At 33.9% G+C, this 57671-nt stretch carries 45 protein-coding genes and 2 tRNA genes (2 of these 47 cut by a window edge); 17 read left to right on the top strand and 30 right to left on the bottom strand.

What is annotated here, in order from left to right; all coding sequences use genetic code 11:
* The 4 genes from WH188_RS00500 to WH188_RS00485 all read left to right on the top strand — a co-directional run.
* Nucleotides 1–468 carry the 3' portion of a hypothetical protein gene (locus tag WH188_RS00500; protein ID WP_021189788.1) on the top strand. Its footprint begins 48 nt before the window's first position, so only the last 468 of its 516 coding nucleotides appear in the window; its start codon lies beyond the left edge, outside the window; it ends in the stop codon at nucleotides 466–468.
* A 398-nt stretch (nucleotides 469–866) separates the two neighbouring features.
* Nucleotides 867–1880, top strand: a complete 1014-nt coding sequence (locus WH188_RS00495; protein WP_339423043.1) for an SMP-30/gluconolactonase/LRE family protein — start codon at nucleotides 867–869, stop codon at nucleotides 1878–1880.
* A gap of 442 nt (nucleotides 1881–2322) precedes the next feature.
* A complete protein-coding gene (locus WH188_RS00490; protein WP_168128053.1) occupies nucleotides 2323–3075 on the top strand; it encodes a hypothetical protein in 753 nt (250 codons plus the stop codon).
* Nucleotides 3069–3347 carry a hypothetical protein gene (locus WH188_RS00485; protein WP_168128052.1) on the top strand — a complete coding sequence of 93 codons (279 nt, stop codon included), beginning with the start codon at nucleotides 3069–3071 and terminating at the stop codon, nucleotides 3345–3347. Before WH188_RS00490 ends, WH188_RS00485 begins: the two co-directional genes overlap by 7 nt.
* A 117-nt stretch (nucleotides 3348–3464) precedes the next feature.
* Here WH188_RS00485 and WH188_RS00480 read toward each other — a convergent pair whose 3' ends face one another.
* Nucleotides 3465–4733: an NAD(P)-binding domain-containing protein gene (locus tag WH188_RS00480; protein WP_168128051.1), complete on the bottom strand. Its 1269-nt coding sequence runs from the start codon at nucleotides 4731–4733 to the stop codon at nucleotides 3465–3467.
* A 167-nt stretch (nucleotides 4734–4900) separates the two neighbouring features.
* Between WH188_RS00480 and WH188_RS00475 the strand changes: the two genes are divergently transcribed.
* Nucleotides 4901–5827 (top strand): helix-turn-helix transcriptional regulator, encoded by a 927-nt coding sequence (locus WH188_RS00475; RefSeq protein ID WP_339423042.1) that lies wholly within the window; start codon nucleotides 4901–4903, stop codon nucleotides 5825–5827.
* 104 nt (nucleotides 5828–5931) lie between these two features.
* Nucleotides 5932–6774 (top strand): GNAT family N-acetyltransferase, encoded by an 843-nt coding sequence (locus tag WH188_RS00470; protein ID WP_168128049.1) that lies wholly within the window; start codon nucleotides 5932–5934, stop codon nucleotides 6772–6774.
* Nucleotides 6775–6778: 4 nt separating this feature from the next.
* On the opposite strand, the gene WH188_RS00465 is transcribed toward WH188_RS00470, so the two are convergent.
* The 8 genes from WH188_RS00465 to WH188_RS00430 all read right to left on the bottom strand — a co-directional run bounded on the left by WH188_RS00465 (nucleotide 6779) and on the right by WH188_RS00430 (nucleotide 15112).
* A complete protein-coding gene (locus WH188_RS00465) occupies nucleotides 6779–7528 on the bottom strand; it encodes a YoaK family protein (RefSeq protein WP_132771972.1) in 750 nt (249 codons plus the stop codon).
* Nucleotides 7512–8012 (bottom strand): hypothetical protein, encoded by a 501-nt coding sequence (locus WH188_RS00460; protein ID WP_031288155.1) that lies wholly within the window; start codon nucleotides 8010–8012, stop codon nucleotides 7512–7514. Before WH188_RS00460 ends, WH188_RS00465 begins: the two co-directional genes overlap by 17 nt.
* Nucleotides 7999–8511, bottom strand: a complete 513-nt coding sequence (locus WH188_RS00455; protein ID WP_021189777.1) for a hypothetical protein — start codon at nucleotides 8509–8511, stop codon at nucleotides 7999–8001. Before WH188_RS00455 ends, WH188_RS00460 begins: the two co-directional genes overlap by 14 nt.
* Before the next feature lie 130 nt (nucleotides 8512–8641).
* On the bottom strand, nucleotides 8642–10000 hold the full coding sequence (locus WH188_RS00450; RefSeq protein WP_168128048.1) for a HAMP domain-containing sensor histidine kinase: 1359 nt from the start codon (nucleotides 9998–10000) through the stop codon (nucleotides 8642–8644).
* A 6-nt stretch (nucleotides 10001–10006) separates the two neighbouring features.
* A complete protein-coding gene (locus WH188_RS00445) occupies nucleotides 10007–10729 on the bottom strand; it encodes a response regulator transcription factor (protein WP_132771974.1) in 723 nt (240 codons plus the stop codon).
* A gap of 207 nt (nucleotides 10730–10936) precedes the next feature.
* Complete coding sequence (locus WH188_RS00440) at nucleotides 10937–11431, bottom strand: hypothetical protein (protein ID WP_168128047.1); 495 nt, start codon at nucleotides 11429–11431, stop codon at nucleotides 10937–10939.
* Nucleotides 11432–11663: 232 nt separating this feature from the next.
* Complete coding sequence (locus WH188_RS00435) at nucleotides 11664–12476, bottom strand: alpha/beta hydrolase (protein ID WP_237682866.1); 813 nt, start codon at nucleotides 12474–12476, stop codon at nucleotides 11664–11666.
* Nucleotides 12477–12532: 56 nt separating this feature from the next.
* Complete coding sequence (locus WH188_RS00430) at nucleotides 12533–15112, bottom strand: DUF3857 domain-containing protein (RefSeq protein ID WP_339423041.1); 2580 nt, start codon at nucleotides 15110–15112, stop codon at nucleotides 12533–12535.
* Nucleotides 15113–15506: 394 nt separating this feature from the next.
* On the opposite strand from WH188_RS00430, the gene WH188_RS00425 reads away from it, so the two are divergent.
* Nucleotides 15507–16061 (top strand): ferritin, encoded by a 555-nt coding sequence (locus WH188_RS00425; protein WP_021189770.1) that lies wholly within the window; start codon nucleotides 15507–15509, stop codon nucleotides 16059–16061.
* Nucleotides 16062–16122: 61 nt separating this feature from the next.
* On the opposite strand, the gene WH188_RS00420 is transcribed toward WH188_RS00425, so the two are convergent.
* Complete coding sequence (locus WH188_RS00420; RefSeq protein ID WP_168128045.1) at nucleotides 16123–18321, bottom strand: FUSC family membrane protein; 2199 nt, start codon at nucleotides 18319–18321, stop codon at nucleotides 16123–16125.
* 268 nt (nucleotides 18322–18589) lie between these two features.
* Between WH188_RS00420 and WH188_RS00415 the strand changes: the two genes are divergently transcribed.
* Entirely contained in the window at nucleotides 18590–20764 is a 2175-nt protein-coding gene (locus tag WH188_RS00415) for a S9 family peptidase (RefSeq protein WP_031288146.1), read from the top strand.
* A gap of 75 nt (nucleotides 20765–20839) precedes the next feature.
* Here the strand turns inward: WH188_RS00415 and aroQ are convergent, their stop codons facing one another.
* The gene (gene aroQ / locus WH188_RS00410; protein ID WP_021189767.1) at nucleotides 20840–21262 is read right to left on the bottom strand and encodes a type II 3-dehydroquinate dehydratase; all 423 of its coding nucleotides are present in this window, start codon (nucleotides 21260–21262) and stop codon (nucleotides 20840–20842) included.
* 56 nt (nucleotides 21263–21318) lie between these two features.
* Nucleotides 21319–22965 carry a gliding motility protein RemB gene (locus WH188_RS00405; RefSeq protein ID WP_132771979.1) on the bottom strand — a complete coding sequence of 549 codons (1647 nt, stop codon included), beginning with the start codon at nucleotides 22963–22965 and terminating at the stop codon, nucleotides 21319–21321.
* Between the two features lie 199 nt (nucleotides 22966–23164).
* Here WH188_RS00405 and WH188_RS00400 point away from each other — a divergent pair, with 199 nt between their 5' ends.
* On the top strand, nucleotides 23165–24589 hold the full coding sequence (locus WH188_RS00400; protein WP_132771980.1) for a glycoside hydrolase family 125 protein: 1425 nt from the start codon (nucleotides 23165–23167) through the stop codon (nucleotides 24587–24589).
* A gap of 52 nt (nucleotides 24590–24641) precedes the next feature.
* Nucleotides 24642–25472 carry a glutamate racemase gene (gene murI / locus WH188_RS00395; protein ID WP_132771981.1) on the top strand — a complete coding sequence of 277 codons (831 nt, stop codon included), beginning with the start codon at nucleotides 24642–24644 and terminating at the stop codon, nucleotides 25470–25472.
* Between the two features lie 58 nt (nucleotides 25473–25530).
* Here murI and asnB read toward each other — a convergent pair whose 3' ends face one another.
* The gene (gene asnB, locus WH188_RS00390) at nucleotides 25531–27219 is read right to left on the bottom strand and encodes an asparagine synthase B (protein WP_168128044.1); all 1689 of its coding nucleotides are present in this window, start codon (nucleotides 27217–27219) and stop codon (nucleotides 25531–25533) included.
* 294 nt (nucleotides 27220–27513) lie between these two features.
* Between asnB and WH188_RS00385 the strand changes: the two genes are divergently transcribed.
* The 4 genes from WH188_RS00385 to WH188_RS00370 all read left to right on the top strand — a co-directional run bounded on the left by WH188_RS00385 (nucleotide 27514) and on the right by WH188_RS00370 (nucleotide 32534).
* Nucleotides 27514–28077 (top strand): Crp/Fnr family transcriptional regulator, encoded by a 564-nt coding sequence (locus tag WH188_RS00385; protein WP_132771982.1) that lies wholly within the window; start codon nucleotides 27514–27516, stop codon nucleotides 28075–28077.
* A 243-nt stretch (nucleotides 28078–28320) separates the two neighbouring features.
* Nucleotides 28321–28764, top strand: coding sequence for a VOC family protein (locus tag WH188_RS00380; RefSeq protein ID WP_021189762.1), 444 nt, complete (start codon nucleotides 28321–28323; stop codon nucleotides 28762–28764).
* A complete protein-coding gene (locus WH188_RS00375) occupies nucleotides 28764–29144 on the top strand; it encodes a VOC family protein (RefSeq protein WP_168128043.1) in 381 nt (126 codons plus the stop codon). Before WH188_RS00380 ends, WH188_RS00375 begins: the two co-directional genes overlap by 1 nt.
* Nucleotides 29145–29360: 216 nt before the next feature.
* Complete coding sequence (locus WH188_RS00370) at nucleotides 29361–32534, top strand: AsmA-like C-terminal region-containing protein (protein ID WP_339423040.1); 3174 nt, start codon at nucleotides 29361–29363, stop codon at nucleotides 32532–32534.
* A 139-nt stretch (nucleotides 32535–32673) separates the two neighbouring features.
* Here the strand turns inward: WH188_RS00370 and WH188_RS00365 are convergent, their stop codons facing one another.
* The 14 genes from WH188_RS00365 to WH188_RS00300 form a co-directional block, all read right to left on the bottom strand.
* Nucleotides 32674–33627, bottom strand: coding sequence for an arginase (locus WH188_RS00365; protein ID WP_132771985.1), 954 nt, complete (start codon nucleotides 33625–33627; stop codon nucleotides 32674–32676).
* Nucleotides 33628–33836: 209 nt separating this feature from the next.
* A complete protein-coding gene (locus WH188_RS00360) occupies nucleotides 33837–37685 on the bottom strand; it encodes a TIM-barrel domain-containing protein (RefSeq protein ID WP_339423039.1) in 3849 nt (1282 codons plus the stop codon).
* Nucleotides 37686–37984: 299 nt separating this feature from the next.
* A complete protein-coding gene (locus tag WH188_RS00355; RefSeq protein WP_168128039.1) occupies nucleotides 37985–40378 on the bottom strand; it encodes a mechanosensitive ion channel family protein in 2394 nt (797 codons plus the stop codon).
* A 558-nt stretch (nucleotides 40379–40936) separates the two neighbouring features.
* Nucleotides 40937–41614 carry a M15 family metallopeptidase gene (locus WH188_RS00350; RefSeq protein WP_206368645.1) on the bottom strand — a complete coding sequence of 226 codons (678 nt, stop codon included), beginning with the start codon at nucleotides 41612–41614 and terminating at the stop codon, nucleotides 40937–40939.
* A gap of 101 nt (nucleotides 41615–41715) precedes the next feature.
* Nucleotides 41716–41792, bottom strand: a tRNA-His gene (locus tag WH188_RS00345).
* A 306-nt stretch (nucleotides 41793–42098) separates the two neighbouring features.
* Complete coding sequence (locus tag WH188_RS00340; RefSeq protein ID WP_168128038.1) at nucleotides 42099–43877, bottom strand: AMP-dependent synthetase/ligase; 1779 nt, start codon at nucleotides 43875–43877, stop codon at nucleotides 42099–42101.
* 218 nt (nucleotides 43878–44095) lie between these two features.
* The gene (locus WH188_RS00335) at nucleotides 44096–44593 is read right to left on the bottom strand and encodes a thioredoxin family protein (protein ID WP_168128037.1); all 498 of its coding nucleotides are present in this window, start codon (nucleotides 44591–44593) and stop codon (nucleotides 44096–44098) included.
* A 70-nt stretch (nucleotides 44594–44663) separates the two neighbouring features.
* Nucleotides 44664–45680 (bottom strand): class 1 fructose-bisphosphatase, encoded by a 1017-nt coding sequence (gene fbp, locus WH188_RS00330; RefSeq protein WP_132771990.1) that lies wholly within the window; start codon nucleotides 45678–45680, stop codon nucleotides 44664–44666.
* A gap of 26 nt (nucleotides 45681–45706) precedes the next feature.
* Nucleotides 45707–47275, bottom strand: a complete 1569-nt coding sequence (gene pckA, locus WH188_RS00325; RefSeq protein WP_339423038.1) for a phosphoenolpyruvate carboxykinase (ATP) — start codon at nucleotides 47273–47275, stop codon at nucleotides 45707–45709.
* Nucleotides 47276–47542: 267 nt separating this feature from the next.
* Nucleotides 47543–47917, bottom strand: a complete 375-nt coding sequence (locus tag WH188_RS00320; RefSeq protein ID WP_168128035.1) for a YkvA family protein — start codon at nucleotides 47915–47917, stop codon at nucleotides 47543–47545.
* Between the two features lie 375 nt (nucleotides 47918–48292).
* Nucleotides 48293–49741, bottom strand: coding sequence for a L,D-transpeptidase family protein (locus WH188_RS00315; RefSeq protein WP_168128034.1), 1449 nt, complete (start codon nucleotides 49739–49741; stop codon nucleotides 48293–48295).
* 166 nt (nucleotides 49742–49907) lie between these two features.
* On the bottom strand, nucleotides 49908–50327 hold the full coding sequence (locus WH188_RS00310) for an SH3 domain-containing protein (RefSeq protein WP_168128033.1): 420 nt from the start codon (nucleotides 50325–50327) through the stop codon (nucleotides 49908–49910).
* Nucleotides 50328–50348: 21 nt separating this feature from the next.
* Nucleotides 50349–50843, bottom strand: coding sequence for a BON domain-containing protein (locus WH188_RS00305; protein WP_021189751.1), 495 nt, complete (start codon nucleotides 50841–50843; stop codon nucleotides 50349–50351).
* 94 nt (nucleotides 50844–50937) lie between these two features.
* Complete coding sequence (locus tag WH188_RS00300; RefSeq protein ID WP_037526077.1) at nucleotides 50938–51366, bottom strand: GreA/GreB family elongation factor; 429 nt, start codon at nucleotides 51364–51366, stop codon at nucleotides 50938–50940.
* Nucleotides 51367–51548: 182 nt separating this feature from the next.
* Here WH188_RS00300 and WH188_RS00295 point away from each other — a divergent pair.
* Nucleotides 51549–51633 (top strand) — tRNA-Ser (locus WH188_RS00295).
* 173 nt (nucleotides 51634–51806) lie between these two features.
* Here WH188_RS00295 and WH188_RS00290 read toward each other — a convergent pair.
* From WH188_RS00290 to WH188_RS00280, 3 genes are all read right to left on the bottom strand, one after another.
* A complete protein-coding gene (locus WH188_RS00290) occupies nucleotides 51807–52031 on the bottom strand; it encodes a CDGSH iron-sulfur domain-containing protein (protein ID WP_021189749.1) in 225 nt (74 codons plus the stop codon).
* Between the two features lie 717 nt (nucleotides 52032–52748).
* A complete protein-coding gene (locus tag WH188_RS00285) occupies nucleotides 52749–54587 on the bottom strand; it encodes a UbiD family decarboxylase (protein ID WP_168128032.1) in 1839 nt (612 codons plus the stop codon).
* 78 nt (nucleotides 54588–54665) lie between these two features.
* A complete protein-coding gene (locus WH188_RS00280; RefSeq protein ID WP_132771994.1) occupies nucleotides 54666–55535 on the bottom strand; it encodes a hypothetical protein in 870 nt (289 codons plus the stop codon).
* A 204-nt stretch (nucleotides 55536–55739) separates the two neighbouring features.
* On the opposite strand from WH188_RS00280, the gene WH188_RS00275 reads away from it, so the two are divergent.
* Both WH188_RS00275 and WH188_RS00270 read left to right on the top strand, forming a co-directional pair.
* Nucleotides 55740–56999 carry a deoxyribodipyrimidine photo-lyase gene (locus WH188_RS00275; protein WP_132771995.1) on the top strand — a complete coding sequence of 420 codons (1260 nt, stop codon included), beginning with the start codon at nucleotides 55740–55742 and terminating at the stop codon, nucleotides 56997–56999.
* A 172-nt stretch (nucleotides 57000–57171) separates the two neighbouring features.
* On the top strand, nucleotides 57172–57671 hold the 5' portion of the coding sequence (locus WH188_RS00270; protein WP_132771996.1) for a 2-oxoglutarate dehydrogenase E1 component. 2239 nt of this gene lie beyond the right edge of the window; 500 of the gene's 2739 nt are visible here — the first part of the coding sequence; the start codon lies at nucleotides 57172–57174; its stop codon lies beyond the right edge, outside the window.

Genomic DNA, 57671 nt, shown 5'->3' with positions numbered 1-57671 from the left:
GCCGCTCATCAGAAGGCAAATGCACAAACACCTTATCGTACGGCCATTGGTTTAGGGATAGATTTAGGTGATGGCGAAACTTTATTTGGTCCACAAATAAAACATAACTTTGGCGGAAATGACGCTGTAAATGCACAGGTATTATTTGGGGATAATATCACAGTGCTAGGCGTTGACTATTCCTATAACAAAAGAATTCCAGGAGCTCGTGGTCTTTCCTGGTATATTGGTGTTGGTCCGCAAGTATCGTTTATCGATTATGATAAAGGGTACAAAAAGTATCATTGGAAAGATGGTGATGATACGCATGTAGATTTTGCAATAAGACCAGCGCTCGGTTTAGAATTTAGAATTCCTTCCGCTCCATTGGCGATGCATTTTGATTGGAAACCTTGGTGGAATATTTCTCATGATGTTAACTTTGATCCATCAAGTTTCTCATTGGGATTCAAATTCGTTTTAAAATAAACGAAATTATAGCTAACAAAAAAAGGAACTCCTGCACAACATAAAGCTTGCAGGAGTTTTTTTATCATAAAACTTCAGTTACCCTAACCGATAAAAATTCATCTTCCAATCTGAAATAATAAACGGGAGCTACTGCTATTTTGATCTTCTCCTCTGCCATCTAACCTAAACAAAGGTTAATATATACAACCATGAAATAACCTTAAACATACATATAGTTAAGTTTCTGGATAAGAAGAATTGATTATTTTTAGTAAACGATAAATATTACTATCTTTATTAATAACTGAGTACCAATAGTTTTTAAATTTTTGTGTTTTATAAAAGGATAAAACTTTATAGAAATGCTGATCTATTCAAAACCATACTCAATTTAAACCACAATCAAAATTTTAATAATGACTATTCATAGAAACATAAAATTTACAGTAGCTATATTGACTATAATATTTTCATCACCTGTATTCGGACAAACTCCTTCAAAATTCTATGATCAAGCTAAAATAGAGGTATTTCACCCCGATTTTAAAAAAATAATTGACCCTCTTATAAAAATTGAGTTACTAGCAGAAGGTTTCCAGTGGACAGAGGGACCGGTATGGGTTCAAAAAGGTAACTATCTCTTGTTTAGCGACACAAGGCTGAACACCATATATAAGTGGTCCTCAAAAAATGGAGTAGAGAAATTTATACAACCTGCAGGATACCAAGGAACTGAGATCTACAGTGAAGAACCAGGTACTAATGGGCTCGTGATCAACAAAGAAGGATATCTCGTTGCATGTGATCATGGGAATAGACAAATTGTTCAGATCGATCTCAATAAACGAAAATTTACACCATTAAGTACACACTGGAAACAGCTCAGATTTAATTCCCCTAATGATATCTGTCAACATGATCATGGAGATTACTTTTTCACTGACCCTCCTTACGGACTCCCTAACCGGGAAGTGGATACTATAAATAGAGAGATCATTAGTAATGGTGTATATCGACTAGATTCCTTTGGAAACGCGATCCAAATAATCTCTAATTTAACAAGACCTAATGGTATAGCACTTTCAACAAAACAAGATAAACTGTATGTCTCCATTAGTGATCACAAGCACCCATTTATTATGGAATATTCTTTAAATAATAAATTGGAAGTGGGAAAACCAGAGGTTTTTGTTGATTTCAAATTAAAGTTTCCATCAGAACCAATGGCTGCCGATGGTATTAAAGTACATCCTGACGGATATGTTTTTGCCGCTGCTGGAAGCGGAATTATCATACTGAACGATAAAGGAGATGTAATAGGTAGAATTAAACTCGGAATTGCAACGGCAAACTGTAATTTCGGTGGAGATGGATATCTATATATAACTGCCTCTGATAAACTCTTACGCGTTCCCCTTCTGAAATTATAATATCCAAATTTCAGAACATTCGATTTACGTATCACATAAATCTTGATTTCCAGCACTTGCTATCCCCCCTTTAGCAATGATGTTTTTGTTTCAGCTGACAACCAAAAGAATACAAAAAAATGTTGTTATAGCAGAATCGCTCGTAAAAATTAAATTTTTACCTGCTTATAATAAAAATGCTACACCGCAAATTCCATAAAAATAGAATCACATCCTAATTATGTAAAGTTATTTTAATTTTCCTATTGCAGGGTTAATTAATTATGATTAAAATTGATGAATTATAAATAAGAAATAAAATAAAAAATGAATTTAATTCCCTAATAGAACAAAATTAGTTTTAAAAAATACCATTCAAATCTAAACTCATTAATTTTTATTAAATATATTTTTATCAAAAACCTAAACCCGTAAGATTCTTATGACTAGATTTACACAAAAAATGATGTTAATTCTGTTGATTTTCACAAGTCAACTTGTTATTAACTGTTCTTCAGACAATGATCCAATTAATGAAGAAATTGAAAACCCAACCGGATGGATGGATGATCTGGAAAGATCACTTGGTACAGGTACTAAGGCCAAATTAAATAATTGGGTACAAAAAGGATTAGATAATACGAAGCTAAAAGAAGCTTTCTCTAAAACGAGTGATAAAGCGGGTTTAATGACTAAACTTGAAACTGCAATCAGCATTTATCACCAAAGAGTTCATATAGAAGATTGGAACAATATTCCAGGAATCGCAAAATCTGATTATAAATCAAATGGTTTATTGGCAGGTATTAACCATCCGGATTGGAATGATCCAGCTTTAGATCTACCAGCTATTGAGGCCGCCAACTTTGTTGATGCAACAGCAACGGTTCTACCTTCCGGAACAAAAATTTACCGGGTAACCGGAGGTAATCCTGCAGGAGGATACTGGACAAAGGAAAAACCAAAATCTGTTGGAGCTGTTATTGGTGGTACTGCCGTTCAGCCCGCTTGGAACGATTTTAGTAAATGCTACGAATATGAAGTTCCACAAAAGCAGACTTTAAAAGTTTGGCAGGGAATTACCGCAAAACAACCTATTGCAGCAGGTGTAATTAATCCACACCTACCTGGAGGAGAACTGCAGTTATTCATCCCTCCAGCAGTTAGAGACGATGCTTTTAAAAAATTAGTAATACAAATTCCATTATCATGGTAAGTTCAGAGAAAATAAAAAATGATTATCTAAAGTTATTGCAACTAATAGAAAAAGAAGTCGCAAATGAAACCACTATTCAAGCATATCTAAACTATCTCAATAACTACAAAGACAGATTCATAAACGAAGATAACATTCAGCACGGTCAGGAATTGAGAGAATTTTTGAAAGGGGCAAATAGATTCTCAGATGAATTTTCATTTTCTAATCAAAATATTTCTCAAATACGGACATTAATCAATAGTATTTATGAGTCACTAAACAACTCATAATAGATCAGACCATTAAAGATTGCTATCTTTTTATGCAGATAGCAGTCTTTAATGTCGAAATAGACATTTTATTCACAATACCTTCTTGCTCAAAAGGGATAAAAATTACACTTCAATTCATTGGTTCTTATTCAAATTTTGCATAATTTTTTCTACAATTGCTTTTGCATCATCACTTACTCCAAAAACAAGTCCTGATTTTTTCTTCCGTAACCAGGGAAAGCCTATGCAATAAAAACCCTCCGTTAGCATTTCACCATCTACATGCTCAGGTCTTCCCTTATCATCAACTAAAGATGCATTTAGATAACTAAAGTCATATCCAAACCCTGTAGCCCAAATTATTGTAGCTATATCAAAGTCTCTTAAACAAAGTATACGTAAATCGGAAGCTGAAACATAGTTATTATCAGGACAATCTGAAAGATCCTCCTCTTCTTCTGAAATAAATGCAGAATGCTTTTCAAGGTAAGCATCTACTTGACTCTTAATAAAAACCGAGGTTTCATCTGCATAATGGATATTACTTTTAGCATTATCGTCAAAATATAGATTTTCATCATCTACGCCTTTTAAACCACCAAGAATTGTGACCCCTATACTATACAATGATTGATAACTTACCGTATGTCCTAACAAACCTAGACCTGAAACTTGAGGTTGCACAGCAAGTAAATGAGATTTTTCTTTTAACAACTTACTGGACATATCCATCATCCCCATCCGATCCATCCATTCCATGATATCTTTCCCTTTATAGCGGCGTGGTGCTCTTGCGACTTTACTTCCAGCTAAATATACTTTTCTCTTTGCCAGAGCCAGTTCTTCAGCAATCTGACAACCTGATTGCCCACCTCCCACAACCAATATATTTCCAGTAGGCATTTGTTTCACATTCTTATATTCGGAAGCGTGAAATTGTTTTACATGAGCAGGTACGTTTTTCCATAGCTTGGGCAATGAAATCTTATTCATAATACCCGAAGCGATTACAACTGCTTTTGATAAAAATGTATAAAATACACCCTCCTTCTCTATATTAACAGCAAAACCTATGTCAGTTTTTTCAATTCCGATTACTTTATGGTTTTCTAATATAGGTAGGTTAAATGTTCGAACATACTTTTTCAAATACATTACAAATTCTTCTTTAGTCATAAAGTATTCCCTTTTATTAATCGGAATATCCATACCAGGAAGAGTGGTCATCCAGTTCGGTGTATTCATTTTGAATGAATCCCAGCGATGCTCTTTCCACGAATAACCAATAAAATGCTGCTCCAATACGATATGTTTTATTCTATGGTTTTTAAGATAATAGCTTATGGCCAGTCCAGCTTGCCCAGCTCCGACAACAATAACATCCTGTATTTTTTCTACTTTCATTTTTAAACTGTCTTAAAAAAAAATTCAACTTATGAAGGAATAAAGCAAATTGTATATCGAGTTCATTCCAAAACAATACATAAAAACTTATTTGCTTACCTTTGTACAAATATTATCATTACATATCGAGAGAAGATAACGCAATAGAGATTAAAACCTACGCAATGATGCAAAATCAGGAATTAACTATTATCCAACGCAATAGTCTAAAAAGCGAAAAGTTTTCTGCTTATTCGGAAAAGAAACATAATATAAAAACAAAATCAGGTGGTGCGTTTTTTTTTCACGAAACGACCTTTGATTCGTTACAATTTATCCAGTGCAATTACACATTAATTAAAGAAGAGCAACTCCAGATTAATATTGAAAAAGAAGCTCTTGAAATGCACTTCAGATTAGATGGATCTAGTGGAGCTTATCGTTCCGGACAACCATTGAATCTTATAAAAGGAAGCAATACTATAACATATTTAGAAGATTATAGACAAGATATTGTGATGTCTCCAACTGAAACAGGAAGTTTTTTGGAAATTAGGATAGGCCAATCTCATTTTGAAAAATTATTAAGTGATTTTGTTTCTGACACATCAAATCTATTCTCAGGAACTGTGATGACCACTACTCCAGCAATGCGTAATACAATTGCTCAGATTCAAATTAACCCTTACAATCAAAAGATGCGCGGGCTATATATGGAAGCAAAAATGACAGAACTTTTCCTACTGCAATTACAAAAATCCAATAATCATCCCCACCAAAAATCTCTCTCTTTTGGAAAAATGGATAGAGATAAACTCTTTCATGCGAAGCAACTAATCGAGCAGCACATGGACCAATTCCTAACCATCACACAACTGGCTCAACTTATTGGCATGAACAAACGGAAACTTATGCTAAGCTTTAAAGAGCTTTTTGGAATGACAGTATACAGCTACATCAAAGATCTGAAAATGGAAGAAGCAAAAAGGCTGTTGTTAGAAGAGGATAAATATGTAAATGAAGTGGCAGACCACATCGGTTATCAGAATCCCCAACATTTTATAACAGCATTTAAAAAGAAATTTGGCATTTCTCCAGGTACACTAAAACAGTAAAACTTCTAGCACTTAAGAAAGTTATACCTTAGTAAAGTGAATAGAATAGTTCACTCATCTTACTCAAAAATAATAAGAAAGCATTCTGTAATAAAAAATAAAAAATGGAAATTACAACTTTAGAAAATATCAGAATTGATTACATTACAGAAATTTTGAACCAATCATTTTCTGATTATATCGTTCCATTTCAACTTACTTCTCAGCAGTTGGAATATAAAATTTTCACCGAAAACATCCGGCTTGATTTATCTTTAGGAGTTTTTTATTCAGGTAAATTAGTTGGTTTTATGCTTCATGCCTTAAATCATAATGGTGAAAAATTGGTCGCTTATAATGCTGCTACTGGAGTCATTCCTGATTTTCGAGGACAAGGTTTGGTAGGTAAAATGTATAATTACTTAATCCCAAAACTAAGAGATCTTGATGTAGATCATATGGTACTGGAAGTTATTGTCGGTAACCAACGTGCAATACGCGCCTATGAGAAAATGAATTATCGGGTTAATAGAACGCTAGATTGTTTTAAAGGATCTTTTGAATCAGATAAGAAATCCAGTTTTTTATCTATTAAACAAGTAGAAAATTTTAAATGGGATGATTTTATATCTTTTTGGTCAATTAAACCATCTTGGCAAAATTCCATAACAACTTTAGAAAAAAGCAAAGATAAGATTACTATCCTCTGCGCGTATTTAGAAGACGAATTGGTCGGATATATAATCTATAATGCTCAGACAAAAAGAATACAACAAATTGCAGTTCCTACAATCCATAGACGGAAAGGCATAGCAACACAATTGATAAATGCGATGACACAATCAACCGGATCAAAAGAACTATATGCCTTTAATATCGACAATAGTTCTTCAGAAAGCACTGGATTTTTTAAAAGTTTAAGTCTTGAAAATAATGTGTCTCAACTTGAAATGATAAAAAATATATAAAAAGCTAGGAAACTAATGATTGGCGGTGTCGCTGCACATATTGTTTTTTGATAATATATAGTTTATAGTAATCATAAGAGCCTATGATCAATAGGACAAAACATACTACGTAAAATGTCTTATTGGTCAAAAAAGCAAATGATAAACCACTTAACAGCCCGCCCGCAACATAAGCCATTACTATACTCAACAATAAATTAAACTTATCAACAAGTGCTTTATTATGTCTGTTAGATTCCTTTGTAAACATAGAAATCAGAATAGCCAGATCTGTTGTAAGTCCAGTCAAATGAGTCGTTTTTACTACTGAGTTTGAAATACTGGCAGTCAATCCATTTTGTAGCCCCATAGCGAATAACAACGCCCCCACCAAGATTTCTGTTTCCTGTAAAGAATCTTTATAAAAAAAATCCAGATAAATGCCGACAAATAATATGCTTAATATTTCAAGAACTAAAGGTATAGAATGAGTAAGAAAAGCACTAAAACGCCCCTTTCCATGAATAATAATCATATTCGAAAGCATACTGCCGATTAAAAATAATAATATCCAGAATAAAACTACAGCCCCCTGATACCAGTTACCCTTAGCAATCTCTTGAGCAAAAATGGCATAATACCCCGTTACATTTGAGGTAAATGAAAAAAAAACGATGACCGATGCGACATTGACCATACCTGCTGAAAAAGCAGTCAAGGATCCCAATTTAATATTGTCTTGTATCGTGCGATGATTACTATATTTTCTTAGCATAATTTATTTTTTCTCCTTTCTCCAACACAATTCGTGCAATTCCCTTAGCCTGTAGATCTAAATTAAGATGTAGTATTAATCTGGTATCACTAAGTTCATGTATCACAAAACTTTCCACAAGTTTATCGTCTTTCCGTAGCTCCAAAATATGACCTCTTCCCTTTAAAAACCAATTATATCTATTATCATGATGATGGGCAATATAACTGCGGCTTCCTTTTCTTTCAAAGTGCCACAAACCGTCTTGAAGAGGCGGTAAATGTGCAATCAGAGTATTTTTAATTTCTTCATGAATCGTCGATTGCTTTTGAAAAGATGGCATATTATCCACTTTTTCAAAATACCATCCTTGTTCGACCCATTCTCCTTCCAACATACGCTCTGGACTTTCATAAAACATCACCATAGTTGTTGCTAAAAAAAGAAGCAAAGCAAGTAAGATAAAGTTGAATTTAACCAGCAGATTTATTTTAATAATTGACATCCCATTTTTTTTTAAAGAATAAATCAGATAAAACATTACACTCAAATTTCTCAGTACCGGGTTTCTGTATAATTCCGACTTGCCCCAGTTTACGCGCGTTCAACCGCAGTAAAACCTTTCCTACATCAAAAAAATGCTTAGTTCTTTTTTCAAATGCATAATTTGATGGCACTCTGATTTCATCAATCTTTGCGCCTAATAAATAATTATGTAAGTAATTTGAATTGTCGGTACCGATGATATCCGTATATATGACCAACTTCCGATCTTCATAGCGATTACAGATCATCTGGCAAGCTTTAATAAAATCTTCCGAATGAAGATCTGACAGTTGATCCTCCAGTTTAATACCTAGCAATTCACTGATAGACGTACTACTGCGGTTGCCATATACCAATACGACCTCCACTTCTTTCGCCTTCGAATGTTCGAGACTTTGGATCACAAATAAAAGGGAATCTATTGTAAAATCACTAGGAATCAATATACGTTTCTTCATATCAAATTACTTTTGATACAAAGTTAACACCGAGAGATTGCAATGGAATGAAGCTGAAATTAGCTTTCTATTAGAATTTCAAAGCTGAAATTAAAATGAGATTAAAACAAATGAAAAGATTAGAATAGGATTAAAATTTAAGATAAGTAGGGAGCTCTATTTCAACTGTTGTTCCTTTTCCTACAGAAGATTTAACTTTTAACGTCCCCTCGTGTAATTTAATGATATTGCGAGCCAAAGGCAAGCCAATACCATAACCGTCAATACCATCGGTATTTGAAGCCCTAAAATAAGGATCATAAATATGTTCCAAATCTTCTGAAGGGATACCTATGCCCTCATCTTTGATCAAAATAAACACCTTATTATCCAAAGCACCTAAAGCAATATAGGCAGTCCTATTAGATGAGTACTTACAGGCATTACTAATAATATTGGACAAAGCCAATTGAAGTAAAATAGCATTTCCATTAATTTTAAGACGCATACTGTCATCTGGCAATAAGTCAAAATCAGTAACAATACGAAACTTATCATTAATAGCTTTGATTGTCAACTCTGCATCCATTATAATTTGATCAATACGAACAGGACTAAAAGAAGATGAATTACTGACAAAACCAGTACGTGCCAACAACAAAAGTGCCTTTGTTTTTTTTTCTAAATGCTCAGCAGATGAAATAATTTTCAAAAGAGTTTTTTGATAATCTTCTTTACTTCGCTCTTTTGATAGTGCCAGATCTGCCTGCCCTATTATGGAAGTCAAAGGAGTATTCAATTCATGTGAAGCATTACTGATAAAATTTTTCTGAGTTTCAAATGATGTCTCTAATCTTGTTAACATATTATTAAAAGTGCTGGCAAGATCCTTAAGTTCCCCTTTATATTTAACTTCATCCAATCTTTTATGTAAATTTTCAGAACCTATTTGTTGCACCTCCTTCATCATTGTTAAGATAGGCTTCAAAAAAGAACGTTTCATAAAAACGGAAACTACCAAAATAAAAAGTATACCCAAGATTAAACTAATTATCAGCAGATTTCGAAGATATGCAAGATGATGCGTATAAAAGTAGTTCTCAGCAGAAGCTCCAATTATATACCTCCGTCCATCCTTTTCAAAAAATTTGGTCGAATAAAACTGACTATCGGATTTAAAATTAGAAACACCTTTTTTATCGATCTTACTCCATAGCTTTCGATTAAAACCGCGACTCTTAACAATATTCCCAGCGGCATCAAACTCGACAAGAAATTCGTGCTGATTATCAAGATTCTCAATAAATTCTAAGCTCCATTGGTTATTTTGATCTGCGCTACCATTATTTAAAAACTTCTCAGCTGCTATATTCCGTCTCAGATCTAACCGTTTATAAAAATCGCGAAACGCAAAATTGGAAATAGAATAAAAAATAAAACCAACAAAACAACAGACATAGATAACCAGAATGGTAATGAGGTAAATAAGCTTTTTATTATAATTATGCATAAAATCTTAATCTTCGACTTTTAAAACATATCCCATACCGATCACTGTATGTATAGCTTTTTTGGATGATACTTTTTCTATTTTCTTGCGGAGATAGTTAACATAAACATCCACTACATTAGAACCAATATCAAAGTTTATTCCCCATACCCGATCAAGCAGTTCGCTACGCTCAAATACTTTTTTGGGATTTTGGATAAACAATAAAAGCAATCGATATTCTGTACTCGTAAGCGTTAATTCTTGTTTTTCACAATAAGCTATTTTTTTATAATCATCGATTTCAAAAAAACCGTATTTATATATCTCATGGACTGGTTCCTGATCCCGCTGTGTAGCCTGAAGTATGGAATGCTTGCGTCGAATCAAAGAACGAATTCTTGCTTTAAGTTCAATCAGTTTAAAAGGTTTAGAAAGATAGTCATCAGCCCCGTTGTCCAAACCCAGAACAACATTTTCGGGAGTTCCCAAGGCAGTTAGCATCATCACAGGTAAATCAGTATAACCCCAAAACCGGATTTGTCTACAAATCTCCAGCCCATTGGTACCTGGTAACAATATATCCAACAGTACGAGAGATATATCATGATTGCTAAGCAGCTCCTGCAATAAATTTGCTTTATTTAAATGAATTACCTGATAACCGTCCTCTTCCAAGCCCTGAACAATCAGATCAGCTACATCTTGTTCGTCCTCTACCAAGATAATTTTTTGTTGCTCTATATTCATGACATGATATCTGATTACCTTTTAATTCCTTCAAAAGATAAAAATAAGCTTTTGGTAACTCACACACAAATTTGAAGACATATCGGAGCAAAGAATATGAAACCAGAGACCATGCTAGAAAATAAAAAGTGAAATACCTTATTATACTTTGGTGTTTTCAGCACGAAATAAATAAAATAGAAGAAGGTCAGAAACGGATCAATTAAATTATAAGAATTGCAAACCAATTCCATCAACTCTCGTATCTAACCATATTTTTTCTCTTGATTTAAGTACTTGATTTGGACAAGAATGACGCAAGATGAAATCATCATTGTCCTCATTCAGATAAGGGTTAATATCATCTTGATCTGATAAATAAACAATATTAAACACAGCATCTTGATCATCTGCATTAATATCAGATTGTAAAATTTTAACATCTTGAGTCATTAGCCACTTTGATGCTTCGTCTTTATTAAAGTATTTTAAATGTAAGATATCTACACCAAACTGCTCCAATTCTTTAGTGGCCCTATCTGGAAAAAAGTTAAGCAGATAACCTTTATATACCTCTATGTGATTATTCCTAAGCGCATAATTTCTTACAATAAGTCTGTGAGGATTATATTCAAAATTGAACATCATAGGATTTTCCATAAAACCATAATGCAGATTATATTGTAAAATACGCGCATCCATATTGATCTTTTCGTTTTTCATAATTGGCATAGTTTAGTATAATCAATAACATTAAATTACCTAAATAGTTCGTACAATTGCTAATTTACTAACACTTTAAGCAATATTCTCATTCATTTACTATAAACCACAAAAAATAATATGACGATGAATTCAATTCAAAATCTGAAAGAAGATTATAAACCGTAAAAATCAGAATAGATTAAAAATCAACAAGATCAATGTATCTTAATCTATTCCTAAATTTTCATTATTAATTTCGGTCTAATTTCTCCATCCATCTTAATAACAACAAACAACCTGGGGCATACACAGCACCGTGATCAAAACCCTGTAATTGGAATAACTCCGTTTTAGAATGTTTTAAGTTTTCGAGCACTTTGGCCAGATGTGCATTCTCCTCATATCTGGCAGGTAATTCTAATCTAGCATCACCTGTAATCAACAAAGTCGGAGGAGCATCCTTTCTAGCAAAATGAATAGGTGCATACTGATCAATAATGGGTATTTCCATTGACTGTTTACGTTCCTTCTTGATAGTGTAATGGGTATTTGTTTGTCCGCTGATAGGAGCTATACCTTTGATCTGGTTAGCATCTATATGGTATTTCTTCAGATAGCTCACATCCAATCCGACCATCAATGCTAGATAACCTCCAGCCGAATGCCCAGATACATATATTTTAGTAGGATCACCACCATACTTTGCGATGTTATTGAACGCCCAGGCAACAGCGGCAGCAGCATCATCAATATAATCTGGCCCCTTTACTTTGGGACTCAATCTATAATTAACAGCAATTACAGCAATCCCCTTTTCCTTAAGCTCCAATGGTACATATTTTTCTCCTTCCTCTAATCCTCCGCCATGAAACCATACGACTGTAGCAAAACTCGATTTGTCCTCCGGAAAATACAAATCTAACTTACAGCGCTCTTGTTTATACATATCTTTTTCAGACTTTTCTACATAAGAAATATCTTGCAACAATTTATAACCCTGAGCTGAAGAAGTGAAATTAGTTAAGATTAAACAAAAGAATACAAAAATTTTATACAACATCATGATCTAATTTAAAAACGCATACATAAAACTGGCAAATAAAAATATAGTAGTCATATCTATTCCGAAAGTGCAGTATCTTTATCAATCGCTAATTCTTGATTATAAGCGTTTACAAAAGTTCCTTTCACACGTTCTGAATTATAAAGATACATCCCCCATAGCACACTGTAGATGATATTCTTCACATTTGTAGAAATTACATCGGGAGCTAAAATATTACTCATATAAAAATAATTAAAAAAAGTAAAAACAACATTTGAAAGAAACATCACAGCGAGCACAACAATCATAGTTTGTGGGAAAAGATCTCTTTTTTTACTAAATAAATAGATGCAGTATATAAAACCCATTAAGAGAATGATATTTAATAAAATTTCACTCGCAACAAATATTTTATGAACATAGTCCGGAAAATAACTAGTATACCTATAACTCTCCCAGATCTCCTGAGTTAGATACCCAGACTCAAAAAAATTATACGCAACTCTTAGAGTAGTAATTACCATCGAAATAATTAATAAAATCAACCATCCCCCAACTGAATGGTATTCGGGCTCCTCGTATAATTGAATCATTGAAGATGATGCTGTTTTATTATAGCGAAGTATAAAAATAACACAGATTAAAATAATGCAAACACATCCAAAAATTGTAAGCATACTGATTTTACCTGAAATGTTAGAGCCAACGATTATTCCATTATCCTCAATATAATATGCATTGTACAATAAAACATCTCTGTTTTTAAAATCATCAACATATTGTTTTTTATCACTCGATGCTACGAAAGGATTGTGGAATCCAAAATTGTAGCTGATAATAAGCGTGTCTTTTGACGTTTTAACAGTTTTACCAAAATAATAAGAATCACGATCAATGAAAGAGCTCTCTCTTTCTGGATTAAATTCAACCCCGCCATGATTTACGATGCGAATATCATATTCTAAGCAATACGGAAAATACAAACCAAGAGGCGCTAAACCTTCTGATGAATTAAGTTCAGGTAAATTATTATTAATTTGACTCGCATATATGCCAAAGATATTTTTATTTGACGCCTCATCTTTTTCACCAATTTTCTCAATATAATACCTCTCTGTTACATGAATAATATTTTTATCAAACTCATCCTCAAATTTTAGTGACTCTTTAATGGAAATTTTGGGATACATTTTTTTGTAGTAATCCAAATAACTCTTTTGTATTTGATTTTTTGCACTTTCTTTAAATGAAGTTCTTATAAAGTCTGCACTAGAGGCGCTATAGCTCGTTTTAACCTCTAAAATTGCTCCACCCTTACTATCTAGCAAATAAGTTTCTGAAATTTTTGTTAATCCATTGACATTTTTATCAACAGATGTCAAATGCTTCGAATCATCGATTTTTAAAACTCTACCGTAGTAAGGGAAATATAAATCTGTAATCCCGCCACCTTGATTAGTGATGGTAGGGTCAATATACTGTTGTCTGTCTCCAATCTCAATAGCAGCCACAACATGATTAAAAGCACCTGGCGATGGTAGATAATCTTCCATACCATATGTAAGGTACGAATTCGCTAAAACCAAAGATCCTTTTATTCCTTTCCGTTTTAACATGGAAATCATCAGCAACGATTTATCTTTACAATCACCGTATCGCTGATTAAAAATTTTTTCTGGTGTGTTAGCACGATGAGAAAATTCACCCAGCTCAACTCCCATATAACGAATATCATTCTGCACAAAGTGCGTTATCTTTTTCAGAAATTTCATCGAATCCCCCTGAGAATCAGCCCAATATCTATCAACCAGAAGTGCTAGCGGAGAACCGTCTTTAAAATCTACAGTTGGATTAGTCCGCGCCATCCAGCCCCCTACTTCTGACCAAGAATTAAATTCTGTACACTCTATCCATTGTAGATTTGTATACCATGCAGGCGCATATTCATCAAATTCAACGGCAGGAAACGACTGCTCTTCCCAGCTATAAGAAACGTGATTACTACCTTCTTCTATAAGCGGTTTACTAGCATTGTTATGCGATTTAAAATTTAACTTCCTATTTTTCGGAACAATATAATTAACTACTGCCAAACCGATAGGTTCATAAGATTGCAGATAATATTTGTCAAAAAACTTATTTTCAAAAACAGGATTAAATCCCTTCAAACTATATGAAACAATGATCTTATCGTCTTTTCTTAAATCATCCAATATATAATAAGCAGAATAAGTTCCATTATAGATAAATCGAGATAAATCGGTCTCAGTAGCAACTAAGGTAAATTTACCGACATCAAGCTTATCAATAGTTTTCCCATCCCTAATTACTTTCAATTCATGAAGAGTAACCTGCTGATACTTTGGATCAAAGTTTATTGAAATTTGACCTGCATTTTCAGTACCGTTACTATCAAATAAAACTTTAACATCTCTAAAAAACTTAATTTGCTCCCCTATATTAACCTGATATTCAATCAAATCATAATAATACCCTTGTCCTATATCTTTAATATCAATTTTTGAAGGTGAAAGTTTATTCGCTCTAACCCAAGTTGGAACAGGAGCTTTATTAAGTTTGTTATTAGCCAGAACATGGCTATTAAACAAAACCGCTATAAAGAATAAAAAAAATAAATATGAATTAAATTTCATTGGTTAATAATCTTATGTTAAAGATATAAAAATTAAATTATTATCGATATGACAAGCAAAATTTTGCTTTGTTATAGACATAAAGATCAAGATGATAAGATATAATATAGACAACTAAGATATAATATATACACACAGTTCTAATCTGAAGATAAACAAGGTGATCAATAGAAACAACATCACAAAAATCACCGAATAATCCATTTTCAACTATTTATAATAAAAAGAATTGGCTCATTTTACTCATCCCTAAAAAGAATATCTGCAAACATTTTCGTCTCCTGGCTGTTGATTCTAATAAAGTACACATTAACATATGTGACACAGGTATACAATTTTTTAACAGACACCCGAATAAACCTATACGAATTCGTGGTGCATAAATCTCAAAAAAATGGCAATAACAACCAATAGATTATCACAGACTCTTAGTAAAGCTTTGAATGATCAAATTACATTAGAAGCATATTCTGCTCAAGTATATTTAATGTTAGCTTGTTGGGCTGATCAGAATATGTTAGATGGTGTCAATTCGTTTCTTATGAAGCATTCCCAAGAAGAGCGCGTACATATGGCCAAAATAATAGAATATATTCAAGAAAGAGGTGGATCTGTAAAAATTGATGCAATAAAGAAACCAGAACCAGAACCTAAAAACATTTTAGAATGCTTTGAAATGGTACTGCAACAAGAAATAGAAAATACAGAATCTATCTATAAAATAGTAAATTTAAGTATGCAAGAAGGTGATTGGGCAACATGGAATTTCCTTCAATGGCTTGTTAATGAACAACGTGAGGAAGAGAAACTTGCCTTAGACTTATTAGACAAAGCTAAATTGGCTGGAGGTGAAGATATGACAGATAATGCCCGATTTGAACTCAACAAACTAATCGGAAATACTGGGCAAGAGTTTCCAGTTGCAGATCAAGTAAACCCGCTGGCATAAAATACATATAAAAAAAGGTAGCTTAAATCAAAAGCTACCTTTTTTATTTTTCTGAAATTACCTATAGCGACCGCTTAGCCAGTAAGAAAATATCTAAAGAATTATGATACAATTTATCCACAAGACCATCCATTAATTCTAATTGCTCTCTAATTAATAGCTCGTCACTCTGATCACTAATATGCGCTTTTGAAACAGCTGTTTTCAAGGCAAGAATTTCTAATGAATCAGTGGCAAACAAAGTATAGGTCTTTTTTAATTTCGAAAGAATCTTGTTCATCAGCCGTTCATGCTCCTCATGAAAGGCTAAACCGGAACTATGGTCCAGCATATTTGTAAAGGCCATAGCATAGGAAATCAATTGATGCGTAAAAATAGAAAAGTCATTTAATTCCTTTGTGAACGGGCGTTGAAATATAGGTTCATTCAATATACGTTCATTTAGTGCATTCAATTCCGCTAAACTGAGATAAATTTCTTTCCTAGCCAATTTATAATCCGCAATATCGACTTTATCACCCGATAACTTACGAAAACTAACAGATAAGAAATGTACATTCGCCTGTATCACATTTTTCAAATACGTCTTTACTGAATCACTTTCCCAAGTAGGAAATATGAAATGAAAAGATAAAAATGAAAGCACACAGCCAATTACAGTATCCAATAGACGTTCCTTCAATAAAAGAACGCCAAAATCATCTACTCCTGTAAAGAAATAATAAGCAATTAGAAAAAAGGCAGTTAGAAAAAACGAACCATAAACATATTTACTTCTTAAAAAAGTAAAAGTCAATAGCATATAAACTAACATGAGACCTAGGAGTACATAAATATTTGTGATCAAGAAAATACTTGATAATCCCAACATGCCCCCCAGAAATGATCCTTTCAATCGATCAATACTTCGTTGTTTGCTTAAACTGAAACCAGGACGCAGAATAACAATTATGGTAATGTAAATCCAAAAACTATGTTTTGTCAAAGCAATGTATTCTGGAAAAAAAACAGGAAGTGTTTTAGTAATAACAAAAGCAACCAACATAACAATAGCGACACGAAGTGAGTGTCTAAAAATTGGTGACTTTAAATTTAAATGTGCCTGTAATGCTGGCCACGAAAAGGTTCTTTGTTTAAAGAAACGTTCTTTGTGTGCAAGTAACTCAGAGTGATCATGAACTTCCTCAGATTTAGATAAAATACGATGAACCTCTCTTATTTTCTGCATGACATAACGGATATTAACAAGGATTTTCTTCAATACGATTGTCGTTCCTTGCTCTTGGCTCTCTAAAGCGATAACCTCAGCATAGGCTTTATCCCACTGTCCTGTAAATTGAATAGCTTTCTTCGGTGGCTTCAATAAACTGATTGGAGTCGTCAGTCGCTCCAATTCTTGAGCACAGCTAATTAACAATTCAGGTATGACCTGATAAACCTTTGTATGTCCATATTTTTCACGAATCTGATAATAATCATGATGAGAAGCATTTATTCTTTCAAACAGTTCCATCAAGGTCGCGAAAATAAAAGTAAGCTGTTTATATTGGTAACTTGCAAATTGCTTCTCAGTAGCCGCAGAAAATAAAACTTCACGTACATTTTCCTGTCGTTGATTCAATATTACATTGATCTGAATAACACGTTTATGAGTCTTTGCAATCGCAGTATGAACATCAAAGAAGCAAGCTTTGATACGCAATAAAGTACCGATCTTATAGGCACACTCCGCCAGAACCTGTTGACTGACCCGATAAGGTCTCATGTAGCGTACTGCTAACACAAAAATCATATACCAGACTGCACCTCCAGTCATCAATAAAGCCTCTGTTATAGGATGACTGCTTTCATGTGTCAATGTCAAACTAAAAAATAGAGCCAATAAACAAGAAGCTCCGATTCCCATAGCTCTGATACCAAAAACACTGAGCATGCAAGCTGCAAAAGAGAAAAAAGCAATAAACAAACCAAGGAACACATCTGAAAAAGGAAGTATACGCGTAAGCATACTCATTGCGAAAATAACAGCAACATTGATAAACAAGGACTGACGGCGTTCCCGGTAAGGACCAACCAGATCTGGAGTACTTGCAATAATGCTACCTATTCCTAAGGTTACACCATTGTGCAAATGGCCGAAACAAGCAAATATTACAACCGGAATTAGCACTGCCACCGTAATTTTTAATCCTTCATGAAACGGTTGACTATTGATAAAGAACCGTGCCTTTTGCCATACTATTTCTAAATGATCACGCAATGTAGGTTATATTATTAATGTGGAAATATATCGATAAAAGACTATGCATATGCTAATCATTTAACTTTTGCAAAAGTACCAAATTAAATACTACAAAAAGAAATTTTCATCTCCTATAAAGTTCACATATAACCATAAAACATTCATAAAATATTGTTTTACATCAAAAATCAATATTTTATTTTAAAAAAAAGACCTTCTTTAGTAACACAAATGAGAAATAGTCAAAAGAAAACAATAATTTTAGGCACTAAAAATCTTTAAATGCATGAAAAAACTCACGCTACTTTTGTTATTAGCAAGTTCAATGGCTTATGGTCAGCGCAACTTGAATATAGAAGAAACAGTCTTTGGACCTCGTACATATGCCCCGACTGCCCTTATTAGCAGCAATTGGATACCCAACAGCAATAACATTAGTTATTTGGATAAGGGATATCAAAATTTAGTTCAGAAAAGTGCTACGAACACAGGGTCTGAGGAAATAATACTGAGCAAAAATGACTTACAAAATGCTTTAAAAACAAGAATTCCGAATGAGCAGATTAATTTGCAGATCTTTCCTAGTGATTATAAATGGGAGGATGCAAATACGATCAGCTTTATACTCTATACGAAACAAGCTCATTATCATATCGCTGTTAACGTAAAGAATAAAGAAATAGTTCATCTGTTGGAAACAAAGTTGGAGGCAACAAATCAAGAATATACAACAGATTACAGTAAAGTAGCTTTTTTAATTGGTAATAATATACAAATTAAAGACAATACTGGGCAATTAACTGTTGTTACTGCAGATACAGTAGACGGTATTCTTAGTGGAAGTGACTATACGCATAGACAAGAATTTGGTATCAAAAAAGGTATGTGGTGGAACCCGCAAAATGACAAATTATTGTACTACCGCAAAGACGAGACGATGGTTACTAAGTACCCGCTTATCCAATGGGACACGCGTGTAGCTTCAGTCAAAGATATTCGCTACCCGATGGCGGGTATGAAAAGTGAAGAAGTTACCTTGGTCATTTATGATACGAAAACAAAACAAAAAATTACCCTTGCGACGGGAGAACCAAAAGAACAGTTTTTAACAGCGGTAACATGGGATCCTTCTGGACAATCAGTTTATGTTGGGGTATTAAATCGTGAACAAAATCATCTAAAACTTAACCAATATAATGCACAAGATGGTCGTCTAATCAAAACATTATTTGAAGAAACAGCTTCGACATGGGTAGAACCTCAAAATGATTTATTGTTTTTACCAAATAACCCAAAACAATTTCTATATCAATCAGACAGAGAAGGTTTCAATCAACTTTACCTGTATAATACTGATGGTAAATTGATCAAAAAATTAGGACATCAAAATCTTATTGTACAGCAGCTAGGCGACTTTTCGCCAAAAGGAGATTTAATTTATTATACAGGTGTCACTAATGATGGCTTAGATCGTCAGCTATTTTCAGTAGACCTTAAAACCGGTAAAACAATACAATTAACACAGGGTACAGGAACACACAATGCCAAATTAAACAGTGATGGCTCTTATATTTTAGACCAATTCAGTAATCTGACAACTCCAAATATTGTTCAGATAAAAGCTACAAAATCCGGTAAAACAGAAAAGATAGTGGAATCAACAAATCCGTTTTTAGGAAAGATCAATCCTCCTAAAATAGAATTTATCACGTTGACATCTGCAGATGGAGCAACACCTTTAACTGGCCGTATCATTTATCCAAGTGATTTTGACACAAATAAAAAATATCCCGTGATGTATTACCTTTATGGAGGATCTCATTCACAATTAGTAACCAATAAATGGTTAGGCGGTGCGGGTTATTTTGATATGTACATGGCGCAACAAGGTTACATTGTATTCACAATGGACAATAGAGGAACAGACGCTCGTGGAAGAGCATTTGCAACAGCAACACACCGTCAATTAGGACAAGCAGAGATGGCTGATCAAATGAAAGGTATCGAGTTTTTGAAATCCAAATCGTTTGTTGATCAAAACAAGATGGGTATATTCGGCTGGAGTTTCGGTGGATTTATGACAACATCATTTATGATACACCATAACGACATCTTTAAAGCAGCAGTAGCAGGTGGTCCAGTAATGGATTGGAAATACTATGAAGTCATGTACGGAGAACGTTATATGGATATGCCTCAAGAAAATCCAGAAGGCTATAAATTGACTACACTAATCGATAAAGCAGATCAGCTGAAGGGCGACTTATTAATCATTCACGGAGCTCAAGACCCTGTAGTGGTACAACAGCACAGTATGGAGTTTGTAGAAGCATGTATCAAAGCAGGAAAACAGGTTGATTATTTCCTATACCCTACTCATGAACATAATGTTTCTGGGAAAGATCGCATTCATATGTATGAAAAAATTGCCAGATACTTTGACCTGCATTTAAAGAAATAAATGATTTGAATAATTAAAAACAATAAAAAATCCCCTTGATCGCTCAAGGGGATTTTTTATTATATAATATCAATACTAGCGGGCAAGAAGTGCTTCAACTCCTAATCGATAGCTATCTAAACCAAAGCCACAAATGACTCCTACACAATTCTTTGACAAATACGAATGATGCCTAAATTCCTCCCGTGTATGAACATTTGAAATATGGACCTCTACAACCGGAGTATTAATAGCCGCAATAGCATCAGCAATTGCAACAGAAGTATGCGTATAAGCCCCTGCATTGAGTACAATACCGTCGTATTCAAAACCTACCTCATGCAATTTATCTATAATAAATCCTTCAGTATTACTTTGAAAATAACTCAACTCAACAGATTCATAGTTATTTTTTAAAGTTGAAAAATAACTATCAAAATCTTGTGCTCCATAAATTGATTTTTCTCTGACTCCTAATAAATTAAGATTAGGTCCATTGAGAATTAATATGTTTTTCATTAAAATAAATAGCTTCTTGAGCAACCAAGCTCGGTTTCTTTTAAACAATTTACAGACTAAAAATCACTATATAATGATCTAAAACTTGAACGAAGACCAATACTAAATACACCCGATTTATGCGTTAGCGGGGTCTCATATTGTATCTTTTGATAACGTTGCGAATAACCTAATTCGAATCTAAGATTATACTTAGGATTCAGAACATAAGCAGCTTTAGCATCTGCATAAACGACTTGACTTTTTATCCCTTGCCCAATATGATTACCATACATGTTAGCAAAAGTACGGTAAGACTGAAAAATATCACCTCCCATATTTGAACCATCCTCAAGATCTAACCCCTTTTCATTATAATTCAGCTGCGCAGAAAAATCAAATCTTTTCCATGCATAGTTAGCAATACCAACAACCTCTCTAAAATTAGCTCCCAAAGGATGCGCCAATGGCTCAGCATTATTACTGTAGTTTGAACCAGAATCAAAGTGGGCATAGGTATAAGGTCTGGCTGTGTTGTATTCAACTAAAAAGTTTAAGTTTTTTACATCAAATATGTCATATCCCCGTACACCAAACTGAGCTCCCCATTTATTATGCACATAACCTTTACCCGCAAAAAACTCCTTTGCCGTAAATTCACCTAATAGGAACTGGCCATAAGCTGTTATGTTCTTAAGAACTTTATACTTTGTATTCAAACCTAAAAACATCTTATCCGGAGATGTTGAATTATTAGATTCGACCGGACGTAAAAACATCACAGGGTTAATATAAGTAAAGTCAAAACCTCGAGTACCTGCGGCATCACGATTTGCCCAGGTGATGGCCTGGAAAAATCCAATCGAAAATCTATTCGTAGCATTGTAATCCACATACTGAAAAACACCCCACTTCTTACCGTCACCATATCGCTCAGTCTCACCTAAGGCATTAGAACGTTTATTGGTTGGATCATTCATATACGCCCAGACTGAAGTATACTGAACATTACCAATCGTACCTGTAAATTTTAAATGTGTATAATTAGAAGAAAAATCCGACAATAAAAGCGAACGGTATCCATCACCGATAAAATTCTTATCATAAGCTACAGTAGCCTGAAAATGCTTACTAAAATCATAAGTTAAACTAGCAGTTGCATTCATCCAGTCTTTCTTATTATTAGACTGATGTTTTGTATTCCCCTCTCCTGGTATAACTTTTCTATCATCGATATAATCCGACAAATATTCTGGAAAAACGGCCTGATTTTCCGTTGCACTGGTGTAAAATGTAAATTTATCTCCCACTGTGACTCCCGCTTGAAAACCTCTAGAGTTCATCCAAGTACGGCGTTTATCTCCCATCATATCCTTCCCAATTATCATATCGGGCAATAAATCAGCATAAAAAGTATAATCATCTTTCTCTACCTCAATAAGATGTTCATTAAATATCTTACGCATAAACCAATTATCCGAAGCTACCGGCTGATTCGTTTTTATAGAATCAAACTTCGCCAATAATTCATCGGTAAATAGAAATGGTTTAGATGATGTATGTAAACGCGTATGTGGCGAATACAGTACATCGTTCATTTTTTGAGAAAGTTGATAGGAATAGGGTTGATTTTTAATTTGTGCGCTTAATTCGTTCTGATTTAGCATACCAAGTGCAAGCACTCCAGCAAATGCTAAAAATTTTAATGACACTTTTTCTTTCATGAGATTTTTTTATACAGTAAAATAGGACAGCAAAATCTATTCCTAAAAAACAAAATAACGCTTTTTTAAACTTATAAAGATTACTATTTACAAAAAAAACATGCTAAAACGTATTTGCTTTCCATTTTAACGATTTTTTATTACCTTGCAATACAGAGAAAACCAGTATGATAATAAATAACCTTTTTGAAATTTAACAATGAAACGCAGAACATTCATTCAAAATTCAGCCGTATTGGGTGCTGGATTATTTGCAAGCAAAGTATCTTTTGCTTCGAATCAGACTTCATTCCCAACAGTGCGTATTCCTGCAGATAAACGTCTATTTTCAAGTAAAGCTATTGAAAATGCAATTGTAACATTTGGTAAAGCAACAAGTAATAAAGAATTGGCTTGGTTATTTGGCAACTGTCTTCCAAATACCTTAGACACAACAGTATTCCCATATGTTGAAAATAATCGCAATTATACCTATGTAATTACGGGTGATATTGATGCGATGTGGTTAAGAGATAGTAGCGCTCAGGTATGGCCATACCTCGCATTTATGAAAGATGATAAAAGTTTGAAAAATCTGATTTCTGGATTAATACATAAACAGAGTAAATGCATCAACATAGATCCTTATGCTAATGCATTCTACAATGATCCTACAAAAAAAGGTGAATGGTTCAGTGACCATACAGACATGAAACCAGGGATTCACGAACGTAAATGGGAAATCGATTCGCTATGTTACCCCATCAGACTCGCCTATCACTACTGGAAAGAAACAAATGATGCAGGCCCTTTTAATGAAGAATGGGAAGCTGCACAGGAAAAAATCTATCAGACATTTATTGAGCAACAACGTAAAGAAAATCTAGGTCCATATAAATTTATGCGTACCACGCCAAGAGGATCAGACACCCTGCAGGTTGATGGTTATGGATATCCCGTTAAACCTGTTGGTTTGATTTGCTCCAGCTTTAGACCTTCAGATGATTCAACTGTTTTTTCTTTCTTGATTCCTTCTAATCTTTTTGCAGTAGTCAGCCTTAGACAATCTGCAGAAATCTTAAGAAAAGTCAAAAATAACAATACTTTAGCCACTAAAATGGAAGCACTAGCCAATGAAGTGGAAGCAGCTGTTCAAAAACATGGAATAATAGATCACCCACAATTTGGAAAAGTATATGCTTTTGAAGTTGATGGCTTCGGCTCATTCTTAATGATGGATGATGCAAACGTTCCAAGTTTACTTTCATTACCATATTTGGATGCAGTAAAAGTAGAAGACCCCGTATATCAACGTACACGTCAATATATCCTATCAGAAAACAATCCGTTTTTCTTTAAAGGTACTGCTGGAGAAGGTATCGGTGGACCACATATTGGTCGCGATTTCATTTGGCCAATGTCTATCATGATGCGTGCCTTTACATCAAATAATGATAAAGAGGTAATCGAATGTGTTAAAATGTTGATTGCTACACATGGAGATACAGGTTTTATGCACGAATCCTTTCATAAAGACGATCCAAAAAACTTTACCAGAAAATGGTTTGCATGGCAAAATACTTTATTTGGAGAATTAATATGGAAAATTTATAAAGAAAAACCATCTTTGCTTAAACAAATATAGTTTACCCTATAGTAATAAAAGTGCTATAAGGTAATACTTATAGCACTTTTTTATGGAGCAAGAAAAAAAACAAATTGGTCCAATAGGGATATTTGATTCTGGATATGGTGGTTTATCCGTATTTAAAGAGATCAAAAAACAATTGCCTCAATACGATTACATCTACCTAGGCGATAATGCTCGCATTCCTTATGGAACCCGTTCATTCGAAACCGTCTATGAATTTACAAAACAATGTGTATTTAAGTTATTTGATTTAGGATGTAATCTTGTTATTCTAGCTTGTAACACAGCCTCTGCCAAAGCATTACGTTCAATCCAACAAAATGACCTTCCTCCTGGAAAAAAAGTACTGGGTGTCATTCGTCCAACAACTGAAATTGTAAAAGAATTCACAAAAACAAATCAGGTGGGCATACTAGCAACAACAGGGACAGTGAAATCGGAATCCTACAAAATTGAAATCAACAAATTTTATCCCGAAATAAAAGTATTTCAACACGATTGTCCTTTTTGGGTACCTTTAGTTGAAAATAATGAAATCAATACAGAAGGAGCAAAATATTTCGTTGAAAAAGATATTGAAAAACTTTTAAAACAATCGCCTGATATTGATACCATCATATTGGCCTGTACACATTATCCCTTATTACTACCCGTAATTAAGCAATTTGTACCCAGCCATATCAATATCATTTCACAGGGACCACTCGTCGCTAAAAGCTTAGAAAAATATTTGGACCTGCACCATGATATTGAATACAAAAGTTCTAAAAATGGAAGCATGCAATTTTATACAACCGATGATCCACTTGATTTTGAATCAAAAGCAGAAATATTTTTCGGTCAAAAAATTAAAGCTACACACATTAAAGTCACATAAAAAAGGCCTCATCTACTAAAAGATGAGGCCTTTCCATTTTATCGATGTAATTTAGATCTTAATCAGCCAATACCTCTTTTTTAACATAACTATCATTATGAACCGCAGCAACAGCTCTGCCCGAAGGATCATTTAAGTTTTGAAATGACGCATCCCATAATAAAGCTTCAGGAGTACTGCAAGCAACAGACTTAACAGAGGGCACTGTTTTAGCAGCCGCATCTGAAGGGAAATGTGATTCAAAGATCGTACGGTATAAAAACTCTTCCTTATTTTTAGGAGGATTGATAGGAAATCTTTCCGCCGCACCTGCAAATACGGCATCACTTACTTTACTTTCAGCCTGTTCTTTTAAAGTATCGATCCAACTATAACCTACACCATCAGAAAATTGCTCTTTTTGTCTCCAGGCAATACTTTCTGGTAAATAATCTTCAAATGCTTTACGTAACACCCACTTTTCCATTTTACCATCCTTAATCATTTTATCCTTTGGGTTGATCGTCATGGCAACATCCATGAATTCCTTATCTAAAAATGGAACACGTCCCTCCACACCCCATGCCGCTAAAGATTTATTAGCACGCAAACAGTCATATAAATACAATTTCTTCAATTTACGAACTGTCTCTTCGTGAAATTCTTTAGCATTCGGTGCTTTATGAAAGTACAAATATCCTCCAAATAACTCATCAGAACCTTCTCCTGAAAGAACCATTTTTATCCCCATAGATTTGATCACACGTGATAATAAATACATCGGTGTAGAAGCTCTTATCGTAGTAACATCATAAGTTTCTAAATGGTAAATAACATCGCGGATAGCATCGAGCCCTTCCTGAATAGTAAAGTTAATCTCGTGATGGATAGTGCCAATATGGTCTGCAGCTTTTTGTGCAGCAATTAAATCTGGAGCACCTTTTAATCCAACAGCAAAAGAATGCAATTGTGGATACCACGCCTCTTCTTCATCACCAGATTCTATACGTTTGGAAGCAAATTTTTTTGTTACAGCAGCAATTACTGATGAATCTAGACCTCCGGATAATAAGACACCATAAGGGACATCAGACATCAATTGACGGTGAACAGCAGCTTCTAAAGCTTCACGCAATTTAGCTATATCTGTTTCAGCATCCTTAACTGCGTCATATGATTCCCATTGTCTTGAATACCAACGCTTAGGCTCTTTACTTTCAATGCTATAAATATAATGTCCCGGAGGAAATTGATCCATAGTAGTGCAAAATCCTTCTAAGGACTTCAATTCCGAAGCAACAAAAAATTGTCCCTTATCATCCATACCATAGTATAAAGGTATAATACCCATATGGTCACGAGCGACAAAAAATGAATCATTGCGAGCGTCATAAAGAGCAAAACCAAAAATTCCGTTTAAATCTTCTATAAATTGAGGTCCTTTCTCTAAATATAAAGCGAGTACAACCTCAGAGTCAGATTGTGTAGCAAAATCATAATTTGGCAGACTATCGCGCAATTCCTGATGATTGTAAATTTCGCCATTAACAGCTAAGACAACTTGCCCGTCTGGACTATATAAAGGTTGACTACCCGATTTTGGATCTACAATAGCTAGTCGCTCATGCGCAAGTATAGCCAGATCTGAACTATAAATACCTGACCAATCTGGTCCACGATGACGTATACGCTTAGACATTTCTAAAACTTGAGGTCTGATTAATGTGACAGATTCCTTTAAATCAAATGCTCCGATGATACCACACATATTATTGTTTTTTTATTGTTTCTTTCTTTTGATTGAATTATTGACACAAATTAAAGCAATAAATAATTAAATTCATAATGTTTTTTAAATTTTATTAAAAATTTAACATTAAACAACTAAGTTCTTTACCATTTATACATTAAAATGACTCAATCAGTACCAAATAAAAAATAAAGAACCCTCTAATAATCAACAATAAAACATGCATTACTAAATATACTTGTTTCATTTTCTAACCAGATTTGGCATTTTTTGCATAAATTCATACTAGAAAAAAAATATAAATCACCCATTATGAAAGCTTTACTTCATCATTATGAAAATCTAGCAATTAAACAAAGTGACCTAAATAAAATAATGACCGGACATGAGCTTCTTCATTTTTCTAAAAATGATTTTTTACTCCGCAAAGACGAAAAGGCACATGAATACTATATTTTGGAAAGTGGCCTCATAAGGTCATTTATTCATGATTATAATGGAAATGAAATTACAACTGATTTCTTTGGTGATCATGATGTAGTTATCGAAGTCACTTCACTTTTTCTTCAATTTCCTTCTCCCGAAAATCTTCAATGTTTAACTGACTGTAGCGTTTGGAAAATTGATTTTAATACCTTTCAATCTTTGTATCATACCATTCCAGCTTTTAATGAATGGGGACGATCATGGATGACCTATGCTTTACACATTAACAAAAAACGTTTTATAGATATGGTTTCACTTTCTGCTACCGAACGCTATCATAATTTAATCAGTACCAAACCCCAAATAATTAAGCAAGCAGCTTTAAAATATATAGCTTCATACCTAGGCATAACAGACACATCGTTAAGTCGAATCCGAAAAGAAATATAATTTATCCGAGCAGTAAAATTACTTGTCCTATGCGAAGTCGATTGATTAGGGTTTACTTTACTTTTGAGTAAGATAAATAAAGCAACAGATCGTCAAGACTTTAAAACAGTTCTTTTATATTCTGGTTTATGAATAGAAACAAAACTTAAATAATAAAAATATTTTTTACCAATTTATTTACTGACATACAGTTGTCAAATCAACAACTAACTTTGATATAACTTAAATATAAAAAAGAAAATTATGGCTATTTTACATGCTTACTTAAACTTTAACGGTAATTGCGAAGAAGCTTTCAAATTTTACCAATCTGTTTTTAATACAGAATCACTAGGTATATACCGCTTCAAGGATATGCCAGCCGATCCAAATTATCCACTACCTGCTGATGCAGGAGATAAAATAATGCATACAGCAATTAAAATCAATGATTCTGTCATGCTAATGGGATCCGATTGTATCGAAGGTTTCGGACATAAAGCAACTTCTGGAACAAATGCTTATTTAATGTTGGATACAAAAACAGCTGATGAAGCAAAAGACTTATATGCAAAACTCACTGCAGAAGCACAAAATATCGAAATGCCATTAGGAGAACAATTCTGGGCTGAGCTATATTCATCATTCCAAGATAAATATGGTATTTCGTGGATGATTCATTTTGAAGGGAATAAAAAAATGCAATAATGAAAAATGCAGTTGTATACTTTGAGATTCAAGCAACTGATCCTAAAAACCTTGCTTCATTCTATCAACAACTTTTTGGTTGGACATTTATTAAAGAAGAAAACCTTCCAATTGAATACTATCGAATAGAAACAGCAGGTATAATGGGTGGATTATTAAAACGTCCAGCAGAAGTTCCTCCGTCAAATTGTGGTACTAATGCATTTACATGTTCAATGGAAGTTGACGATTTTGATCAGACATCAGCAAACATTTTACATAATGGCGGAAAGATTGCCTTACCTAAGTTTGCAGTAATAGGAAAATGTTATCAAGAATATTTTACTGATCCGGACAACAATATCTTTGGGATATTTGAAGTGGACATCAACGCTCATTAAACGTATACTAAAGGGATTAATAACTTATTTATTAATCCCTTTAGTATATTTTATAAAAATATCTTCCCCCTATTTGCTATCCGTTTCATAAGATCAAGTTTATAAAGGCTCCGAATTTCTTTACCATCACTTTGTATAGGAATATTGAAAATTGTAATTTTTCAATATTGTTTTACAAAGATTTATACGTTCTTTGCAAATTCAAAAAAAGAATTTGTGTTAAAAAAATATCTACCCTACTTTTTACTCACTGGTAAAATAATCTTTACAGCTTGTATTTTATTTATTGCACTCATTTTTACTATTCCTTTATTATTTCAGGAACAAGTAAATACAAAAATTAAAGAGGTTATTAATGATCAGATTGATGGCGAGTTAAATTACAGTAAAATTCATTTATATTTCTTCGACCACTTCCCTGCATTAACAGCTTCCCTTCATGACCTTTCCCTAAAAGGATCTGCTCCCTTTAAAGATGTTGAGCTATTAAAAGCAAAACAGGTAAGTCTTGGAGTCGATATTCTAAGCCTTTTAAAGTCAAAAATTGTCGTTGAACAATTCTATATCGATCATGGCAAAATCCATGTTAAAGTAAATAAAGATGGTGAGTCTAATTATAATATCGTTAAAAAAAAGAATGATAAAATAACAAATACTGATGAAACAAGTACCGCAATTGACTTAGCCTTTAAAAGCATTTTACTTCAAAAAGTAGATGTGTATTACGAGGATTTATCAGTTCCAATCATCCTAGAAGCTAAAAAAATGGATTATGAAGGTCATGGTGATCTCATGTCTTCACTTTTTGATTTAGATAGCAAAGCCGACATACAATCATTAAGCCTAACTTTCGACGGAGAAAAATATGTAGATGATAAAATGATACATGCCAGTCTCATGACTAAAGTAAACACCAATACATTGGCTTTTATATTTGAAAGGAATGACATTCGGATCAATAAACTTCCTGTTAAATTTAAAGGTGAATTTGGTTTCTTAACAAATGGCTATCATCTGGATTTTAAATTAAAATCCAGTAAAAGCACTTTATCTGAATTACTATCTTTAGTTCCGACCTCCTACTCGAAATGGTTGGCCGAAACAAAAATAAAAGGTAACTCAGAACTATTCATAGATCTCGTAGGGGAATACATTGTAGAAGAACATAAAATGCCAGATCTTACCGTGGGTTTAAATATTACAGATGGATACTTTTCCAATAAGACGGCTAAAATCCCAATAGAAGATCTACAGACAAAACTTAAGATTAACCTTCCTCAATTAAACCCAGATTCTCTTTTAATTGAATTAAAACAATTTGAATTTAAGGTTGCTTCCGGATATTTCAACAGCAAAGGAATAGTTAAAGGACTAAATCCTTTATATGTAAATACTGAATTTAAAAGTAATCTAGACTTAAGTGCTGTCAGTAATGCACTAGCTTTGCCCACCTTAAGCTTTAGAGGAAATTGGATGTTAGCTGGTTTTATTAATGGAACCTACGCAACGGCTATTAAAACCTCAGGATTAAGAAATAAAATAGATACTACCATTGCATCTATACCTAATTTTGATATTCACAATACGTTACGCAAAGGGTATTTCAAACTCGCAAATTTACCTGCAGCTATCGAAAAAATTGAGTATGATTTAAAAGCAACATGTAATGATGCAAAAATCACCAATGCTCAAATTGCATTAGATCATATTGACATTAAAGCACTGAACAATTACATAAAAGGATTTATACATATCAACGATTTGCTAAAATTAGATGTCAAATCAAATATGCAGGCTGATATTCAATTGGCCGATATTAAAAAAGTATATCCAGTCGATAGCCTTGAAATATCGGGAAAAATCTTTGTCAATATGGTAGCTGATGGTAAAATGGATCTAAAAAAAGGTACTTTTCCACAAACAAATACAACAGTTACTTTAAAAAACGGATTTCTAAAAACACTAAATTATCCCCTTCCAATTGAGGAGATAAATATTGAAACCTTTATATCCAGTGAAAAAGGTTCTTTAAAAGATTTAAAAGTTAAAGTTTTACCGATATCTTTCAATTTAGCTGGCGAACCTTTCTTTTTGCAAGCAGATTTGCAAAACTTTAAAAATATCCGCTATGCAATTAAGTCTCAAGGGAAGCTTAATTTAGAACCCCTATATAAAATATTTGCCATAGAGGGGATAAACGTCAATGGTTATATTAGAACCGATCTGGATCTCGCCGGATTACAAAGCGATGCTACAAGTGGGCAATACCATAAATTAAAGAACCATGGAACATTAGACATCGGGCAAATACAAGTACAATCTGAATTATTTCCTAAACCCTTTAATATTAAAAAAGGACATTTCACTTTTGCCAAAGAGAAGTTAGTTTTTAGCGATGTCGCATCTTCATATGGACATAACAAATTAAATATTACAGGATACTTAGATAATCTTATCCAATACTTCACAAACACAACACAGACATTAAAAGGTAATTTTCAATTAAGCAGCCCCATTATTAATGTAAATGATTTTACATTTTTTGCTGAAACTGAAAACAGTAGCCCAACAAGTACTAATTCAGGCGTAATTTTACTACCAAAAAATCTAGATATCTCAGTTAATGGCATCGTAAATAAAATGAAATATGATCAGCTTACATTAAATCAACTAACGAGCAAAGTATCAATTCAAAATGGAAACCTTTCATTCTCAAATACAAGATTTGAACTTTCAGGATTAAAAGTGGCTATGAATGGTCAATATAAAGCATTGAACAGCAATAAAGCTCGATTTGATTACCTCGTAAAAGCTGATAGTTTTGACATCCAGCGTGCTTATCATGAAATCCCTATGTTTAAAGAAATGGTTTCTTCTGCGAAAAATGCCCATGGACTGGTATCGCTTGAGTATCAATTATCAGGACTTCTAGATAACAACATGAATCCAATAATGCCTTCAATAAAAGGAAGTGGTTCCTTGACCCTTGAACAGATCCAATTCATGGGGTTTAAACTATTGAACAACATTTCAAAAGAAACTTCAAAAGAAAGTCTAGCTGATGGATCGGTCAAAAAAGTAAAGATCAATACATCCATAGCCAATAATGTAATGACTATTGCACGTACTAAAATGAAAATGGGATTTTTCAGACCTCGTTTTGAAGGACAGGTCACACTGGATGGTAAGATGAATCTTGGATTCCGATTAGGGCTCCCTCCTTTTGGTATTTTTGGAGTTCCAATGCGAATAACTGGTAGTGCACAAAACCCAATAATAAAATTAGGGAAATATAAAGAAGATGATCTGGATACAGATATGGACAATGATGATAAAAAATTATATCGAGAATCATTGATGCAAGATTCAATCACAATATCCAACAAATAGACGATAAAATAAAAAAAGGTATCCAAAATCACAATAGATACTTAAAGAATATTAAAATTAAAAAGGCGAAGGATTGTTTTTATCAAATAATCCTTCGCCTTTTTAATCCATTCAAATTTTAAAAGTCATGAATAATAGATTATCTTTCGATGGATTTAGTTACTTTTTCCAATATTTCAAAAGCCACTTCAGCCATTTTATTCCCTTGGTGATCCAATAACGGATTTACTTCTACCACCTCAAAGCAAACAACCTTCTTAGAGCTTAATATACCTTCAAGCAATTCTATAACTTCAGAAGCATAAAAACCTTTAGGTACAGGCGTACCAGTTCCATCAGAAATTAACTCGCTATCCATGCTATCAACATCAAAAGAAACATAAATCAGATCACAACCGGCGAGTTTCTTCATCACCTCACGTATACAGCCCTTTACAGATAACTGACGAACCTCGTCGACAATATAATTCTTAATTTCTAAATCATTGATTAATATATCCTCAGGAGGTTCAGTATCACGTACACCAAAATAAATCAAATCCTGAGCCTGAAATTTCCCTAAATGTCCACCAATACCCTTTAACTTCTGCCAATATTTTTTCGTCTCCTCATCAGGCCGATTAACTGTGCACAATAAATTATCTACGCCTAATGTAGCTGCCAAAGGCATACCATGTAAATTACCAGAAGGAGTGGTATAAGGAGAATGGATATCGGCATGAGCATCAATCCAAATTACCCCTAATGATTGATCGGGGTAAACAGATTTTATTCCAGAAATAGTTCCAATAGCAGATGAATGGTCCCCTGAAAAAACTAAAGGAAAGAAACCTTCTCTTAATGTCCTTTCAACGACAAGTGCAACCTCACGGCATTGCTCGTAGACTTCTTTAATTCTTTTAGCATAGGGATGGAAGGACGGGTCGTAAACTGCATCATTGCGAGTTTCCACATCAATATGAGGATAATTATGAAAGTATTGGCTTCCCTTATTAATCGCAGCAACCTCAATAGCATCAATTCCTAAATCGGAACCTCTTGTTCCAGCCCCTATATCAGATCTATTTTTGATAATTTTTATGGATCTTTTCATACATCAAATCTAAAACTAGGCATACAATTAAAAATAAAAACCACGAAACATAATATGAATACTTAATATTCACTCATTGGGTTATAATTGTTTATATAAAGATAATTATTTCAAGTTAATAATACCGTCTAATACTAGGATAAGAATCAAAAACAAAACGGGCTTAGAAATATTTCTCTAAGCCCGTTTTTATAAAAAATAAAAAGAATTTAAAATCTTAATGTATTCAGATTTTTATCAACTAAAAACCCTTGAACAGCTTTCAATGTATATTTTAAATCTTTTTTTGCTCTAAGTTTCAAAACAAATAGATCTTCATTTCCATTTAAAGCTTTTTGATCGCCAATATTTACAAAAGTAGGATATAATACTTTTTCACCACTAGTATGAAGTCGGTCATTGGTCAGGTTATCCATCCCTTTAACAGCTAACGCCTGAACTGAAATAAATTCGTAATCTTGCGACTGATATGGTAATCCAAAACTGATGGCATTAACAGATTTAAGATCCTTACCTTTAACCATAATTTCAATGATCTCATCCTTCTTATAACTTGCTTTCGGAATCGATAGGCTGATTTCACCTGCAACTTTTTCGACTTTAGGATCTTTGATACCACCATCTAATTGAGTTGCTACAACTGAAATATCATAAGCATCAATTAAATCATTTTTATTAATATCACCGTTACTAACATAGCCTTCAAAATCAGCATCACCCCTTTTCAAACCAGTATAATTTGTATAAGAAGTCAAATCATTTCGATCTATCAAACGATCGTTGTTGATATCACCAGGAATGTAACTCTCTGTACCAGGAACTTTAAAAACATACATTTCACGACCTGAACCAAATCCGCCGACTCCTTCAGTAATTGCTAACTTAACATAACGAGCTGTAGGCTGATTAGCAAAATTGAAGATCTTCAGTTCATCATTATTAGCCCAGTTAAATGCACCTGCTTCTGTCCAGCTATCTTTATCTGCGCTATAATAAACTTTACCTTTCAGCACAATACCGTTACCACGACCTGTACGAGGTAAATAGTGAATCTTATCCAATTGATTAACAGACTTTAGATCTAAAATCATATCAAATGGTAATGCATTTTTACCCCATGCAGTATGCCACATATTACCTTCGTCAAAGTCAAACAATTTATCAACTCCTGATCCATCTTGATTCTCAGCTGTTGTTTCGCCTTTAATATCATGAATAGCAAACTCCAGTGGATTTGACTTCGTCACGGACTTAACTTCAACCCAATCAGAAAAACCACTCTTATTGACAGCTCTTAACTTAAAAGTATACGCCGTTTCTGGACTTAACCCATCAAAGAGCAATTCATTCTCCTTGATCGTCGAATAAAGCATATCTTTAAATTCGATCTCATAATAATCAGCATGGTCTACCTTGCTCCATGTCGGCTTCAATGTATATGCAGCTTTATTATCTTCACTAACAATAGCATTTTGAGGCGCAATCAATGCACCCGAAGAAATGCGGAAACGATCCTGTGGATTAAATTCAAATCCCTCCAACAGTAAGCTTACATTACTTGCTGTAATATCTGTAGAGGCCAATTTAATATGTACAACAGGATTTTTAGTAATAATCTGCTTCTCAAATTCACTACCTTTAGTTGCAAACTTATTCATGTTAGGCGCAGCATCATAAAAATAAACATTTTCTTGATTAGCCAATTCTCCTAAAGAATTTACTTCAACCAATTTAACCTTGCGTTTTCCAATCAGTCCAGTCAGTTTTTTAGGTTTTGAAGTAACGTTTATTCTAAATTCTGTTTGCTTATTTTTCACAAAACCATCAAAATCACCAATTGTAGAATTCACCGTAACAGCTAACCGATTTTTTCCGTCTAAAGATGATTCAATTAAGGTAGAAGATCCTTTACCTAATTTATAAGCTTCAGAAACCCCATCATCATCATACTCCGTAAAAGACGTTTTTCCTTCTGGATAGATTTCATAAATACGAAGTCCTTTATTTATTTCATGAACGTTATTGTTTGGATTTGCCATGGGAATAATGGAACCATTTTTTACAAATACGGGCAATTTCCAGATCGGCGAATCAAAATTATTGAGAATAACATTTCCAGTAAATTTATCACCTGTAAAATAATCTACCCAAGTACCCTCTGGTAAATAAATGCCATTACGCACATCATTACCTTTATCATCAGATTTCGTAGCCTGATAAATAGGAGCTACTAAAAAGGAAGGACCGTATAAATATTGATACTGTGTAGATGTTCCTTGTGTATAAGCATTTGGGTACTCTAAGAACAGTGCTCTGATCATCGGTAAACCATCTACTGCTTCTTTAGCAATACTATAAGCATAAGGAATAAGCTCTGATTTTAATTTCAGATAATTACGATTAATTGAGGTAACAGGCTCACCCAGTGCATGTGGATATTTTTCATTCGAACCCCACCCGTCCATATTCAACTCCATTGGAGTAAAAGTTTTCCATTGAAAATCACGAATATTGACCGCATTATTTTTACCTCCAAAAATACCATCCATATCGGATGTAATATTAGGCTGGCCAGATAAACCTGAACCTAAATATGTCGGAATATGGAATCTGATATATTCCCAGACACCACCAGTTTGATCGCCAGACCAAATGCCGGCATAACGTTGCGTACCTGCCCATCCGTCTAATGAAATAGTGAACGGTCGAGCTTCATTTCCATAATAAGGAATAATATGACCAACATCCGCCACACCATTCAATCCAAAAGAATAACCAGCACCTACCCAGGCAACATCCGTTTTCAGAACACGAACTCCAGCATCTCTCACTTCTTTTACGATATCACGTTGCAATAATGCACTGATCTCAGGTTTTGGATGTAAATCAGACTGTGTCCACAATCCAATTTCAACCCCATTCTTACGTGCGTAATCACCAAGACTTTTTAAATTAGCAATATTACCATCTAAAGTTTCTGTCTGTCCGTAACCCGCTCCATAACCATCATTAGGCAACAACCAGCCAAAAGGCATATCATGCTTCCTATAACGATCAATAACAGCACGCGCCGAGAATTGGTAATTATTCAATTCTCCATTTAAAGACTCCTTTATACCGCCATTATCTTTTTGACCTTCCTTATAGCGCTTCCCATCTTCAAACAAGATGCCCTTTTCATCCTCTTTCCAAAAATCTCGGTTGTAAGCATTCAGATGACCTTGATAAAAACCAAACTTCGGAAGTAAAATAGGATTTCCTGTTAATTGATAGAAATCATTCAACAAAGGAACAGCGCCATCATTTACCATGAAGAAGACATCAAGATAGTCGCTGTCATGTGTCAATTGAACTTGTCCTTTTTCTTTTGAACCAAAATCATACTTACCGGGCTTGAAAGTATACCACATAAAACCATATCCTCCGGATGACCAGTAATAAGGAGTAGGCGAAGCAACACCACCGTCGGTCCAGCTATTTTGATTTTCAATAGAGATAACTTTTCCTTTATGAGAAAAACGACCATTCTGAACACCTCCCCCATAAAAATACTCCTCCGGTTTTTCCTGAAGACTTAAAGTTACCTTTCCCTTTTCAAATTGAATAGGTTTTGTAAAAACAATAGACTTGTCTTTATTTTTTTGATTAACAACAGTCAATAAATTAGTTGACTTATCAATAACAACAGAAATTTCATCTGTAGCAATAGTTATCTGATTATTTGAATCGTTAAGATTTAAAAGATGAACAGGCTTTCTGGGATTTGAAACTAATATCGAAGCTGCAGGTTTGGCTTCTGGATCACGAATGATACCTCCGGTATTATCCTGAAACAAACGAAAAATATGTCCTCCGTAAAAATCAAATGTTAATCGTTGATTATCGGTAAATAAAACCTCTATTGTCGTCGCATTTATTTTTTTTGCGCTCACAATAGTTAACGTTGGATTAATTTGCTTCTGCAAAGCCTCTCCCTTGAAATTGGCCTGCGTAGGAGCAATACTAACCATTAAAGGAAATGCCAAAGCAAACATCACCTTTCTGTGTTGTTTATACATTATGTTACAATTTTGTGTTTTCTTATTTTATTTATAGCTGTTTAGACGTTAAATAATAATTTGTTTTAAAACTGTATTTATAGGTCCGTAAATGTAGGAAAGAGATTTGAAAATAAAAGATTGTATCTATTAAAATACATTATTCTTCAATTTAAATTAAAGTGCATATCAATTTGTAACTCCTTCAATCAAATTCTACTTATCAGAAACAGCTATATAGCATTAGCATTTAGATGAAATAACAAAAGGTCAGAACTAAGTTATAATTCTGACCTTTTGCTATTATTATATAAGTTCAACTATTTATTTGAAGGGGCAATACTGTAAAACTTCAGTTCCTCTTTTTTGAACCGATTATTCAATTCAATCAAGACATCATTTTTAAAACCACCACTATTACCCGAATTATCAATCCAGCAACTAATACTAAGGTAAATCATTTCTTCACTTATATCTTGAACGCTAATGCCAATACCCAATTCAGGTTTACTAAAAGTACTATGCTCAACAGCCTCTGTAATCCACGATTTTAAAGTATCAAGTTCAGCTGTACGATCCACCTGAATAACAAAACTTGTTTTTGCATCATCATTAGATAAAGTCCAATTGACCACACGTCCAGATAATAAATCACCATTTGGGATAATAACCTCGGCCCCATCTCCAGTATTTAAGATGCTCGCGCGAATACCAATCTCTTTTACCCTACCCTTTTTATCAGCCAACTCAATGCGATCTCCAACGCGAAAAGGTTTATCAAAAGCTAAAATAATACCCGAAACAAAATTATTAATGATATTCTGCATTCCTAAACCTATACCAACACTTAAGGCTCCAACGATTACCGTCAACTTATCAAGACTAACACCTAAAGCAGAAATAGCTATAAAAAAACCTATAACAATTATAATCAACCTAAATAAGGGAAAAAGGGTCATTTTCTGATCGTAATCAGTACTCAACGTTCCATTTTCACCACCGATCAACAATAAATTCAAATTCTTTTGAAACCAATTAGCAGCAGCCAATATAATTACCGCTAACAATAAATTACCAAAATTAAAATTAATTCCACCGAGCTGATGATTACTGCTCAAAAATTTAGACACCGAAGATGCTAAAGAAGCAGCAAACTGAAGGTTATTCGCCAGCACAATAATGGCTAGTAGAAGACAAACAAATTTCAAAGCATCCCCTGTAGCCTTCAAAGCACGTTCTTCATTAAATCGCAACCAAAATCCTCTCTTCACACGATTTCTTGAAAACTGATTTCTAACATCCTCTTTTATCATCTGCGTGAAAAAAGTCAAGGTAAAAGATTGTGCAAGACCAACCGCACCAGCAATACTAAAACTACGAGAGTGATCAACATAGCCTAAAATATTCAGAATAATTGCACCAATATTTAAAACGGCAAATATGATAAAAACTGGAAGTTGAATATAGCCCGCGGCAGTAGGATCGTTAATATTCTTTTTTAGATAAAACCCTATTCCTAAAGCCACTATATTAAATAAAATACAAACAATCCGCATAATAAGGTCTTCGCTCACAACAGAATTGACAAAGACATCGCATATATAAAAAAGAAGTAAAAATCCTACAATTTTACCATGTTTTACAGTAAATTTCTTTCTTAACAAAAGACCAAATATGGCCATAATTAGCAATTGCATCCCTTGAATAACCAAAGTTGGAGTAACAATGGAAACAATAGGTAATAACGTCAGAAATAGAACAAATGCTTTTCCAACAGGAACCCAATAATTAAAAGATGATTTCGTAGCAGATAGGCTATTGTTATGCTTATTTAATACATAAGCTGTCGAAACAATCCAATAGAGATAAGCAAATACCAAAATAATCAATAACACCCGACTCGTCCACTCAGTCTTATTCACATAAGTATCTAGCGATTTACTCTTTCTGTAATTATCTTTTAAATTATTTAAAATTTTCTCTTTTGTAACTGCGGCACCTCCAGCTTTCCATAATGAACTTTTTACAGCTGAGGTATCCGACTTCCCTGCATTAGTTTGCGTAGAGACAGTTTCCTTCACATGATGGGATAAACCATAATAAGCCTTCAAATTATCATTGGTAATACTTACAGACACTTGTAAAGAATCAATTTTACGTTGCACATCTTGTTCTGATGTAGTCAAATAAGTGCTTAACCGCTCATTAGTTTCACTTTGACTATACTTTGATCGAAACCCTTTTAGTTGACTTAAAGTCAAATTAAGACTACGGTTGTAACTTTCTAAACTACTGTGAAATGCATTTAAATCAGCGATTTGAGTGCGAACATAATGCGTCCATGAAGTCACAGAATCTGGAGGAAGCGTTCCAGAAAAATTATTCACCTTCTCAATAAATTCAGTCCGTATATCACGCTTATGTATAGCCTCACTTTCCAATGCGTATGCACGAATATTTGCAATGTATTTTACATTGATCTTTGATAGATCAGCCCGCAGACTATCAACAGTACTATTCGACTGCAAACTAGCGACAGTATCTACAAAATTGCGTCGCATCCTATTTTCTCTACGATTTTCCTTATTACGAGAAGCTTTAACAATGTATTCGCTCTTCCTTGCGCTAATCGTATCAACAGCGATCTGAGCGAAACTTTTATCACTAAAGCAGAGCAATAAAAACAAAATCAATATATAATTAGATGGTTTCATTTAATATTCTTTAAATTAAAAACAAAGGATACTCAAGATGAATGTGTGCAATCAAATTCAAGTTCAACAAAAATAACTAAATATCTACGATTATAAGGAACTAGCAGAACCTTCAGACATCCTTAATCTGAAATAAAAGTTCCAACATTTTTATTTAGAGCTCGAATCGAAATAAATTCCTAAATTCATGTTATGTAGATTACTTTATCAAATTAAAATAAAGGCATTTCCAGAACAGATCTGACAATTGTATCTAGTAACAGGTGTATTACACAAATTGGTCACAGGCTTTTCCTAAAACTTGCGACCATAAAAAACTAAAAAGAAGCCAGAAAATAAGATTTAACTGTTGAACCCAGCGTAGATAGAATGTATATGCTTTTAAAGAATGCTTTCCATAAACGAATAGTTAATTTTTCATTATCGCATGTCTATCGATATACTTAAACCATATAACAGGAATGAATAAGGCATTTCTTACCGCTTTGATAGATCTAAAAAATTAACATAACAAAGTTAGTTTTTCAATTTCTTGAATTTCAAAAAAACAGCACCAACTTAATAAACATCAAAATCAAAGTATGTTTTTTGGTAAGGTTCATGAATTAGAGTAAAATGCCACCATTCTTTAGCATAGCCTTTAAAACCATGTTTCATCATGATGCTTTTCAACATTATTCTATTCTTTTTCTGCGTCGCATTAATTTCCTCAGTATCAAAATGGGATATTGGTCCAAAAAAATCAAAAGGACTTCCCATATCCAATTCCTTATGATCAATAAGAGTGACTATCGTTAGATCGATCGTACTACCTCGACTATGCCCCGATTTACTTGCGATATAACCTAATTTAAATAAATTTCTTTTATCTAGATTCGGATAGAATTCTCTTTTTGATAAAGTGTCATTAATTTGTAGAGCCCATCTTTTAAAATGCTGAACCGCTTTTTGTGGGCGATAAGCATCAAAAACTTTCAATGACATTCCCTGTGCATTTAATTCCTTCTCCACTTTTTTCAAAGCATTTGTCGCTGCAGTACTCCATATAAGGACAGGCGATTTATAACCGTCGATTTTCTTACCAACAAAATTATGTGAACTATAATAACGTAGATCAACATTTATTCCAGGTATGATATCTTTAACATAACTAAAACCTTTCGGTAATTTTTGCTGAGCAAAAATGGTGGTTTGACTAAAAATAAAGATAAAGAAAAGATAGCGATGCATTTTCATTGATAAGTTGTATGCTTGAAGTTAATAAAAATATAGGATACTACTTGAACAACCTGTCGAAATAAAAGAGAATAAAAAAAGCCAGTACTTATGTACTGGCTTGGGGTAAATGATGGGGCTCGAACCCACGACCCTCGGTACCACAAACCGATGCTCTAACCAACTGAGCTACATCTACCGTGTTTGTTGCTACAAAAGTAGAACAATTATTGGTATTTAGAAACTGTTTTTAATCTTTTTTTACAATAAATTTTTACTTCGTTCATAATTAAGAATTTAATTTTCACAAATATCGACTTCAGCCCTATTCATCAAGCATATCGGCAATAAATACAAAATATAAAACCGCACTTGTTAAATAAAAAACAAACAAATTCGCTTTAGAAATTACGTGTGGACAAAAAAACGTAACGCAAAAATATCTACTCTTTGCTAAAACATATTTTTTGTAATCACCATTTCCTATATTTGACTTTTATCAAATTCAATCAATGGCACTTTGATAAAGATGATCGTACTCTGTCTTGTACTTCTGCAAAATCACTTTACGTTTCAGCTTTAATGTAGGAGTAAGTTCTCCCCCTTCAATTGTAAATTCATCTGCAATGATTATAGGTTTTTTGATCTGCTCCCAATTACCAAAATGTTGGTTAGCCATACGCACTTCTTGATTTATTTTTTTAATAACCTGATCTTGCTTCAGAAAATCTGCCTTAGATAATTTTAGAAGATTAGGATTTTCAGATTTGGCCCAGTCAATTAAATGTCCATAATCAGGAACTATAAAAGCAGAAGCAAATTTCATCCCATCACCAACCACCATCGCCTGTTCAATAAACTTAGACTCTACTAATTTTTTTTCAATAGGCTGAGGAGTCACATATTTGCCTCCTGAGATCTTAAATAATTCTTTTTTTCGATCAATAATTTTTAAAAATAGACCGTCCTCCCAAACTCCGATATCACCTGTATGCAACCACCCATCAATAATCGTCTTACTCGTTTCTTCCGAATTTTTATAGTATCCCATCATGATATTTGGCCCCTTCACTAAAACCTCACCATCACTGGCCAATTTTATCTGAACATCCTTTACCGCAAGTCCAACAGTACCTACCCGAGTGCCTCTTAAATAATGATTAACAGATATAAGTGGAGATGCTTCAGTCATCCCATATCCCTCATAAATAGGAATACCTGCAGCTAAAAAAACACGTGTCAACTTACTTTGCAAAGAAGCACTGCCAGAAGCAACTGTCTGTAAAGAACCTCCAAGCCCCTCATACCATTTATTCAATACCAGTTTCCTAGCTAGGTTTAATTTAACATCATATACAAAACTTCTTTTTTGAGGATCGGGATCATAATTTTCCCCTACCGATACAGCCCAATCAAATATTTTACGTTTAAGACCATGCAGGTCATGTCCCTTCTTAATGATCTTTTCATATACTTTTTCCAAAATCCGAGGAACAGCAGTCATTATGTTAGGTTTTACCTCTATTAGATTTTGACCGATCTTATCAAAAGACTCTGCAATGTAAACGGTTATACCGATATAAAAATAAGTGTATATAACCATCCTTTCATAAGCATGACAAGGAGGTAAAAATGTTAGTCCGCGATCATAAGCCTTACAGGGGGTAATCTCTCGGGCCGATCGAACATTTGCTATGATATTATCATGTGACAACATCACACCTTTAGGCTTTCCTGTAGTTCCTGAAGTATAAATCAAAGTTGCAAGATCATCAGATTTTACTGCATTTTTCAGTTTTTGAAGATGCCCATCCTCAATATGACTTCCTATTTGAACAATCTCTTTCCAATTCCGTACCTCATCATGCGAACTCATACAGAAAATATACTTGAGCGTATAGATGGAATTTTTAATATTAACAATTCTTTGATAAAGACTCCTTGTACTAACTATAGCAACCCGAATCTCGGCATCATTAAAAATATATTGATAATCAGCATCCGTAATATTTGGATAAATAGCAACAACTACAGCTCCAATTTGTTGAATTGCAAAATCAACAATATGCCACTGCACACTACTTTCGGCGATTAAACCAACTTTTTCATTAGGCTTGACCCCCAATTCTATTAATCCTTTTGATAGCGCATTAACCTGACTAATAAACTCATCAGTTTTTAGATCAGTCCAGTCTCCATTTATTTTACTGGAGAACATGGCTAGACCGGGATATAATCCTAACTGCCGTTCAGCTAAATCAAATATTCTTAATTTTTCTTCCATTTCAATCTTTAAAAAACATCCACCTTGAGAGTAAGGTCATCTCTTAAACAAAATGTTAAGAGAATAAGTTTACAAAACTAACCAATTGTCAATATAAAATAATTCAAAACCTGAGTAGCAATAAAAGAATCCAAATATTTAAGATCAATTGAATTTATTCTGTAAACAAAAAAGGCTTTGAGTTATATCCCAAAGCCTTTTTTGAAGGTTATAAATATTTATTGTTTAGACCAACTTTTAAAAAACTGCATGACCTTATCTTTGTCATAGCCTTTACCAGATTCTAAACTACCACTTTCCTGAATTTTAAGGACCTCACCTTTACTATTCATGACAATAAAAAATGGATATCCTAATTTTAATGAATCAGGTACATATTTTTTAAATATGGCCTCATTTTTATTCTCTTTGGAATAATTAAGATGGTAGTATAGATAGTTATGACGGAGATAATCATTAATCTCAGCAGTTTTATGAATATAATCATTAAATCTCAAACACCAAATACACCAATTACCTCCCGCTTGAATAATAATATTTTTATCCTCTTTATTAGCCTGAGCTATTAATTTATCTAAATCCTCTTGTGCATTAGCTTCAGGATGATACGGATATGATAAAGTATCTTTTTCTACTACAGGCTTCGTTTGTGCAATAACCTGCTGAAAAGTAAAAAAAACAAAGCATAACGTGATAACTCTTATAATCTTGCGCATACAATTCTATTCAAATGTAAAATCAAATTTAAGGAAAGTAAAGCTTAAAACAACCTGCATTCATGAGTTTTTATACATTCAACGACGATTCAAGCTCCATACTATAAAAATACTCCACCTGTTCAACCATGAGTTTACTTCCTATAACTACAGGAACACGCTGATGTAATTCAGTAGGCTGAATATCCAAAATCCGTTCACTGCCAGTAGTAGCTTTGCCTCCTGCCTGCTCAACAATAAAAGCCATAGGGTTACATTCATACATCAAACGCAACTTTCCTGTAGGAAAAGATAATGTTTCAGGGTAAATAAAAACACCTCCACGAATCAAATTACGATGTATATCAGCAACCATTGACCCGATGTAGCGGGAAGTATAAGGACGTTTTGAAGCCGAATCTTCAATTTGGCAATATTTAATATAGTTCTTGACCGCTTGTGGAAATTTAATATAATTTCCTTCATTGATAGAATAAATCTGCCCACTTTCAGGAATTCTCATATTAGGATGAGATAAACAGAACTCTCCTATAGAAGGATCTAAAGTAAACCCATTCACACCATTTCCGGTAGTATATACAAGCATAGTCGACGAACCATAGATAATATATCCTGCCGCAACCTGCTTCCGCCCCTGTTGCAATAGTTCATCAGCCATCGAAACAGGTTCATTGTTCGCCCTTCTGTATATTGAAAAAATTGTTCCTACTGAAACATTCACATCGATATTAGAAGAACCATCTAGAGGATCAATACAAACCATGTACTTTGCATTCTTGGAAACAACATCATGCGACAAGTCAATGCCCAATTCATGTTCCTCCGAAGCTAAATAACAGCATTCTCCTCCCCTCTGTAGTGCGGAAGTAAATTGAACATCAGCATAGACATCCAGTTTCTGTTGCACCTCACCCTGTATATTCATATCCCCGCATGCACCCAGAAGATCAGCTAACCCCGCTTTATTAACTTCACGATTTACCACCTTTGCGGCGATAGCGATATCTCTTAACAATCGGGATAACTCTCCTTTTGCAAAAGGGAAATCAGCCTGTTTTTCAATAATAAATTGACCCAACGTTTTCATATATACACAATGATTTAGCCTTTACATTAGACGGTAGTAAAATAGGTATCTTGATATTTTTTGAAGTTATTCTCAAAAAGTGATTTTAGAGCCATGGCCTGCTCATCATAGGCATCATCATTGCCCCACAATTGCTTGGCCCCTAGAATCTGCTCTGGAACTTCTTGACAAAATGTGGGATACTTTAAATTAAAGATCGGATGCACTTCCATAGGATATTCCTCCAGTTCTCCTGATAATGCGGCCTGAATTAAACTACGCGTATAAGCGAGCTTGATGCGCCTACCTACACCATAGGGGCCTCCGATCCAGCCAGTATTGACTAACCAAACCTTAGTATCTGGATTCTTTTTTAATCGATCTCTTAATAACTCAGCATACTCCATAGGATGTAATGGCATAAATGCCTGCCCGAAGCAAGCTGAAAATGTAGCCGTTGGTTTTGAAACACCCATCTCAGTACCAGCAACCTTTGCAGTATAGCCATTGATAAAATAATACATGGCCTGTTCTATAGTTAACTTTGATATTGGAGGCAAAACTCCAAAAGCATCCGCTGACAAGAAAAATATATTATTAGGTGCATCAACCAATTTTACATCTTTATAGGAAGAAATATAGGATAAAGGATAAGAAACACGCATATTCTCAGTAATACTCGCATCCTCAAAATTAGGAACAGCTGTACCCTCGTGAAATTTAATATTTTCCAAAAGTGATCCCGATTTTATAGCTCCGCAGATCTCCGGTTCTTGTTGCGGATTTAACCCTAAACACTTTGCGTAGCACCCACCCTCAAAATTAAACACACCATTGTCAGACCAGCCGTGTTCATCATCACCAACCAAATTACGATTCACATCCGCAGAAAGTGTCGTTTTACCCGTACCCGATAATCCAAAAAATAAAGCTGTATCTCCATCTTTACCAACATTTGCAGAACAATGCATGGACAAAACTCCATCCTGAACCGGCAATATAAAATTCAAAATCGAAAAAATACTTTTTTTAATTTCTCCAGTATAACCAGTCCCAATGACCAAGACAACACAACGACTAAAATCAATAACAACACAATTTGGAGCATTAAGACCCAACTCCTGAAAATTAGGAACTTGAAGATCCGAAGCCACAAGAACAGTCCAATCGACCTCAGTATATTCAATACCGTTTGTTTCAATAAACATATTGGAAGCAAACAGATCCTGAGTAGCTTTTGTGGAGACAACTAAAAGATGTTTCGATAAATCATCGCTCGATACAACCTGACAATCTCTTACAAAAAGTTCCTTAGCCGATAGATACTCAGTAGTCAAGTCATACAATTTATTAAATGCATCTGGAGTAATTGCTTGGTTAACTTCATTCCAAAAAACTCTGTTTTCAGTTATCTCATCCTTTACGAGATAACGATCCTTAGGAGATCTTCCCGTAAATTTACCGGTCAAAATATTCAAAGCCCCATTTTCAGCCAATGAAGCTTCTCCTTTTTGAATAGCATGTCCAATAAGAGCAATTCTATCCAATTGACAAAATACTTCCTTGGGCTGGTGAATACCCAAAGCAGCTAACTGTTTAATCTTTGATAAAGTCATACTTTTGTTTTAAAATATTGTTCAAATCTAGCTAAATATAACACATAGATACAAACAAAATTTAGCTTATTGTTGAAACTACACATTTATAATACTTTGAAAATAAGTGAATTATAATCAAAAATTAATTTAAATATTATTTAAACAGCTAAAATTAAGATATAGATTTAAACATATTTTTGCTAAAAAAAACAAGTCGCAATTCAAAAATAAAGCCCTTGAAATTTAGAATAACAAGGGCTTTGTAAAAATGAATATATTTTAGACCTAAGATTCGACTACAATAGATTGTTTACTAAACAACTTGTATTTTAATATTTCTTCGGAGAGTTTTGAGATAGCATATCCAATAATAGTCACATCATCTATCCATCCCAACACCGGAATAACGTCTGGAATAGCATCTAATGGCGATATCACATATATTATGGTCGCAACGATAACGGATAAATTCCACTTATTCATTTTGTATTTTCCCGAAAATGTATCCTTACACATTGCTATCAACAATTGAAAATCTTCCTTTCGAACATCCAAATTTTTCGCCTTTTGTTCAGCTTCCTCTAAATCCGCCGACGTAATTTTATGGGTTTTAAATCTTTCAAATAGAGCCAGAGCCTTACCTAGAAATTGTTTCTTCATGTCCTTAAATTATAAAAACCATCCGTTAAGACTAAAATATAAGATCAAAGTTTAATCTCAACAATGGTGCAATATATATTTACTTCAATATCTATTCCAATAAACTATTATATCTCAAAAACAATTAAATACGTTAAGACAGAAATAATCTTATTTATTATCAGTAGCTTTAGTAAGAATTATTATTCACTTAAACATAACTGTTATGGCAAAGGAACAAAATGCGGTAAAGAATGATAAAAAGAAAGCTGAAAAGACGCTAAAAGAAAAAAGAGCTGAGAAAAAAACAAAGAAAGCTAGTAAAAGCAAATCCGAATAAAATAAAATCCCCTTTACAAAAGTAAAGGGGATTTTATTTTATTTGGTTACTAAAAATTAATTGAGATATTTCTTCATTGCCACCTTCAATCGTTCGTCATAACCATAGATATCAGGAAATTGTTGAATTTTATCATCCCCATCTAACCAAGTCGTGTAATAAGATAGGTAAACAGAGATGCCCTCTTTCATTTTCACCCATCTGGAATTATTAACTGAATCTTTGATTTCTGTTGCAATTTTTTCCGCCTCTTTCTCATTATTAACTAAAAAAGCAGCTAAACTGGTAGGATCTTCTACACGTACACATCCATGACTCAAAGCACGGTTACTCACCTTAAATTTCTGTTTAGCAGGAGTATCGTGAAGATAAATAGCATAAGGATTTGCAAAGATGAACTTTATATTCCCTAATGAATTATCAAATCCAGGGTTTTGCTTAAATTTAAAATTCTCTACCGAATCTGCCTGCCAATTTATTGTATAAGGATCAACGATTTGCCCCTTTAGATTATAAACCACCATATTCCGACTCTCAAGATAACCTGGATTAGCTCTTACACTATTTAACAGTTCCTTTTTCACAATACTTTTAGGTATATTCCATACAGGATTAACTTGCATTCTATCCAGTACACCACGCATCATAGGAGTTTCGTGATTTTCCCCTGTTTTAGCAAAAGCTTTGTTTTCAGTCTCTCCCACACAAACATTCATCGTTTGTTCAACAGCCCCCGCTGTGATCATCTGAAGTTTCATTTCCGGAATATTCACGAAGACATATTTATCAGGAAAATCTTCCCCCATCCACCGCAACCGTTCCATGGTCATCAAAACTTTGACACGTTCTTCCTTATTAAGATCTCCTTCAAGCAACAGATGCTGAAATTTTCTATAAATCGAATTTGTAGGTTGAGCATGGTTCACAACCTCCGAAACATTTAAAGTACTATCCAACAAATGCTTTGCCTTATCTAACGAATATCGTTTATGCCCGACAAAATATCTTCCGTAAAGTTTTTTAGGGTTTACAATACCGTTTTCCAATACGTTCAAATAGGCAATCAAAGCATCTGAAGAAAGAACTTCCACTTTCGCCAACAATTGGTAAGCCTCATTTAAATCCGTTATTTGCTTACTTTTTAGCCGATTCAAAGCACGGCTAATTTCTACAGTATGAAAAATTGAGGGATCAATACCATGTTCTTCAGATCTTTCTAGATAGTACAATAAAGTATCTGTACCACCCGTAAACAACTGATTAGGTATCCAGGTAAAACCACGAGAGGAATCTGCTAATACACGCATCCATTTCGGGTTAAACAAACGAGAGTTATCACCTTTTAATTCTTTCTCAATAGCAGAGAAATATGCCGTACTATCAAAATCTTTAAATATCTCTTGATCAAATGACTTTGCTAAAATATCACCAAATGTGGGCGGATCTGTTTGACAAGATGAAAAGGAAAGTATAAACAAAAAATATACAAGCACTAAATTTCGCATAATATAATTAAGAAATTGCTCAAAAGCTCAAAGATAACAATGTTTCAAATGATATTGAAATTTGTTATTACAACTATCCTAATTGTCAAGGTCCCGCTACAACCCTCTAAAACGAACAGAGCCTAAAATAATGTAATTTTAGGCTCTATTAAAGGTTAAGAAAGACTTAAACTGTCTGTAGATACTGTGCAAAACAATACCCCTCTTCATTATCTTTTGTCCGAACTAACCACCACTGGTCATTAGCTTTACTAATCAATGTGATGATTTCATCCTTTGCAGCTTTCCCAACGATAGGCTGATCAGTACCAGGTCCTTTACGAATGTTCAGATTTGAACTATCAGTAACAACCCTGACCTCACTTCCTGGAACCTCAGTAGCTACTTCTACATCCATAACTACATCTCCTGTTGCAAAATTTGGGTCTATATTTCCATATATTTCCCATAATTTATTCTTAACATCTGCAGAAGGAGCAGTACCCCTAATTTGCAATACGCCATCCTGCTCGGCATAATTTAAATCATTAATACCAGATGATCTCGCAGTATCCAATAATACTTTATATTTTTCTTCTAAAGCCATGATATTCGTTTTTTGAATTAGTTATTTAGTGACAACCGCACTCAGATCAACTTTTTTGGGATGTAAATTATCCAAAGCTTGTTTTAGTGTTACTAACTTTGCTTTTTCAATAGTTCCAGTTACTGAAATAACACCATCTTTAACAGTAGCCTGTACAGTTGGAAAATCTTTTGTAGCATCAACAATACCTTTAGCTAATGATTCATCCACAGTATTAACAGAAATCTCTGCCGGAGGAACAGCTTGCACGATAATATTATTCACAACAGACTTGATAGACTTATCAGCAGCTTTGACGTCAGTTTCAATCTGAGCCTTCTCTGCATCTGAAGATGCGAAACCTTCCAAAGTAACGACACCATCCTTAACCGATGTCGTTATACCTTGATGGCTAGTAATCACCGTTTCTACTTTAGCTTTTAAATCAGCATCAGAAACTTTAGATTTACAGGAAGGCATTGCAACAGCTAAAGTGCCCGCCATCATTAACATTGGGAATACTCTTTTTAACTCCATAATCACAGTTTTTTATTTTTTTTAAAGCCTAAATCATCCAATATAGACACTTAAATCTAAACAATTATCAGAGTAAATAGTTTCGATTCCCAAACTAATTAATAGAAAGTAGACGTTGTTCTACATTATTAAAGACAAATGATTCCCCAACTTTCTTTCGTAAAAGCAACTTTCCGATTGGCGATTGATTAGATATTACAAACACCTTATCATGATCGATTTTCACAACACCAATGCTAATTGCAATAAAATAAATACCCAAATTTGTTTCCACTATACTTCCATTCTGTACAAAATCCAAATGATTTGGTTCAAGAAGCCCCGTTAATATTAATTCATCCTTTTTTGCTTCTGCCAACTGCATTTGACATCTCGCGATATCCTGTTGCATCATTTCGCGCGTAGTTTCATATTTATCACCCGCACTACTTTTAGTATCATCAGTACTTGCCTCGTGAGCCGATTTCAATGCCAGTTCTAAGTTTGCAATGCGATCCTCAACATGTAATTTACATGATGACATTAACGACGATCGTAATAAAGTATAATCCTTCTCCATGATTGCAAACTAGGGATAAAGATTTAAAGAAAAAAATCAAAATAAAAGTAACTAAAAAACAGGATGATACAGCTCACAATACATTCAAACAGCTTTAAATGCCAAAATAAATTTGGTATTGAGCTTAAAATTTGTACTTTTGTGACGGAGAGCTGGCAGAGTGGTCGAATGCGGCAGTCTTGAAAACTGTTGACTGTCATAGGTCCGGGGGTTCGAATCCCTCGCTCTCCGCTAAAACCTTCATCATTTGATGAAGGTTTTTTTATGCAATGACTTTTCATTTTAAATGCATAATATAAATAGCAATTCCAGATTAAAACAAAAAACCCATTTAAACATCATAATGACATCAAAATGGGTATTATTTATTTTAATTTCGTAATTAAATTTGCTTACAGAAGGGGTTATGCTTTCTTTGGAGGAAGATCAAATGCAATAGCCTCATGTTCAAAATGACCATTGTGAGCACCATCGCAAAAAGGTTTATTTTTGGATAATCCACAACGACAAATCGAAAGTACTGTTCTTCCCTGCAAACCATAAGTGTCACCATTTCTATCAACGATTTCAAAATCGCCTTCAATTTTTACTGATCCGTTATTATTAATTGTAAGTTTCGTCTTCGACATATCTATTTTATTAATGTGTTTTCTATACAAAACTAGAGATAATGAACTAACTTTACGCAATCTCTCTTCTATTTAGAAGCGTTCCGTTTAACGAGACAAAATTCCATAAAAACAATTTATATTAAACAATAAGACAATATTGATGTAAGTGATTTTACTCAATTGTATTAAATAAAGATTAACAGACCAAAGTATCGTTAACAAGCAAATCATTTTTAAATGCACAAAAATGAGGTTAGAATAAAGTTGATTGCCAAATAAAAGATATAAATCTATAATCCTGTTCTTCGAACCGTTTTAGAGAACCGTTCGTAAAAGATTCGAGGCTGTGACGTGTTTAATTTACCCGATGTTCGGCATTGTTTCGACTATTGTTTTCCTCGCTGTCGAATATCAGTTGAACCAGACTCAAACCAGTCTCGAAGAGATGTCCTAAGAATACCGGATCAATGTCGGATCACTATTAAGTGATGTATGCACTTTTACGGACTTTCATGGACTTCTACGGACTTTCATGGACTTTAGCAGACTTTAAAATTTTCATCGGACCAATATTGACATCATTTACAAGTAATTTTCGAAGCGGCAATTATAAACAGTTGTGCGTTATAAATCAATAAAGTATTACATGAGCAAGAAAAAGAAATAATAAGAAAAAGGACATTTTTATGTATAAATGTCCTTTTTTCTATCTAAACTACAGCTTTAGATAGACCATTAGATAATGCCGTGTAGCGAACCCCCCTTTGCTCCCATTGCGTCCACTCTTTTTTCAACAGCAGGATCTTTAATTAAGTCAGGGGCATGATGCGGCTTACGTCTTGCATCGATAATAACCGGTCCATAACAACCCCAATGTTTATATTTTGTAAAGCTATTGACACCATAAATATCATATGCTGGATTCGATCTTGTAAAGGTTACCCATACAAAATTGTTTTCATTTGCAGCAGTAAAAGATGCGTCATCAGCTAAAACAATCATCTGTATCCCCGTAAAATCAACATCTTTCATTGCATCACACCAGTCCTTCAAAATCACTTCCTCTTGCTCATAAGATGAAAATGCAGCACCATCGACAACAAGGATACCAGGCATCGCCATCTTAACATGATTAAAAGGACGAGGAAATGATAATCCCAAAGGAATTTCATTACTCAATATTCTTTTCTTTGAACCTGCGGCAGCAAAAATAACTTTAGAGCCGGAATTAAGTCCATCACCAGAATAATCGAGAGTATCTATAGTAGTATTAGTATGAAAATGTAAATCTCTTGAAAGATCGATTCTTTCTAACATATGACGCAAAAAAACTGCAACATCATAAATATTCAGATCAGGATCATCTTCAATCGCTGCAATAAATAGGTACTTCGCTAAACTAAGTTGATTTTTACCCAATGCCTGGCTAGCTATCGTCAAGATCTCCTGCGGTCTATCCACTTTTTGATACGGCGTGTAGCTTTCTCTTCCTATAGCAAACAATAGGGGATGCACACCAGCGGCATCAACAGCATGAACAGCCTGTAGACCATTAATTTCCTTAGGAATTGCGGTACCTGTAATTTCATGAATCAAATTACCAAAACTTGTATCTTCCTGTGGAGGGCGACCAACAACGGTAAAAGACCAAATCGGATCTTTTTTATGATACACATTATGAACTTTCATTAAAGGAAAAGGATGGGTTAAACTATAATAACCGATATGATCACCAAAAGGACCTTCAGGCTTATTCTCATTAGGATACACGGTTCCTGTTATCACAAAATCAGCATCTGCTGAAATACAAAATCCCTCATGATCATAAAAATAGCGGAATCGACGATTTCCTAGAGCCCCGGCAAAAATCATTTCTGACAACCCTTCAGGTAAGGGCATTACTGCTGAAAGAGGATGTGAAGGAGGACCTCCAATGAAAATACTAACTTTCAAAGGTTTCCCTAATTGATTTGCTTTTTGTTGATGAATACCAATACCTCTATGTAATTGATAATGCAGTCCTATTTCTTTATCTTGAATATAATCATTACCAGAGAGTTGTATACGATACATCCCTAGATTTGCCTGCATGATACCCGGCTTAGTAATATCCTCGGTATAAACTTGAGGCATGGTTACAAATGCACCACCGTCCATAGGCCAATTTACTACTTGAGGCAACTTGCTAATTTCAGTTTTACCATACAAAATAGAGGCATTGGATTTCTTTTTCCAAGGAAGAGCTCCTAATGCGACAGCCGAAGAGCTTAAATATTTAAACGGATTTTTTAAAACTGCGGTAGGGTCCATCTTGACATCAACCAGCTTTTTAATATGATCTAATGTATCCCTAAACATAAATTTAGAACGGTCTAAAGTTCCAAATAAATTAGAAACTGCTGGAAAATCTGTGCCTTTTATATTTTCAAAATACAAAGCCGGTCCCTCTGCGTCGAAAACACGCATGTGAATGGCTGCCATTTCTAAATAAGGATCTACCTCTTCCTTAATTCGGATCAAATGTCCATGTTGCTCTAAATCGCTAACACACTCCGCTAAACTTCTATATCCCATATAGCTCCATTCTATTGTTCTATTACAAAATTAACAGAATAATTGGGAGGAAAAAGTTTTAAAAATACTTACCTTGATTTATTGATCAAGCAAAAAGCAACGATTAATTGTGGTAAAAGTGAAGTGCACTTTTCTAGACCAGCTGGTATTATCAACTTCAGCTTCATATTTCATCACTCTCCTAAATTCATCAAAATTCTCTTCATGAATTCGATAAAAACGAGTGTAAACCAATTTTACCAACCATTTCTTGATGGAAAATGTTTTATACTCACGATCAGGATGGTAAACTTCCATGTATTGATTAAAAAGCTGTTTATAGTTTAAAGACTCCTCCCCGCCCAAATAAATTACCTCACCAATAAAATTATCTTCCCAGGGAATTGTCCTAATCCAACGATAAACATCCAATAGTGGGATAGGCTTAAATTTTAAATCGCCGATAAGTTTCCAGTAAGGAATAAATTTACTCTTGGCCAAGCGACCGAAAATATCACTAATAATAGTGCCCTTCCCTACTGCACTACATTTAAGGACAACCGTATACTTAACTCGATGTTCCTCAAATAAACTCTGAATGGCATCAATATAGAACGAATCCATCAACTGTGCAACATACACAATTCTATTGCACATGTTTTCCTTGCAAACTTGAATAAAATTTCGAAGTGAAATAAGCTCCATTTGCATATTTAATTGGTCATTCAAACCCGGAACCTGAGTAAAATAAATCCCTAACTGCAAATTTCCTAAAGAGAAATTTTTACTCAAAGTATTTGTTTTAAATAAATCAATTTCAATTAAATCTGCTGTTACAGGTTCATTTAATCGTTTATTAAAAAGTTCCAAATTACGAACCAATCCAGTGACTTTAAATTCCTCAGAATTTAGATGACTGACAGCCCTTCTACCCAAATACGTGTTTAAACCTGTAATTAATACTTCCATGAATGAACCATTCAAATTTCTTTAATTAGAGATTAAACAAATAAAAAACACTAAGGTTTAATCACCACCATTTTTTTACACTTACAATTATTGTCCTTTTATTGTCAATATGTAAATAATGTCCATAAAACAAACAATAACCTTATATATTTGTACTTCCTATAAGCTTTTTCGAGGAAAATAATACAAAAAAATTATATCTGTATGGAAAAAAGGGCCGCGTTGATCTGGTTTAGAAATGATTTGAGGCTTCATGACAATGAAGTGTTTTTAGAAGCATCCTCAAAAAGTTCCTTTATCATCCCTATCTTTTGTTTTGATCCCAGATATTATGCTAAAAACCAATACGACTTCTTAAATACAAATGTTATAAGAGCTGCTTTCCAACTAGAAACAGTTAAAGCCCTGAAAGAAAAATTACAATCCTTAGGAAGTGATCTGATTACTTTTGTCGGCTATCCTGAAGATATTATTCCTCGCATTGCACAAAAATATGAGGTCGATGAAGTATATCATCATCGTGAAGTTGCTAACAGAGAAACTACAATATCCGAAAAAGTAGAAGAAGAACTCTGGAAAAGTAAAATTAATTTAAAGCATATCATCGGTCACACCCTCTACCATAAAGAAGATTTACCTTTTCCAATCCGTGATATTCCAAATTCATTTGCAACATTCAAAAAGAAAATAGAGCGGGAAAGTTTTGTAAGAAGATCAGCAGATTACCCTACTAATTTTGTAACAGCCCCTCATCTCGAGAAAACAGCTCTACCTACTTTGGAAGAGTTAGGTTATAGCAAAGAAGAAATACGACTTGTTAAAAACAAATTCATTGAAGGTGGAGAAGATCTAGCACTTGAAATGATGCAGGCTGTACTGGATGATCCTAGAGGGTCAGAACATGACTATACATTACTATCTCCTTTTATAGCACTGGGCTCATTATCGCCGATAAACCTGTATCATGAAATTAAGAAAAGGGAAAACGGTAAGAAAAATAAACGTTTTGACAAAATTATAGATATGTTACTCTGGAGAGACTATTTCAGATTCATGTTAAAAAAATATCCAAATGTTTTCTTTAAGGAGAAAGGATTTAAAAAAGAGCAAATAATGAGTAAAAATGATCAATTACTCTTTGATAAATGGAGATTTGGAGAAACAGAAAATGATTTTGTTAATCAAAGCATGATCTTACTCCAAAAAACAGGATACCTCCCTTACTTTGCGAGAATTATTGTATCGAGCTTTCTTGTGCAAGAATATAATATCAATTGGCTAAAAGGCGCATATTGGTTTGAACAAAATATATTCGACTACAGTCCCGCAACCAACTATGGCAATTGGTCGCATATAGCAGGGGTCGGCACAAGTGAAAAAGATAATACACCAATAGATTGGCAAAAGTTAATTAATACACATTATCCAAAAGGAATTCAAGAACCAGAGGATTATTGGGGTTAATAACAAAATGGCTTATTTGAATAATTAAATCGCAAATCATCATATAGAGTCAAATTTTTATTCACGATAAAAACAAGATTAAAAATGAAATTCGTTACTAAAATAATCAATCACAGTACCTAAAACTCTATTTTTATTCCTAACTTTGACACATTCATATTTTTTCAAATAGATGGACAAACTTACATATTTGAGTAACGCTGATTCGAGCTATATCGACGGCTTATATCAAGCGTACAAACAAGATCCAGAATCCGTAGATTTTGGATGGCAAAAATTTTTTGAAGGTTTTGACTTTGGTCAAAATGCTGGCGAAAGTGTTGGTGTTTCTGGAGATGCAACACCAGATCATGTTTTAAAAGAGATTAATGTCTTGAACATGATTAATGGCTACAGAGACCGTGGTCATTTATTTACGCAAACAAATCCGGTACGTGAACGTCGCAAATATTATCCTGGAAAAGAATTAGAGACATTTGGTCTTTCTGAAGCTGACATGAGCACAATCTTTAATGCTGGTGTAGAAGTTGGCTTAGGTCCTGCCAAATTAAAAGATATTAGACAATTAATTGAAGATACTTATTGTCGCTCAATTGGTGCAGAATTCAAATACATCCGTAACCCGGAAAAAATTAAATGGTTACAAGATCGTATGGAGGCTGATCGTAACAA

The organism is Sphingobacterium sp. MYb388, from assembly GCF_037479535.1.
GTDB lineage: Bacteria > Bacteroidota > Bacteroidia > Sphingobacteriales > Sphingobacteriaceae > Sphingobacterium > Sphingobacterium anhuiense.
Note: the sequence above shows the minus strand (reverse complement) of the source record. Positions and strands in the feature narration are given on the sequence as shown.

Bases quoted from the DNA above. Each gene is read 5' to 3' on its own strand.
- WH188_RS00310 (WP_168128033.1), bottom strand. From the start codon at position 50,327: ATGGCTTTAGAAGAAAAATATAAAGTATTATTGGATACTGCGAGATCA.
- WH188_RS00290 (WP_021189749.1), bottom strand. From the start codon at position 52,031: ATGTCGAAGACGAAACTTACAATTAATAATAACGGATCAGTAAAAATT.
- WH188_RS00335 (WP_168128037.1), bottom strand. From the start codon at position 44,593: ATGCGCAAGATTATAAGAGTTATCACGTTATGCTTTGTTTTTTTTACT.
- WH188_RS00450 (WP_168128048.1), bottom strand. From the start codon at position 10,000: ATGCATAATTATAATAAAAAGCTTATTTACCTCATTACCATTCTGGTT.
- WH188_RS00285 (WP_168128032.1), bottom strand. From the start codon at position 54,587: ATGGGATATAGAAGTTTAGCGGAGTGTGTTAGCGATTTAGAGCAACAT.
- WH188_RS00435 (WP_237682866.1), bottom strand. From the start codon at position 12,476: ATGATGTTGTATAAAATTTTTGTATTCTTTTGTTTAATCTTAACTAAT.
- WH188_RS00320 (WP_168128035.1), bottom strand. From the start codon at position 47,917: ATGAAGAAACAATTTCTAGGTAAGGCTCTGGCTCTATTTGAAAGATTT.
- WH188_RS00455 (WP_021189777.1), bottom strand. From the start codon at position 8,511: ATGAAGAAACGTATATTGATTCCTAGTGATTTTACAATAGATTCCCTT.
- WH188_RS00460 (WP_031288155.1), bottom strand. From the start codon at position 8,012: ATGTCAATTATTAAAATAAATCTGCTGGTTAAATTCAACTTTATCTTA.
- WH188_RS00350 (WP_206368645.1), bottom strand. From the start codon at position 41,614: ATGAAAATGCATCGCTATCTTTTCTTTATCTTTATTTTTAGTCAAACC.
- murI (WP_132771981.1), top strand. From the start codon at position 24,642: ATGGAGCAAGAAAAAAAACAAATTGGTCCAATAGGGATATTTGATTCT.
- WH188_RS00490 (WP_168128053.1), top strand. From the start codon at position 2,323: ATGATGTTAATTCTGTTGATTTTCACAAGTCAACTTGTTATTAACTGT.
- WH188_RS00440 (WP_168128047.1), bottom strand. From the start codon at position 11,431: ATGAAAAACGAAAAGATCAATATGGATGCGCGTATTTTACAATATAAT.
- WH188_RS00360 (WP_339423039.1), bottom strand. From the start codon at position 37,685: ATGTATAAACAACACAGAAAGGTGATGTTTGCTTTGGCATTTCCTTTA.
- WH188_RS00425 (WP_021189770.1), top strand. From the start codon at position 15,507: ATGGCAATAACAACCAATAGATTATCACAGACTCTTAGTAAAGCTTTG.
- WH188_RS00485 (WP_168128052.1), top strand. From the start codon at position 3,069: ATGGTAAGTTCAGAGAAAATAAAAAATGATTATCTAAAGTTATTGCAA.
- WH188_RS00380 (WP_021189762.1), top strand. From the start codon at position 28,321: ATGGCTATTTTACATGCTTACTTAAACTTTAACGGTAATTGCGAAGAA.
- WH188_RS00475 (WP_339423042.1), top strand. From the start codon at position 4,901: ATGCAAAATCAGGAATTAACTATTATCCAACGCAATAGTCTAAAAAGC.
- WH188_RS00465 (WP_132771972.1), bottom strand. From the start codon at position 7,528: ATGCTAAGAAAATATAGTAATCATCGCACGATACAAGACAATATTAAA.
- WH188_RS00470 (WP_168128049.1), top strand. From the start codon at position 5,932: ATGGAAATTACAACTTTAGAAAATATCAGAATTGATTACATTACAGAA.
- WH188_RS00480 (WP_168128051.1), bottom strand. From the start codon at position 4,733: ATGAAAGTAGAAAAAATACAGGATGTTATTGTTGTCGGAGCTGGGCAA.
- WH188_RS00385 (WP_132771982.1), top strand. From the start codon at position 27,514: ATGAAAGCTTTACTTCATCATTATGAAAATCTAGCAATTAAACAAAGT.
- WH188_RS00300 (WP_037526077.1), bottom strand. From the start codon at position 51,366: ATGTCATCATGTAAATTACATGTTGAGGATCGCATTGCAAACTTAGAA.
- WH188_RS00430 (WP_339423041.1), bottom strand. From the start codon at position 15,112: ATGAAATTTAATTCATATTTATTTTTTTTATTCTTTATAGCGGTTTTG.
- WH188_RS00405 (WP_132771979.1), bottom strand. From the start codon at position 22,965: ATGAAAGAAAAAGTGTCATTAAAATTTTTAGCATTTGCTGGAGTGCTT.
- pckA (WP_339423038.1), bottom strand. From the start codon at position 47,275: ATGACTTTATCAAAGATTAAACAGTTAGCTGCTTTGGGTATTCACCAG.
- WH188_RS00275 (WP_132771995.1), top strand. From the start codon at position 55,740: ATGGAAAAAAGGGCCGCGTTGATCTGGTTTAGAAATGATTTGAGGCTT.
- WH188_RS00280 (WP_132771994.1), bottom strand. From the start codon at position 55,535: ATGGAAGTATTAATTACAGGTTTAAACACGTATTTGGGTAGAAGGGCT.
- WH188_RS00375 (WP_168128043.1), top strand. From the start codon at position 28,764: ATGAAAAATGCAGTTGTATACTTTGAGATTCAAGCAACTGATCCTAAA.
- WH188_RS00315 (WP_168128034.1), bottom strand. From the start codon at position 49,741: ATGCGAAATTTAGTGCTTGTATATTTTTTGTTTATACTTTCCTTTTCA.
- WH188_RS00365 (WP_132771985.1), bottom strand. From the start codon at position 33,627: ATGAAAAGATCCATAAAAATTATCAAAAATAGATCTGATATAGGGGCT.
- WH188_RS00445 (WP_132771974.1), bottom strand. From the start codon at position 10,729: ATGAATATAGAGCAACAAAAAATTATCTTGGTAGAGGACGAACAAGAT.
- WH188_RS00340 (WP_168128038.1), bottom strand. From the start codon at position 43,877: ATGGAAGAAAAATTAAGAATATTTGATTTAGCTGAACGGCAGTTAGGA.
- WH188_RS00495 (WP_339423043.1), top strand. From the start codon at position 867: ATGACTATTCATAGAAACATAAAATTTACAGTAGCTATATTGACTATA.
- fbp (WP_132771990.1), bottom strand. From the start codon at position 45,680: ATGAAAACGTTGGGTCAATTTATTATTGAAAAACAGGCTGATTTCCCT.
- aroQ (WP_021189767.1), bottom strand. From the start codon at position 21,262: ATGAAAAACATATTAATTCTCAATGGACCTAATCTTAATTTATTAGGA.
- WH188_RS00400 (WP_132771980.1), top strand. From the start codon at position 23,165: ATGAAACGCAGAACATTCATTCAAAATTCAGCCGTATTGGGTGCTGGA.
- WH188_RS00415 (WP_031288146.1), top strand. From the start codon at position 18,590: ATGAAAAAACTCACGCTACTTTTGTTATTAGCAAGTTCAATGGCTTAT.
- WH188_RS00305 (WP_021189751.1), bottom strand. From the start codon at position 50,843: ATGGAGTTAAAAAGAGTATTCCCAATGTTAATGATGGCGGGCACTTTA.
- asnB (WP_168128044.1), bottom strand. From the start codon at position 27,219: ATGTGTGGTATCATCGGAGCATTTGATTTAAAGGAATCTGTCACATTA.
- WH188_RS00355 (WP_168128039.1), bottom strand. From the start codon at position 40,378: ATGAAACCATCTAATTATATATTGATTTTGTTTTTATTGCTCTGCTTT.